The 54,223-nt window shown below is 66.7% G+C and carries 59 protein-coding genes and 2 tRNA genes (1 of these 61 cut by a window edge); 28 read left to right on the top strand and 33 right to left on the bottom strand.

The annotated features are described in order from the left end of the window. Window positions 1–1,176, top strand: the 3' portion of a protein-coding gene (locus ACZ1DY_RS00305) for an FAD-dependent oxidoreductase (protein ID WP_465485800.1). It extends 144 nt beyond the left edge of the window; 1,176 of the gene's 1,320 nt are visible here — the last part of the coding sequence; the start codon falls outside the window, past its left edge; it ends in the stop codon at window positions 1,174–1,176. Window positions 1,177–1,228: 52 nt separating this feature from the next. Here ACZ1DY_RS00305 and ACZ1DY_RS00300 read toward each other — a convergent pair whose 3' ends face one another. Together ACZ1DY_RS00300 and ACZ1DY_RS00295 are read right to left on the bottom strand one after the other, a co-directional pair. Beyond that, the gene (locus ACZ1DY_RS00300; RefSeq protein WP_465483269.1) at window positions 1,229–1,885 is read right to left on the bottom strand and encodes a response regulator; all 657 of its coding nucleotides are present in this window, start codon (window positions 1,883–1,885) and stop codon (window positions 1,229–1,231) included. Beyond that, window positions 1,825–3,600 carry a sensor histidine kinase gene (locus tag ACZ1DY_RS00295; protein ID WP_465483268.1) on the bottom strand — a complete coding sequence of 592 codons (1,776 nt, stop codon included), beginning with the start codon at window positions 3,598–3,600 and terminating at the stop codon, window positions 1,825–1,827. The genes ACZ1DY_RS00300 and ACZ1DY_RS00295 overlap by 61 nt, the downstream gene beginning before the upstream one ends. 133 nt (window positions 3,601–3,733) lie before the next feature. Here ACZ1DY_RS00295 and ACZ1DY_RS00290 point away from each other — a divergent pair, with 133 nt between their 5' ends. The 3 genes from ACZ1DY_RS00290 (at window position 3,734) to ACZ1DY_RS00280 (ending at window position 5,697) form a co-directional block, all read left to right on the top strand. After that, window positions 3,734–4,444: an ABC transporter ATP-binding protein gene (locus ACZ1DY_RS00290; protein ID WP_257483568.1), complete on the top strand. Its 711-nt coding sequence runs from the start codon at window positions 3,734–3,736 to the stop codon at window positions 4,442–4,444. A gap of 15 nt (window positions 4,445–4,459) precedes the next feature. Beyond that, window positions 4,460–5,194, top strand: a complete 735-nt coding sequence (locus ACZ1DY_RS00285) for an ABC transporter permease (protein ID WP_465483267.1) — start codon at window positions 4,460–4,462, stop codon at window positions 5,192–5,194. 110 nt (window positions 5,195–5,304) lie between these two features. Continuing rightward, on the top strand, window positions 5,305–5,697 hold the full coding sequence (locus tag ACZ1DY_RS00280) for an SCO5389 family protein (RefSeq protein ID WP_034321968.1): 393 nt from the start codon (window positions 5,305–5,307) through the stop codon (window positions 5,695–5,697). On the opposite strand, the gene ACZ1DY_RS00275 is transcribed toward ACZ1DY_RS00280, so the two are convergent. Genes ACZ1DY_RS00275 through ACZ1DY_RS00265 form a run of 3 tightly spaced genes read right to left on the bottom strand, consistent with a single transcriptional unit; the run spans window position 5,694 to window position 7,815 of the window. Continuing rightward, window positions 5,694–6,671, bottom strand: coding sequence for an LLM class flavin-dependent oxidoreductase (locus ACZ1DY_RS00275; RefSeq protein WP_465483266.1), 978 nt, complete (start codon window positions 6,669–6,671; stop codon window positions 5,694–5,696). The genes ACZ1DY_RS00280 and ACZ1DY_RS00275 overlap by 4 nt on opposite strands. Window positions 6,672–6,673: 2 nt before the next feature. After that, window positions 6,674–6,829 carry a hypothetical protein gene (locus tag ACZ1DY_RS00270; protein ID WP_257483564.1) on the bottom strand — a complete coding sequence of 52 codons (156 nt, stop codon included), beginning with the start codon at window positions 6,827–6,829 and terminating at the stop codon, window positions 6,674–6,676. Further along, window positions 6,829–7,815: a class E sortase gene (locus ACZ1DY_RS00265; protein ID WP_378234491.1), complete on the bottom strand. Its 987-nt coding sequence runs from the start codon at window positions 7,813–7,815 to the stop codon at window positions 6,829–6,831. Before ACZ1DY_RS00265 ends, ACZ1DY_RS00270 begins: the two co-directional genes overlap by 1 nt. A 342-nt stretch (window positions 7,816–8,157) precedes the next feature. Between ACZ1DY_RS00265 and crgA the strand changes: the two genes are divergently transcribed. Together crgA and ACZ1DY_RS00255 are read left to right on the top strand one after the other, a co-directional pair. Next, on the top strand, window positions 8,158–8,424 hold the full coding sequence (crgA, locus tag ACZ1DY_RS00260; protein ID WP_126734831.1) for a cell division protein CrgA: 267 nt from the start codon (window positions 8,158–8,160) through the stop codon (window positions 8,422–8,424). A 118-nt stretch (window positions 8,425–8,542) separates the two neighbouring features. After that, on the top strand, window positions 8,543–8,920 hold the full coding sequence (locus ACZ1DY_RS00255; RefSeq protein WP_192747326.1) for a PH domain-containing protein: 378 nt from the start codon (window positions 8,543–8,545) through the stop codon (window positions 8,918–8,920). Here the strand turns inward: ACZ1DY_RS00255 and ACZ1DY_RS00250 are convergent. From ACZ1DY_RS00250 to ACZ1DY_RS00240, 3 genes are all read right to left on the bottom strand, one after another. Next, entirely contained in the window at window positions 8,905–9,393 is a 489-nt protein-coding gene (locus tag ACZ1DY_RS00250) for a hypothetical protein (RefSeq protein ID WP_465483265.1), read from the bottom strand. The genes ACZ1DY_RS00255 and ACZ1DY_RS00250 overlap by 16 nt on opposite strands. Before the next feature lie 98 nt (window positions 9,394–9,491). After that, on the bottom strand, window positions 9,492–10,454 hold the full coding sequence (locus ACZ1DY_RS00245) for a rhomboid family intramembrane serine protease (RefSeq protein ID WP_465483264.1): 963 nt from the start codon (window positions 10,452–10,454) through the stop codon (window positions 9,492–9,494). A gap of 43 nt (window positions 10,455–10,497) precedes the next feature. Next, entirely contained in the window at window positions 10,498–11,052 is a 555-nt protein-coding gene (locus tag ACZ1DY_RS00240) for a peptidylprolyl isomerase (RefSeq protein WP_185927212.1), read from the bottom strand. Between the two features lie 89 nt (window positions 11,053–11,141). Here ACZ1DY_RS00240 and ACZ1DY_RS00235 point away from each other — a divergent pair, with 89 nt between their 5' ends. Next, the gene (locus ACZ1DY_RS00235; protein WP_126734779.1) at window positions 11,142–11,858 is read left to right on the top strand and encodes a hypothetical protein; all 717 of its coding nucleotides are present in this window, start codon (window positions 11,142–11,144) and stop codon (window positions 11,856–11,858) included. A 68-nt stretch (window positions 11,859–11,926) separates the two neighbouring features. Here ACZ1DY_RS00235 and ACZ1DY_RS00230 read toward each other — a convergent pair whose 3' ends face one another. From ACZ1DY_RS00230 to ACZ1DY_RS00215, 4 genes are all read right to left on the bottom strand, one after another. Continuing rightward, complete coding sequence (locus ACZ1DY_RS00230; RefSeq protein ID WP_465483263.1) at window positions 11,927–12,136, bottom strand: heavy-metal-associated domain-containing protein; 210 nt, start codon at window positions 12,134–12,136, stop codon at window positions 11,927–11,929. Beyond that, window positions 12,133–12,522 carry a nuclear transport factor 2 family protein gene (locus ACZ1DY_RS00225; RefSeq protein ID WP_465483262.1) on the bottom strand — a complete coding sequence of 130 codons (390 nt, stop codon included), beginning with the start codon at window positions 12,520–12,522 and terminating at the stop codon, window positions 12,133–12,135. The genes ACZ1DY_RS00230 and ACZ1DY_RS00225 overlap by 4 nt, the downstream gene beginning before the upstream one ends. A 167-nt stretch (window positions 12,523–12,689) precedes the next feature. Next, on the bottom strand, window positions 12,690–13,142 hold the full coding sequence (locus ACZ1DY_RS00220) for a DUF6918 family protein (RefSeq protein WP_192747319.1): 453 nt from the start codon (window positions 13,140–13,142) through the stop codon (window positions 12,690–12,692). Window positions 13,143–13,310: 168 nt separating this feature from the next. Then, window positions 13,311–13,835 carry a DUF2020 domain-containing protein gene (locus tag ACZ1DY_RS00215; RefSeq protein ID WP_465483261.1) on the bottom strand — a complete coding sequence of 175 codons (525 nt, stop codon included), beginning with the start codon at window positions 13,833–13,835 and terminating at the stop codon, window positions 13,311–13,313. Between the two features lie 73 nt (window positions 13,836–13,908). On the opposite strand from ACZ1DY_RS00215, the gene ACZ1DY_RS00210 reads away from it, so the two are divergent. From ACZ1DY_RS00210 to ACZ1DY_RS00200, 3 genes are all read left to right on the top strand, one after another. Further along, window positions 13,909–14,631 (top strand): hypothetical protein, encoded by a 723-nt coding sequence (locus ACZ1DY_RS00210; protein WP_465483260.1) that lies wholly within the window; start codon window positions 13,909–13,911, stop codon window positions 14,629–14,631. Continuing rightward, entirely contained in the window at window positions 14,631–15,272 is a 642-nt protein-coding gene (locus ACZ1DY_RS00205) for a pyridoxine/pyridoxamine 5'-phosphate oxidase (protein ID WP_465483259.1), read from the top strand. The genes ACZ1DY_RS00210 and ACZ1DY_RS00205 overlap by 1 nt, the downstream gene beginning before the upstream one ends. 94 nt (window positions 15,273–15,366) lie before the next feature. Continuing rightward, a complete protein-coding gene (locus ACZ1DY_RS00200) occupies window positions 15,367–16,644 on the top strand; it encodes a M14 family metallopeptidase (protein ID WP_465483258.1) in 1,278 nt (425 codons plus the stop codon). Here the strand turns inward: ACZ1DY_RS00200 and ACZ1DY_RS00195 are convergent. Further along, entirely contained in the window at window positions 16,625–17,812 is a 1,188-nt protein-coding gene (locus ACZ1DY_RS00195; RefSeq protein WP_465483257.1) for a DNA glycosylase AlkZ-like family protein, read from the bottom strand. The genes ACZ1DY_RS00200 and ACZ1DY_RS00195 overlap by 20 nt on opposite strands. A gap of 44 nt (window positions 17,813–17,856) precedes the next feature. Here ACZ1DY_RS00195 and ACZ1DY_RS00190 point away from each other — a divergent pair, with 44 nt between their 5' ends. The 4 genes from ACZ1DY_RS00190 (at window position 17,857) to ACZ1DY_RS00175 (ending at window position 21,471) form a co-directional block, all read left to right on the top strand. Next, window positions 17,857–18,699 (top strand): ADP-ribosylglycohydrolase family protein, encoded by an 843-nt coding sequence (locus ACZ1DY_RS00190; protein ID WP_257483552.1) that lies wholly within the window; start codon window positions 17,857–17,859, stop codon window positions 18,697–18,699. A 60-nt stretch (window positions 18,700–18,759) separates the two neighbouring features. Beyond that, window positions 18,760–19,824, top strand: coding sequence for a sensor histidine kinase (locus ACZ1DY_RS00185; protein ID WP_465483256.1), 1,065 nt, complete (start codon window positions 18,760–18,762; stop codon window positions 19,822–19,824). After that, window positions 19,815–20,474 carry a response regulator gene (locus ACZ1DY_RS00180; protein ID WP_126734770.1) on the top strand — a complete coding sequence of 220 codons (660 nt, stop codon included), beginning with the start codon at window positions 19,815–19,817 and terminating at the stop codon, window positions 20,472–20,474. The genes ACZ1DY_RS00185 and ACZ1DY_RS00180 overlap by 10 nt, the downstream gene beginning before the upstream one ends. Before the next feature lie 64 nt (window positions 20,475–20,538). After that, window positions 20,539–21,471 (top strand): alpha/beta fold hydrolase, encoded by a 933-nt coding sequence (locus tag ACZ1DY_RS00175; protein WP_465483255.1) that lies wholly within the window; start codon window positions 20,539–20,541, stop codon window positions 21,469–21,471. A gap of 69 nt (window positions 21,472–21,540) precedes the next feature. On the opposite strand, the gene ACZ1DY_RS00170 is transcribed toward ACZ1DY_RS00175, so the two are convergent. The 6 genes from ACZ1DY_RS00170 to ACZ1DY_RS00145 all read right to left on the bottom strand — a co-directional run bounded on the left by ACZ1DY_RS00170 (window position 21,541) and on the right by ACZ1DY_RS00145 (window position 24,378). Then, window positions 21,541–22,053, bottom strand: a complete 513-nt coding sequence (locus ACZ1DY_RS00170) for a YbaB/EbfC family nucleoid-associated protein (protein ID WP_257483549.1) — start codon at window positions 22,051–22,053, stop codon at window positions 21,541–21,543. 9 nt (window positions 22,054–22,062) lie between these two features. Next, window positions 22,063–23,100, bottom strand: coding sequence for a hypothetical protein (locus ACZ1DY_RS00165; protein ID WP_465483254.1), 1,038 nt, complete (start codon window positions 23,098–23,100; stop codon window positions 22,063–22,065). Window positions 23,101–23,104: 4 nt separating this feature from the next. Next, window positions 23,105–23,476, bottom strand: a complete 372-nt coding sequence (locus ACZ1DY_RS00160; RefSeq protein ID WP_126734767.1) for a hypothetical protein — start codon at window positions 23,474–23,476, stop codon at window positions 23,105–23,107. Between the two features lie 97 nt (window positions 23,477–23,573). After that, on the bottom strand, window positions 23,574–24,014 hold the full coding sequence (locus ACZ1DY_RS00155) for a hypothetical protein (protein WP_465483253.1): 441 nt from the start codon (window positions 24,012–24,014) through the stop codon (window positions 23,574–23,576). Between the two features lie 65 nt (window positions 24,015–24,079). Further along, a tRNA-Ala gene (locus ACZ1DY_RS00150) sits at window positions 24,080–24,152 on the bottom strand. Window positions 24,153–24,189: 37 nt separating this feature from the next. Then, complete coding sequence (locus tag ACZ1DY_RS00145; protein WP_034321928.1) at window positions 24,190–24,378, bottom strand: DLW-39 family protein; 189 nt, start codon at window positions 24,376–24,378, stop codon at window positions 24,190–24,192. Between the two features lie 595 nt (window positions 24,379–24,973). Here ACZ1DY_RS00145 and ACZ1DY_RS00140 point away from each other — a divergent pair. Both ACZ1DY_RS00140 and ACZ1DY_RS00135 read left to right on the top strand, forming a co-directional pair. Next, entirely contained in the window at window positions 24,974–26,509 is a 1,536-nt protein-coding gene (locus ACZ1DY_RS00140; RefSeq protein ID WP_465483252.1) for an ApeA N-terminal domain 1-containing protein, read from the top strand. Window positions 26,510–26,514: 5 nt separating this feature from the next. Continuing rightward, window positions 26,515–27,096 carry a hypothetical protein gene (locus ACZ1DY_RS00135; protein WP_465483251.1) on the top strand — a complete coding sequence of 194 codons (582 nt, stop codon included), beginning with the start codon at window positions 26,515–26,517 and terminating at the stop codon, window positions 27,094–27,096. 28 nt (window positions 27,097–27,124) lie between these two features. Here the strand turns inward: ACZ1DY_RS00135 and ACZ1DY_RS00130 are convergent, their stop codons facing one another. Next, window positions 27,125–28,342: a helix-turn-helix domain-containing protein gene (locus tag ACZ1DY_RS00130; protein WP_465483250.1), complete on the bottom strand. Its 1,218-nt coding sequence runs from the start codon at window positions 28,340–28,342 to the stop codon at window positions 27,125–27,127. Window positions 28,343–28,375: 33 nt separating this feature from the next. Then, entirely contained in the window at window positions 28,376–28,867 is a 492-nt protein-coding gene (locus tag ACZ1DY_RS00125; protein ID WP_350574219.1) for an NUDIX hydrolase, read from the bottom strand. A 263-nt stretch (window positions 28,868–29,130) separates the two neighbouring features. Here ACZ1DY_RS00125 and ACZ1DY_RS00120 point away from each other — a divergent pair, with 263 nt between their 5' ends. Together ACZ1DY_RS00120 and ACZ1DY_RS00115 are read left to right on the top strand one after the other, a co-directional pair. Next, window positions 29,131–30,036, top strand: coding sequence for a helix-turn-helix domain-containing protein (locus ACZ1DY_RS00120; RefSeq protein WP_465483249.1), 906 nt, complete (start codon window positions 29,131–29,133; stop codon window positions 30,034–30,036). 94 nt (window positions 30,037–30,130) lie between these two features. Continuing rightward, complete coding sequence (locus tag ACZ1DY_RS00115; RefSeq protein WP_465483248.1) at window positions 30,131–31,027, top strand: phosphotransferase family protein; 897 nt, start codon at window positions 30,131–30,133, stop codon at window positions 31,025–31,027. On the opposite strand, the gene ACZ1DY_RS00110 is transcribed toward ACZ1DY_RS00115, so the two are convergent. Then, window positions 30,986–32,401, bottom strand: coding sequence for a hypothetical protein (locus ACZ1DY_RS00110; RefSeq protein ID WP_465483247.1), 1,416 nt, complete (start codon window positions 32,399–32,401; stop codon window positions 30,986–30,988). The two genes, ACZ1DY_RS00115 and ACZ1DY_RS00110, sit on opposite strands and share 42 nt — an antisense overlap. Window positions 32,402–32,562: 161 nt before the next feature. On the opposite strand from ACZ1DY_RS00110, the gene ACZ1DY_RS00105 reads away from it, so the two are divergent. After that, complete coding sequence (locus ACZ1DY_RS00105) at window positions 32,563–32,763, top strand: hypothetical protein (protein ID WP_465483246.1); 201 nt, start codon at window positions 32,563–32,565, stop codon at window positions 32,761–32,763. Here the strand turns inward: ACZ1DY_RS00105 and ACZ1DY_RS00100 are convergent. Then, the gene (locus ACZ1DY_RS00100; protein WP_465483245.1) at window positions 32,760–33,110 is read right to left on the bottom strand and encodes a GntR family transcriptional regulator; all 351 of its coding nucleotides are present in this window, start codon (window positions 33,108–33,110) and stop codon (window positions 32,760–32,762) included. The genes ACZ1DY_RS00105 and ACZ1DY_RS00100 overlap by 4 nt on opposite strands. 145 nt (window positions 33,111–33,255) lie before the next feature. Here ACZ1DY_RS00100 and ACZ1DY_RS00095 point away from each other — a divergent pair, with 145 nt between their 5' ends. The 8 genes from ACZ1DY_RS00095 to ACZ1DY_RS00060 all read left to right on the top strand — a co-directional run bounded on the left by ACZ1DY_RS00095 (window position 33,256) and on the right by ACZ1DY_RS00060 (window position 40,500). Then, on the top strand, window positions 33,256–33,483 hold the full coding sequence (locus ACZ1DY_RS00095; protein ID WP_350574231.1) for a hypothetical protein: 228 nt from the start codon (window positions 33,256–33,258) through the stop codon (window positions 33,481–33,483). A gap of 212 nt (window positions 33,484–33,695) precedes the next feature. Next, window positions 33,696–34,379 (top strand): ABC transporter permease, encoded by a 684-nt coding sequence (locus ACZ1DY_RS00090; protein ID WP_465483244.1) that lies wholly within the window; start codon window positions 33,696–33,698, stop codon window positions 34,377–34,379. 362 nt (window positions 34,380–34,741) lie between these two features. Further along, entirely contained in the window at window positions 34,742–36,562 is a 1,821-nt protein-coding gene (locus ACZ1DY_RS00085) for a cell division protein FtsK (protein ID WP_465483243.1), read from the top strand. Between the two features lie 137 nt (window positions 36,563–36,699). After that, window positions 36,700–36,984, top strand: coding sequence for a hypothetical protein (locus tag ACZ1DY_RS00080; RefSeq protein ID WP_465483242.1), 285 nt, complete (start codon window positions 36,700–36,702; stop codon window positions 36,982–36,984). 33 nt (window positions 36,985–37,017) lie between these two features. After that, the gene (locus ACZ1DY_RS00075) at window positions 37,018–37,557 is read left to right on the top strand and encodes a hypothetical protein (RefSeq protein WP_350574238.1); all 540 of its coding nucleotides are present in this window, start codon (window positions 37,018–37,020) and stop codon (window positions 37,555–37,557) included. Next, window positions 37,557–39,131: a DUF3631 domain-containing protein gene (locus ACZ1DY_RS00070; RefSeq protein WP_465483241.1), complete on the top strand. Its 1,575-nt coding sequence runs from the start codon at window positions 37,557–37,559 to the stop codon at window positions 39,129–39,131. The genes ACZ1DY_RS00075 and ACZ1DY_RS00070 overlap by 1 nt, the downstream gene beginning before the upstream one ends. Beyond that, window positions 39,132–39,362 carry a helix-turn-helix domain-containing protein gene (locus ACZ1DY_RS00065; RefSeq protein ID WP_350574242.1) on the top strand — a complete coding sequence of 77 codons (231 nt, stop codon included), beginning with the start codon at window positions 39,132–39,134 and terminating at the stop codon, window positions 39,360–39,362. 55 nt (window positions 39,363–39,417) lie between these two features. Further along, window positions 39,418–40,500, top strand: coding sequence for a site-specific integrase (locus tag ACZ1DY_RS00060; RefSeq protein ID WP_465483240.1), 1,083 nt, complete (start codon window positions 39,418–39,420; stop codon window positions 40,498–40,500). Window positions 40,501–40,614: 114 nt separating this feature from the next. Here ACZ1DY_RS00060 and ACZ1DY_RS00055 read toward each other — a convergent pair whose 3' ends face one another. Then, on the bottom strand, window positions 40,615–41,031 hold the full coding sequence (locus tag ACZ1DY_RS00055) for a hypothetical protein (protein ID WP_465483239.1): 417 nt from the start codon (window positions 41,029–41,031) through the stop codon (window positions 40,615–40,617). A gap of 9 nt (window positions 41,032–41,040) precedes the next feature. Here ACZ1DY_RS00055 and ACZ1DY_RS00050 point away from each other — a divergent pair, with 9 nt between their 5' ends. Further along, window positions 41,041–41,844 carry a hypothetical protein gene (locus tag ACZ1DY_RS00050; RefSeq protein ID WP_465483238.1) on the top strand — a complete coding sequence of 268 codons (804 nt, stop codon included), beginning with the start codon at window positions 41,041–41,043 and terminating at the stop codon, window positions 41,842–41,844. A gap of 58 nt (window positions 41,845–41,902) precedes the next feature. On the opposite strand, the gene ACZ1DY_RS00045 is transcribed toward ACZ1DY_RS00050, so the two are convergent. The 9 genes from ACZ1DY_RS00045 to dnaA all read right to left on the bottom strand — a co-directional run bounded on the left by ACZ1DY_RS00045 (window position 41,903) and on the right by dnaA (window position 54,223). After that, window positions 41,903–41,976: transfer RNA gene (locus tag ACZ1DY_RS00045), tRNA-Ile, on the bottom strand. A 47-nt stretch (window positions 41,977–42,023) separates the two neighbouring features. After that, on the bottom strand, window positions 42,024–42,710 hold the full coding sequence (locus tag ACZ1DY_RS00040; protein ID WP_125679336.1) for a DUF3566 domain-containing protein: 687 nt from the start codon (window positions 42,708–42,710) through the stop codon (window positions 42,024–42,026). 36 nt (window positions 42,711–42,746) lie between these two features. Continuing rightward, window positions 42,747–45,272, bottom strand: coding sequence for a DNA gyrase subunit A (gene gyrA / locus ACZ1DY_RS00035; protein WP_126734764.1), 2,526 nt, complete (start codon window positions 45,270–45,272; stop codon window positions 42,747–42,749). A 51-nt stretch (window positions 45,273–45,323) separates the two neighbouring features. Beyond that, window positions 45,324–47,291, bottom strand: coding sequence for a DNA topoisomerase (ATP-hydrolyzing) subunit B (gene gyrB / locus ACZ1DY_RS00030; RefSeq protein WP_257483546.1), 1,968 nt, complete (start codon window positions 47,289–47,291; stop codon window positions 45,324–45,326). Between the two features lie 205 nt (window positions 47,292–47,496). Continuing rightward, on the bottom strand, window positions 47,497–47,988 hold the full coding sequence (locus ACZ1DY_RS00025; RefSeq protein ID WP_192747980.1) for a DciA family protein: 492 nt from the start codon (window positions 47,986–47,988) through the stop codon (window positions 47,497–47,499). Window positions 47,989–48,263: 275 nt separating this feature from the next. Then, window positions 48,264–49,418: a DNA replication/repair protein RecF gene (recF, locus tag ACZ1DY_RS00020; protein WP_126734762.1), complete on the bottom strand. Its 1,155-nt coding sequence runs from the start codon at window positions 49,416–49,418 to the stop codon at window positions 48,264–48,266. 9 nt (window positions 49,419–49,427) lie between these two features. Beyond that, window positions 49,428–50,318 carry a phosphogluconate dehydrogenase (NAD(+)-dependent, decarboxylating) gene (gene gnd / locus ACZ1DY_RS00015; protein WP_126734761.1) on the bottom strand — a complete coding sequence of 297 codons (891 nt, stop codon included), beginning with the start codon at window positions 50,316–50,318 and terminating at the stop codon, window positions 49,428–49,430. 37 nt (window positions 50,319–50,355) lie between these two features. Beyond that, window positions 50,356–51,489, bottom strand: coding sequence for a DNA polymerase III subunit beta (gene dnaN / locus ACZ1DY_RS00010; RefSeq protein ID WP_020632653.1), 1,134 nt, complete (start codon window positions 51,487–51,489; stop codon window positions 50,356–50,358). A 1,099-nt stretch (window positions 51,490–52,588) separates the two neighbouring features. Next, the gene (gene dnaA, locus ACZ1DY_RS00005; RefSeq protein WP_126734760.1) at window positions 52,589–54,223 is read right to left on the bottom strand and encodes a chromosomal replication initiator protein DnaA; all 1,635 of its coding nucleotides are present in this window, start codon (window positions 54,221–54,223) and stop codon (window positions 52,589–52,591) included.

The following is a 54,223-nucleotide window of genomic DNA, read 5'->3' as shown; positions in this document are numbered from 1 at the left end:
GGCATCGTCACCGCCCTGCACAAGGTCCTCGACAAGCCGAACATCCGGCTGCTTGGCAACGTCGATTACGGGACCGACCTGAAACTCGACGACCTGCGCCAGTTCTACGACGCGGTGATCTTCTCGACCGGCGCCATGGCCGACCGCGCGCTCGACATCCCCGGGATCGACCTCGACGGCAGCTACGGCGCCGCCGACTTCGTCTCCTGGTACGACGGGCATCCGGACGTGCCGCGCACCTGGCCGCTGAACGCGACCTCGGTCGCGGTCCTCGGGGTCGGGAACGTGGCGCTCGACGTGGCGCGGATCCTCGCGAAGACCGCCGACGAGCTGCTCAGCACCGACATCCCGGACAACGTCTACCAGGGGCTGAAGGCCAGCCCGGTCACCGACGTGCACGTGTTCGGCCGTCGTGGCCCGGCGCAGGCGAAGTTCACGCCGCTGGAGCTGCGCGAGCTGGACCACTCGCCGAACGTCGAGGTCATCGTCTACCCCGAGGACATCGAGTTCGACGAGGGCAGCATCGCCGCGCTGCGGGCGTCGAAGCAGATCGACATGGTCGTGAAGACGCTGCAGGAGTGGGCGATCCGCGACCAGGGCGACCGGCCGAAGCGGCTGCACCTGCACTTCCTGCACTCGCCGTGCGAGATCGTTGGCGAGGACGGCAAGGTGACCGGCCTGCGGACCGAGCGCACCGAGCTGACCGGTGACGGCAACGTTCGCGGCACCGGCGAGTTCCACGACTGGGACGTCCAGGCCGTCTACCGCGCGGTGGGCTACCTGTCGTCGCACCTGCCGGAGATCCCGTTCGACCACACCACCGGCACCGTGCCGAACCAGGCGGGCCGGGTGCTGGACATCGACGACGAGCAGGTGCCGGGCGTCTACGTGACCGGCTGGATCAAACGCGGCCCGGTCGGCCTCATCGGCCACACCAAGGGCGACGCGGCCGAAACGATCGCGAGCCTGCTGGCCGACGCCGACAACCTCACGGCTCCGGCCGTCGAGGACCCCGACGCGATCCTCGGTTTCCTCACCGAACGCGGCGTTCCCTTCACCACTTGGGAGGGCTGGGGCAAGCTCGACGCCCACGAGAAGTCCCTCGGCGCCCCGCACGGCCGGGAACGCGTGAAGGTCGTCGAACGCGACGAGATGACCCGCATCTCGCGAGGCTGACAACTGCGCGTGAAGGCCCCCTTCCCTCGGCTGAGTCGAGGGAAGGGGGCCTTCACGCTGAGCCGAGGTAAGTCAGGACCGCGAGGACCCGGCGATTCGTGTCGTCCGAGGCGACGATGCCGAGCTTCGCGAAGATGTTCGCGGTGTGCTTCCCCACGGCACCCTCGCTGAAGTGCAGCCGCGAAGCGATGGCGGCGTTGGAGCAGCCCTCCGCCATCAGCCCGAGCACCTCGCGTTCGCGCGGGGTCAGCGCGGAAAGGGGGTCGGAAGCGTTGCCCGCCACCAGTTTCGCGATCACTTCGGGATCCATCGCGGTTCCGCCGCCCGCCACCCGCCGCACCGCGTCGATGAACTGGTCCGCGTTGAACACCCTGTCCTTCAGCAGATAGCCGATCGCGCCGGCCCCGTCGGCCAGCAGTTCCCGCGCGTAGAGCTGCTCGACGTGTTGTGACAGAACGAGAATCGGCAGGCCGGGGATGTCACGCCGCACCGCCAGCGCGACCTGGAGTCCTTCGTCGGTGAGTGTCGGCGGCATCCGGACGTCGACGACCGAGACGTCGGGCCGATGGGTGCGCAGCGCCCGGTCCAGTTCCGGCCCGGTGCCCACCGCCTCGACGACGTCGAAACCGTGCGCGGTCAGCAAATGCGTCAAGCCGTCTCGGAGGAGGTACTGGTCCTCGGCGACGACGCATCGGGGTCGAGCTGGCACGGGATCTCCATGATCGCCTTCGTCGGCCCGCCGGGCGGGCTGGTCAGAGCAAAACTACCGTCGAAGGCGCCCAGCCTGCGTTCGATCCCGCGAATCCCGCTCCCCCTGGCCGCGTTCGCGCCGCCCTTGCCGTCGTCGGTCACCTCGATCCGCAACAGGCCGTCCTCGTAGCCCAGTTCGATCGACACTCGCCGCGCCTCGCCATGCTTCGCGGCGTTGCCCAGCAACTCGCTGACCGCGAAGTACGCGCACGCCTCGGCGGGCTGCTCCAGCCGAGGCAGGACGCCGTTCACCGAAGCCCGCAGTGGACTGTCCAGCGCCATCGCCCGCACCGCGTCACCGAGCCCGCGCTCGGACAACACCGGCGGGTGAATCCCGCGCACCAGCAGCCGCAATTCGGTCAGCGTCTCGGACGACGTCTGCCGAAGCTCGGCCGCCAGCCGTTTCGCCGCGGCCGGGTCGCTGTCGATCAGCGCTTCGACCGCGCCCAGCTTCATCCCCATCGCGACCAGCCGCGACTGGACGCCGTCGTGCAGATCGCGCTCGATACGCCGCAGCTCGGCGGCCTGCGCGACCGACGCGTCGGTCCGCGTCTGCTTCAGCCGTTCGACTCGCTGCGCCAGCCGCGAAGCCTCTGTCGGCCCGAGAAGCAGCTTCGTGAAGCGCGCTCCCGAGCGGGCCAGCCACGGCGCCACGAGGAGCCCCGCGACGACCGCAGCCACCGCGACCGGAGTCAGCGCGAGCGCTTGCCCGACAGGCCGCCACACCCACAGCGCCGCCACAGCCCAGAGTCCGGAGAACACCAGCGCCGCGGTCGGCACCACCATCAGCAGCAGCACCACGGAATCGACCACCGCGGCCGCCAGGTCACGCCACGTCGCCCGGTCTCGTATGACCCAGCGCAAGCGCGCCAGCCGCGCCGGCCACCACGGTGTGTCGTACAGCTGCCGTCCGTACTGGTACATCCCGTCCGCCCGGGGGACGGGGAACGGCGGCTCCGGCAGGTACGGCCGGTCGATCCGCACCCCGGTCCAGTTCTTGGCCTCGCGGCGCAGGGTGTCGGTCACCGAGCGGCCGGCGACGACCATCGTCGGGAACAGCGGCGACGGCCAGATCAGGCTGAGCAGCGTCGGGATCGCCATCCCCAGTTGCGCGATCGAGAGCGCGAACAGGCCCAGCTGGAATCCCAGCGCCTTCGACCCGCTCCTCACCCAGCCGTCCCCGGCGCGAGCCGGACGGGGTCCGAGCCACCAGCGCGTCCATTTCCCGTACAGCCGGAGCGCGCGCGGCCCGGACAGCAGCACCGCGGGTATCAGCAACAGGCCCGCGACCGGATTCCACAGTTGCCAGCCGAGGTCGCGCCCGGTCGCGGGATCGTCGGAAATCCACTCGAACCGTTTGGTCCACTTGATGAACCACGACCGCTTGAACAGGCTGTTCCCGTCGCGGTACCAGCCATCGCGCTCGCGTTCCGGTTCCGGCGGCGCCGGCCGGTAGGGCGGTTCGACGTCGACACCGCACCAGCGTCCGGCCAGCCGCCTGGTGAGCGCGGCGCGCGGACGCGTGCCTTCGAGCGCCAGCGTGTAGGCGAAGACCAGGCCGACACAGAGCAGGCAGAAACCCACCAGTTCGAGCAGCAGGTCAAGCCAGCTCACCAGCGCCAAGCCCGCGAGCGCGAAGCCCCGGCGCACTGAGGTGAGGTAGGTGCGGATCATGCGACGAAGTCTTCCCCACCGGCCCGGCCCGGCACAGTGACCGCAGGCCCCCGATCAGGGTGGGTCCAGCCCCACCCCGGTTGTGGGTTCAGCGCCATTCTGGCCAAGTCCGTTGCGCCATAACGTTTTTCGCATGCCACTCATCGAAGTCAGCAACCTCCGCAAGACGTACGGGGAGCACGTCGCGGTCGACGACGTTTCGTTCCACGTGGAACAGGGCGAGATCTTCGGGATCCTCGGGACCAACGGCGCGGGCAAGACCACCACGGTCGAATGCCTCCAGGGACTGCGGACGCCGGACTCCGGTACCATGTCGGTCCTCGGTCTCGACCCCGGCAAGGACCACGGCGCCCTCCGGCAGCGCCTCGGCTCGCAGCTCCAGGAGAGCCGCCTGCCGGACAAGATCAAGGTCCACGAGGCGCTCGACCTCTACGCGTCCTTCTACGCGAATCCCGCCGACACCGGCGACCTGCTGGCGAAGCTGGGCCTCACCGGGCAGCGGGACCAGTACTTCGGCAAGCTTTCCGGCGGTCAGAAGCAGCGCGTCTCGATCGCGCTCGCGCTGGTCGGCCGTCCCGAGGTCGCCGTCCTCGACGAGCTGACCACCGGACTTGACCCGCACGCCCGCCGCGACACCTGGAAGCTCGTCGAGACCGTGCGCGACGCCGGCGTCACCGTCCTGCTCGTCACGCATTTCATGGACGAGGCCGAACGCCTCTGCGACCGCCTCGCGATCTTCGACGCCGGCCGCGTGGTCGCCACCGGCACCCCGGCCGCGCTCCGCGACCGCGCCGGGAAATCCACTTTGGACGAAGCCTTCGTGACCCTGACCGGCCGCGACTGATCCGAGGAGACGGAAATGAACACGCTCGCCAAGATCACCCTCACCGAAACGAAACTCGCTCTCCGCACACCCGGCTTCGTCCTCGGCGGGCTGCTCCTGCCGACAGCCATCACGGCCGTCCTCGGCGCCATTCCCGCCATTCGCGCGGACAGCGGGACAACGACGGGCATGCGCTTCCTCGATGCCTGGGTTCCGTCGATGATCGTGCTCACCATCGCCATGATGGGCCTGCAATCGATCCCCGGGATCATCGCGACCTACCGCGAACAGGGCATTCTCCGCCGCTTCGCCACCACCCCGGTGCACCCGGCCCAGCTGCTGGTGGCGCAGCTGATCATCAACGTCACCGTGACGATCGGCGGGGCCGGCATCCTCCTCGTGACGGCGGGCGCGGTCTTCGACGTCCCCACCCCGCGTCACCCGCTCGGCTTCCTGCTGACCTTCGTCCTCGGCACGACCGCGATCTTCGGCCTCGGCCTGATCGCGGCGGCGGTCGCCAAGACCAGCCGCGCCGCGGGCGGGATCGCGTTGATCGCCTACGTCCCGGTCATGTTCCTCGGCGGCGTCTGGCTGCCGCGCCCGTTGCTGCCGGAGGCCATCCGGGACGTCGGCGCGTACGTCCCGCCAGGGGTGAAGGCCCTCGAAGACGCCTGGACCGGCACCGGCGCGCAGCCGCTGCAACTCGCCGTTCTGGCGGCTTTCGCGGTGGGCAGTTGTGTCGTGGCGGCGAAGCTCTTTCGCTGGGAGTGACGACCGCTTCCGCCAAAGTGGTGATGATGATCGTTTTCTCTTGTGGCTTGGCCCGCGGGTGGGTAGTCAGGAAGACGGCCCACGTTCACTGTGTCTCTCTCGGAGGTCCGATGTCTCTGGATGTATCGCCCGCGCTGCTGGAGAAGGCCGAGCGCGGGGAGGTCTCCGACGCCGAATTCGTCGCCTGTGTCCGGGAATCCCTGCCCTACGCCTGGACCGTGATCACCGGTGTCATCGCGGAGGCCGAAGGCGCGGCCGACGGGTTCGCCGACAACGAGACGCCGCCGCCGAGCGAGGCCGAACGCGGCCAGCTGCTGCGGGCGCTGGCCTCGGACTCCATCCGCGGCGGACTGGAACGGCACTTCGGGGTGAAGCTGGCGTTCCAGAACTGCCACCGCGTCGCCGCGTTCAAACCGTCCCAAGTGGACAGTGACCGCTACCGCGCGTTCATCTCGGTGCGCGGCCAGCTGCTGAACCAGAGCCCCGAACTCCGCGACTGCTAGCCCCTCCGCAGCACGGGCAGGATCTCTTCCCCGATCCGCGCGATGTTCTCGAGCGTTCCCTCCGGCGTACCGGACGCTTCCACCATCATGATCACGTGGGAGACCCCGGTACGCCGGATGCTCGTTCCCAGCCGGTCGACGCAGTACTCCACGCCGCCGATCGGGTGCATCTCGCACAGCTTGTCGGTGTAGGAGACCGGGTCCTTGTCCAGCCCCCGCTTGCCGTCGAGGTACACGTGCCCGGCGAACCCCTCTTTCAGGGAACCCGGCAGCGCGGAGCGCACCACGTCCAGCGCGTCGTCCCCGACCTGGCACATCACCGTCGAGACGTGTTCGGCGGCGGAATCCCCGTACGCGGCAAGGGTTTCGATCTTGCCGTCGTCGTCGGTGTGCAGCCCGAGCAGCATCGGCAGCCCGCGATCGGCGGCGAGCCGGACCGCGTGTGAGCCGGCATCGCCGCAGGCCACGACCATGCGGGGCGCGCGCTCCGGCCGCGGCACCATCGGCACTTCACGGAAGTCGAAGTGCTCCCCCTTGGCCGAGACGGTCTTCGAGGTCATCGCCGTGAGCAGCAGGTCGAGGCTCTCCTCGAACCCGGTTTCGTAGCGGGCCGCGCCGGTGCCGAAGACCTCCAGGTCCTGCCACGGCCCGCCCCGGCCGACGCCGATCCGCAGGCGGCCGCCGGAAACCGCGTCGAGCAGCGACCACTGTTCGGCGAGCGCCACCGGATGCGCGACCGAGAGCACGCTCACCGCGGTGCCGACGGCGATCCGCTCGGTGCGGCCGAGCACGTGCGCGGCGAGGGTGATCGCGGACGGGCAGACGCCGTACGGCATGAAGTGGTGCTCGGCGAACCACACGTCGTCGAACCCGGCCCGTTCCGCGGCGATGGCGGCGTCGACCGACCGGCGCAGGACATCGGCGTCCTCCTGGCCGGGAAACCGGCCGGAGACGAGAAAGACTCCGAATCGCATACCTACTGGACCGAAACCTCGTTGAACCAGAGCCGCGGTTCCAGCCACGGGAAGACGACGAACATCAGCAGCGCCACGACCCCGAGCGCCAGCACGACCGCCGTCACGAGCTTCACCGCGAAGGGCCCCGGCAGCTTGCGCCAGATCCAGCCGTACATCAGCGCGCCTCCGAGATCTTGGGCAGGAGTTCGGCGTAGGTGCCGACCTGGTTCTTCGGCACCTGCTGTGCCAGCACCGCGTGGATGATGAGCCGTTCCTTCGCCGAGAACTTCGGGTGACACGTCGTCAGCGTGAGCAGCGAGACCTGGTCGGCCTTCGGCAGGATGCCGGGGTCCTTGTACGGCACCGGGTTCACCGTGTCGCCCTTGGTCGGGAACACGATGCGGCGGCCGTTGGTCTCGCCGTAGGCGCCGCCGTCGACGGCGTTCGGGTCGCGCAGGGTGCCGACGTTCTTGCACTTCGGCTGCGCGCCCTTGCCCGCCGCCCAGCCTTCGACCTCGTCCTTGTACGGCAGCACCTTGTAGATGTAGAAGTCGGTCTGCGTCTCGATGATGATCTGGTCGCACGAGCTGAGGTTGTCCAGGTCGTTGAACGGCGCGCCCTTGCCGACCCGGTGGCCGGCGATGGCGAAGTTGCCCGGCTCGCCCGGCAGCGCCGTGCCCTTGTAGTGGCCGGGGCCGACTTCGAGCGCGGCCTCGGTGGTGCCTTCCTGGATGGTGAAGTTGAAGTCGGCGCCGAACACCGGGATGTGGATCCTGGCGAACGCCTTCCCGTCGACCAGGTCCGGATGCAGCTGCCGGTCCTTGCCCCATTCGCCGTCCAGCTCCGAGCTGGCCTCGGACTGCTTGTTCGCGGAGAAGAGGTCGGTCACGTAGACCTCGTAGACCATGAACAGCAGCACCACGAGGCCCGCGGTGATGAGGAGCTCGCCGACGGTCCGGATGGCGGCGCCGCCCTTGCCCAGTTCGCGCGGCGGACGTTCTTCGGTCGCGGTGCCACCGCCGACCGGTTCGAAGACGACGGTCTCCTCGGTCGACCCCGGCGGAGGCGCGGGACGACGTCGAGGCGGCGGCGCGTCCGTCCGGCGGCGCGGCGGCGGCGGCCCGTCGTACGCCCTGCCCTCCGGCGGCCTCCGGCGAGGCACCGGCGCCGCTCCTTGGGCACGACGGGGCGGAATCGCGTCCTCCGGCCTCCGCCGGGGGGCCGGACGGCCTCCGCCGGGGGGTCGTTCGGGGTGGCGCCGTCGGTCCCCACCCGGCTCTTCCCGCTCAGCCACGCAAGCTCCTCAGTCTCGAACCAAGCCGCAGTGTCGAACCAGCACAATGTCGAACCGTGTGTGACACCAGTGTCACAGTGCGGGAAATCGACCGGTCCCGGACGGTGCCCAGCGGCGCTCGTTTACGTTAACGTGTGCACGTGGCGCTGGTTGCGCACCCGAAAGCGGGTCATCGCCACCAGGGAAGCCGAACAGTACGCGAGGAACACGATGCCGAAGTCCAAGGTCCGCAAGAAGACGGCGTACACCCCGCCGACCGACCGCCGCACGCCGGTGAAGGTCAAGGCGGCGGGCCCGTCGAACCTGTTCTACAAGATCGTGATGTTCGGCCTCATGTTGATCGGCCTGTTGTGGCTGGTCGTCAACTACATCGCGGGCGACAAGATCCCCTTCATGGCGGATCTGGGCAACACGAACTTCGCCATCGGTTTCGCCCTGATGATCGCCGGGTTGCTCATGACGATGCGGTGGCGGTGAGCATTACCCCGGTTGGCGGCTTGACGCCTAATTACACCGGTGTGACTCATCCCCAGTGTGGATAACCCCTGTGGATAACTACCCCACCTCTTGGGCGCCGCAGCAGAACGTTGTGGTAGTGGCCTGGGTGATCACCCTGTTGTTGCTGGCAGGCGTGCTGTGGCTGGCCTTCGGCGGCGACGTCGGCGGCACCGTCCTGACCGGGGTGGCGATGCTGTCCGTGGGCGCTCTCGCGCTGCACGGCACCCTGCTCCGTCCCCGGCTCGCCGCCGGACCGGACGGAATCCTCGCCAGGACCGTCGGCGGCGCGCACCGCTACTCCTGGTCCGAAGCCCGGCTGCGGCTGCGCACGACGCGACGGCTCGGCCGGGACAACCTGACCCTCGAGGTCGAATCCGGCGACCACCTGCTGGTGTTCGGCCGGATCGACCTCGGTGAGGACCCCAGGGACGTCCTGGACGTCCTCACCGCCCTCAAGGGTCAGGCGTTGTCGTAGTAGTGGACGTCGCCGTTCGGGCCGTGTGACCAGCCCGGGACGGCCGGTCCGACCGCGGGCGGCGCGTACTCCCCGAAGATCTCGTACGGCGCGGCCGGCGAACAGATCGGGTTGATCTTGACGACGCAGTTCCGCAGCGACCCGCTGAACTTCGCCTTCACGTGGCGGGGCCGCTGGTCCTCGACCACGGCCGAGCCCGCGGTGATCTCCCAGCCGGTGGCCGCGCCCGGGCCCGTCGTGCCGACGGTCTGCGTCGCCGCCGACGAGGTCACGCCGGGGTCGCCGAAGCAGATTTTCAACGCCGAATCGACGTAGGCGACACGCAGGGTGATCGTGCTGCCCGAGCCGAGGAAATAGCGTTTGGTGTAGGTGTGGCAGGTCTCGGCGGCTTGCCCGGCCTGTGCGACCGAAGGCGCCAGAGCCGTGGCCAGCGCGGCGACGGCGACGAGAGCTGCTGTTTTCCGGATCCTCATCTCAACCCCCAAGTTGATGTCGATGATCAACTCGAAGGTACCCAGGTTTGTTGCTTCTCCACCGGGTATTCGGATGACCCACACGGGGGAACTGAGGGCTACTCCGGGTAACAGACGTACGTCGGCGCGCCCCGGCTGGTGGTGAGCTCGCAGGACGCCGAAATCGTCTGCGAGTCCTTCCAGGCGATGAGCCCGATCATCGCCACCACGACGATCGCGATCCCGCCGAGCTGCCACTTCAGCCGGTTCTTGTCCGGGGCGTACAGCAGCGCGAAGGTGACCAGGAGCCCGGCGACGAAACCACCGGCGTGCCCGAGGATCGAGATACCGGGCACCTGGAAGGTGATGAAGACGTTCAGGCCGAGGATCACCAGCAGCCAGGTCGGATTGAGCCTGAGCTTGATGACGATGACCGTGTACGCGCCGATGAGCCCGAAGATGGCCCCGGACGCGCCGACCACCGGGACGGCGTCGAGACCGGCGAACACGAGGTTCGCGGCCGAACCGCCGAGCATGGAGACGAAGTAGAGCACCGTGAACGGCACGCGGCCGAGCGCGGTCTCCAGCGGGCGGCCGACGAACCACAGCGAGAACGCGTTGCTCGCGATGTGCAGCAGGCCGTACTGGAGGAAGCCCGAGGTGACGACGCGCCACCATTCGTCGCCAGCCAGCGTCGCCGGATTCCACAGCTGACCGAACTGGAACAGCTCGGAGAAGTTGTTGTTCGCGAGGCTGCCGGACTGGGCGACCGTGACGAAGAAGATGATGACGTTGAGCGCCAGGAGGACAGGCGTCACGACAGCCGTCTGAACGGGCTGGGCGCCCGCGAGCGTGCGCGCGCCGTACCCGGCGTCGCGGTACTGCTTCTGCTGGACGCGGTCCTGCTGCCGTCCCGCCTGGACGCAGTCGGTGCAGTGGAAGCCGACGGCGGCTTCGCGCAGGCAATCCGGGCAGGCCGGACGGCCGCAGCGTGAACAGCTCAGCCCGGTCTGACGGCTCGGGTGCCACCAGCAGCCGGGCATGGCGGCCTGCTGGTACTGGGGATTCGGTGGTTGGCTCACGATGCCACCAACCTACCGAAATCCCCAGTGACAGGCTCTGTGATCAGCGGCTGATGCTGACCTTCTCGATGACGATGTCCTGCAGCGGACGGTCGGCCGGACCGGTCGCCGTGCGGCCGATCGCGTCGACGACGTCGCGGGAAGCCTGGTCCGCGACCTCGCCGAAGATGGTGTGCTTGAAGTTCAGGTGCGTCGTCGGCGCGACGGTGATGAAGAACTGCGAGCCGTTGGTGCCGGGACCGGCGTTGGCCATGGCCAGCAGGTACGGCTTGGAGAACTGGAGCTCCGGGTGGAACTCGTCGCCGAACTTGTAGCCGGGGCCGCCGCGGCCGGTGCCGGTCGGGTCGCCGCCCTGCAGCATGAAACCGTCGATGACGCGGTGGAAGATCGACCCGTCGTAGAACGGGCCCGAGTTCGTGCCCTGAGCGTTGGGCTGGGTGTACTCCTTGCTGCCCTCGGCGAGCCCGACGAAGTTCGCGACCGTCTTCGGCGCGTGGTCGGGGAACAGGTTCAGGTTGATGTCACCCTGGTTGGTGTGCAGAGTGGCCTTCAGCGCGCCACCAACGAGGGATCCCTTGCTTTCAGTCACGAGCTTCATCGTGCCATCTGCGGCAAGATCTGGGGAAAAGGGGCACGATAGGTTACAAGCAACGAAGCAGAATCAAAACGATTGATGAGGTGAAGGCCATGACCCGGGCCGCAGATTCGGTGAGCGAGTCGGCGAAGGCCGGCGCGCTCGGCCTGCGCAAACGTGCCGTCGAGGCGGGTAAGGAAGCCACCGCCCACGCCGTAGAGGTAGCCGAGCAGAAGCTCTCCGAGAGCGCCGGTGAGATCGCTAAGACCAGCCGTCGCGCGCGCAAGAAGCTCGCGAAGAAGACGGAACTGACCCGCAAGGAGCTCAAGCGCAGCTCCAAGGCGGCTCGCAAGGAGGCGCTGGCCAGGATTTCCGAGATGCGGAAGCCGGGCCGCAAGGCGCGCAAGGCCGCCATCCAGGCCGCGAAGTCCGCCGGTGAGTCCAAGCGCCGGGGCAAGAAGGACTTCAAGGCCGCGAAGAAGGACTTCAAGGCCGCGCTCGTCGAGGCGAAGTCGGCGGCCAAGGGGACGCGCAAGCGTCGCCGTTGGCCGTGGGTGATCGGTATCGCCGTCGTCGGTGCCGGTGCCGCCTACGCGCTGCGTTCCAAGCAGGAGCCGCCGGTCGCGCCCGCGCCGCCGAAGGCTCCGCCCGCTCCGCCGGCGAAGCCCGCCGCTCCGGCGGCGGCCGCTCCGAAACCCGCTCCGGCGAAGCCCGCGGCTCCCGCGAAGCCCGCTGCTTCCGGTCCGGCCGCGGGTTCGGGTGCAGCCAAGCCCGCGGCGCCGAAGAACGGGCACCAGGCTTCGAACGCCTCCGCCGACAAGAAGAACTGACGCTTCACCCATATCTGCTATCGCGAAACGGGTCGCCCAGGACCGCAGTCCGGCCCTGGGCGGCCCTTTCACGTTCCGGTGAGTTCGTAGCCCGCTTCTTCGACGGCGGCGCGGACGTCGTCGATGTCGAGGTCCTGGTCGCTGGACACGGTGACCGTGCCGTCGTCGACGTCCACCGCCACGGCGGTGACGCCCGCGATGGTCTCGATCTCCTCGGCGACGAAAACCGCGCAGTGCCCGCAGGCCATTCCGTGCACGGCGTAGGTGCGCGCGCTCATGTCGCCGGCACGGTGCGGGTGAGCGTGTGTCCCCGGCGCATCCGGCCGTCGGGGGTGAACTCCCCGAAGAAGTAGACCTCCATCGTGAGGTCCTTGCCGCGATTCGTCACGTACAGGGTGCTCCGCGCGGCGATCCGGTCGCCGTCCGCCACCGCTTCGTGCACTTCCATCCGCCCCGTGGGACGGTTCTTGCGGACCGGGCGGGTGTGCGCGATGAGCTTCTCCCGGTCCATCCGGTGCCCGTCCGCGATGTGCACGATGTCCGGCGTGTGATGGCGGTCGACGACCACGCCCGCGTCTTCGTCGCTGTTCACCAGTTCGTCGTGGAAGGACGCGTGGAAATTCGCGATGAACTTCTTCGGATCGGTGCCGTGGAAGGGCGTCATGGTGCTCCCCAAGCCGCATGAGCTATCTCTTACACGATGTAAGATATCCGCCGGACGCGAAGCTTGACAAGGCGTAAGAAATACGAAGGGGCGCCGTCGCCCCCGACGTGATGTCGAGAGCGGACGGCGCCCCTTCGGATGTTCGGCTCAGCGCGTGGCTGAACGGGTCACGCGGTCGCGGCGTGCTTGTCGATCAGCTGGCCGAGGCGGGGAAGGGCCTCCTCGACGTTCTTCTTGCCGTTCGGGCGCAGCTTCGAGTAGACCTTCTTGATGCTGTCGCGGCTGCTCTTCTCGGCGCGCGAGTCGGTGACCGACAGGAGCGCGTCCGAGGCCTCGTCGCTGCGGCTGACCAGGTAGGCACCGAAGTCGTTGCCGCCCTTGGCCTTGTAGTCGCCGTAGAACGGCTCGAGGGCCACGGTGAAGTCGTCGAGCAGCGTGTCGACGGCGGCGGGGATGATGCCCGGCTTGATCTTCTTGACGGCGGCGAAGCCGGTCTTCACGACGGCACCCGAAACGCCGCCCTTGTCCGAGACCTCGGCGTCGACGAGACCTTCGAAGTCGCTCACGACCGCCGGGCGACGGCTGGAGTCGAGCAAGATTTCCTTGAGGGTGTCAGCCACGAAACCTGTCCTTTTGTCTTATGGGGAGAAATGATCTTTTGTGCCGCCGAGCCACACCGCAAGGCGGCCTCCGCCGGATCTGGCGCCCGCGCTGGTCCCGCGAAACCTCGCGCGTGCGGCACAGGGTAGTACAAGATCAACTTCACTCTGACGTGTGGATACCACTACCTAGAGCTTCAGCTCACCGATAGCCTCCTTCGCCACCGTACGTGCTTTGATGCTCTGCTTCTGGTTGGTGGTCACGACTACCGCGTTCCCACCTTTCGCGACGGCGTAAACGGCACCTTCGCCGGAAGGCTGGTAGCCGCCCTTCCAGCCCGCCGGTTCGTCGGCCGGGTTCGAGGTGTCGATGGGCGCGGCCTGATCCACCAGCGCCTTGGCCACGGCGGGTTCGCCGACGTACACGCGCACGGTGAGCTGCAGTTTCCCGCTCAGCGCATAGAAGAAACACGTCGGATGCGGCTGATCGGCCGAGGTCTTGACCTTGGAGACCTTCTGCCCGTTGGCGTCCGACACGAAAACGTTGCCGAGGTACGGGCACGGTCCCTTGCCGGTGGGTTCCGGGGCGGGCGGGATGCTGGGCGCCGCGGTCTTCGACGGCGCGGGCGAACTCGCCGCGGGCGGCGGCTGTTCCGTCGGCCCGCAGGCCGCCAGCAGCGGCACGACGAGCGGCAAGATCAGAAGACGTCGCATAGTGGCGTCCAGTGAAGCAGATCGCCGTTTTCGTGCGACGATGGCGCTGCGCGAGGAGTCTTCGGGAGGGTCAGTGCTCAGCAAGGAGCAGTACCTGGGTGCGGTCGCAGAGCGTATCCAGCGCAGCGGCGGCAGGCTGAACACCGTCCAGATCGGCCCGAGCGCGGCCGTCGTGGGCCTGTTCACCGAGTCCGTGATGATGTCGACGATGAACTACTGCGTGGTCGCCGCCGCGATCCCGGAGGTCACCGCGCCCGCGTTGTACGACTTCACCAGGCTGGCGACACAGCACGCGCGCGCGAACGTGATGGGCACGGTCGGCTGGACGGCCGCTTCGGTGGTCATCGCCGGGCTGATCGGCGACCGCGTGTACCCGGACGCCGCGCAGGCCGCGTCGGCGAAGTCCGGCAACCAGTTCGGCGGCGAGACGCGCATGGTGGCCGTCGACGTTTCGGCGGCGCAGATGTACGCGTTCGTCGGCGGGAAGCTTTGGGGCGCGGCGGTGCAGGGATCGGTGAACGCGAAGCTGACGTTCTGTTTCCCGCAGCCCGCCGAGGTCTATCAGCAGGTGCAGTGGGCGCAGTCGCAGGGCCAGCAGCCGCCCATGCCGCCGGGGCCGCCTCAGCCGCCGCCGGGTCAGCAGCAGCCGCCGCCCGGCTGGCAGCCGCAGCAGCCACCGCCGCCGCAGTACCCGGTCGGGCCGCCGCCCGCGCAGGGTCCGCCGCCCGGTCAGCATCCGCCGCACTATCCGCCGCCCGCGCCCGGCTATCCGCCGCAGCGCCCGCCGGGGTACTGATGAACCGCACGTTGCGCGGCTGGCCGTCGTTCCCCGAGGAACTTCCGGAGTTCGACACCGAGGCCGCACCGGCGACCCCGCGCGAGCTTTTCCTGGAATGGCTCGAAGAAGCGGGCGAACACGTACTTGCGCCGCACGCGGTCACTCTGTCCACAGTGGACGCCGAGGGTGTACCGGACGCGCGGGTGGTGATCCTCAAGGACGTCGACGGGGACACCTGGGCGGTCGCGACGAGCTCCGAAAGCCCGAAAGGTGTTCAGCTGGCGAAGAATCCGTTCGCCGCACTGACCTTCTTCTGGCCGGGACGAGGCCGTCAGGTGCGCCTGCGCGGCCCGGTCTCGCCCGCCGACCCCGAGGTGTCCGCCGCCGATTTCACCGCCAGGCCACCGGCTTCCCAGGTGGAGGCGTTCATCGGCAGGCAGTCCCAGGTGCTCGAAGACCCGGCCGATCTCGACCGCGCGGCCGCGGAAGCCGAGCGCTGGGTCGCCGGGAATCCCGGTGTGGCACCGGAAACCTGGACCCGCTACCTGGTGACGCCGTCGGAAGTGGAGTTCTGGCAGGCGAGCCACGACCGGCGGCACAAGCGGCTCCGCTACCGGCGCGAGGACGGAAGCTGGCGCAAAGAGCGCCTCTGGCCGTAAACGGTAACTGGGAACGACGATCGTCGGGTTGTCGTGGACGATTCACCTCGGCGACGGTGAAGGCCACCTTGTCCCCAGATCGTTCGGAGGCGAAATGTCCACACGCCGTCGCATCGGGGGCGCCTTGGCCGCCACCGGGCTCGCCCTGCTGGCCGTCACGACGCCCGTCGCGAGCGCCCAGACCGGCGACCCGGCGAGAGGGCTGTACTCGGTCGAAGGCGCGTCCACACCGGACAAACGCACCGCGGTCGCCCGTACCGGCGTCGACGTCGCGGGTTCGCGCGGCGGCGCGCTGACCGTCGTCGCCACGCCGGGACAGGCCGCGGCCCTGCGCGCCAACGGCTTCGGCCTGAAGCAGCTCGGCGACTTCGACAGCATGCTGAAACAGCGGAGCGCCCGTGCGGGCACCGCGGCGGTCGCCGGCGACTTCCCGCCGGGCGACGAGGCATACCACACCTACGCCGAAACGACCGCTGAGCTGCAGAAGGCCGCGAAGGACCACGGCGACATCGCGACGCTGTCCAGCATCGGCAAGTCCCACGAGGGCCGTGAGCTGAACCTGCTGAAGATCAGCGACAACGCGGGCACGGACGAGAACGAGCCCGAGGTCCTGTTCACCTGCAACCAGCACGCGCGCGAACACCTCACCACCGAGATGTGCCTGCGGATCGTGCAGCGGTTCACCAGCGGCTACGCGACCGACGCGGCCATCAAGAAGATGGTCGACGAGCACGAGATCTACGTGATCCCGAACGTCAACCCGGACGGCTCCGAGTACGACATCACCGGTGGCGAGTACCAGGGCTGGCGCAAGACGCGGAAGCCCGTGCCGGGCAGCAGCGCGATCGGCACCGACCCGAACCGCAACTGGGACTACAAGTGGAACTGCTGCGGCGGTTCGAGCAACAGCCCGTCCGCCGAGGACTACCACGGCCCGTCGGCGTTCTCCGAGCCCGAGACCAAGGCGGTCGCGGACTTCGTCGACTCCCGCGTGGTCGGTGGCGCGCAGCAGATCAAGACGCACATCGACTTCCACACCTTCTCGGAACTGGTGCTCTGGCCGTACGGCTACACGAAGGCCGACACCGACACGGGCCTGAACGAAGAGGAAGCGAAGCGTTTCGCCGACGTCGGCAAGCAGATGGCCGCCACCAACGGCTACACGCCGGAGCAGTCCAGCGATCTGTACGTCACCGACGGCGACGTCAACGACTGGGCTTGGGGCAAGCACAAGATCCTCAGCTACACCTTCGAGATGTACCCGAAGGACGGCGGGATCGACGGCTTCTACCCGCCGGCTTCGGTGATCCCGGAGCAGACCGCCCGCAACGACAAGGCGGTCGACATCCTGATCAACGAGGCGAAAGCCTGAGATCGGCCACTCGCGACGCCCGGCTCTTCGGCGAATCCAAGCTGAAGCTCCGGGCGTCGCCCAGTTGGTCACGGACGAATTCCCCGGTCCGCGCGATCGTCTCGCGCAGCGCGGCGTCCTCGTCGCCGAAGAACCTGTGGACGATCTTGCCCGTTTCCGTGTCGAACTCCCACAGGCCGGCGATGCGGCCCCGGTCGACGATGACGTGACTCGGCGGGTCCGCCTGCCCGCCCAGCGTCTCCCCCGCCCGGCCTCCGGGTACCGGCCGTTCGACGTCGGCGTCGGCGAGCAGCCGCGACATCTCACGGTGCAGCAGGTGGATGCCGTCGATCCCGGCGAGCAGCGCGTACGACGGCTCGGACGGCACGGTGAACGCGGCGAACTCGTCGGCGATCTCCTTGGGCAGCAAGAGATCGGTGCCGTCGAGCGACACTAGTTCCAGCTGTTCCGCGATCTTCTTCGCACTGGCCGCGGTGAAACCGGAGAACCAGCGGAAATGCTTCAGCGACGCCGGGGCGGCCCACGAGAAGTACCGCCGGGCGAGTTCGGTCCGCGCGGTGTCCATATCGGACAGTGCGCCGCGCGGGGACGGCGTCCAGCGAACGTAGCCGTAGCGCTGCTGGTCCAGCCGTCCGGTGACGGGGACCCGCCGGATGTCGCCGCGGGCCTGGAGCAGACCGAGCGCGAGCGGCAACGTCGTGGTGGTCCCGCGTTTGCGGCCCGCCTCCCCGAGATTGCGCACCGCCGGTCCGGCGGCCTCCTTGATCGCGGCCGGAGAGAGCGGTTCGCCGTCGAGCAGATCGGCGACGGTGACGCACAGTTGCTCGATCTCGGCCTGCGTGACGCCGAGGTATTTCTCCGCGGCCGCGAGTTCGCCGGCGGGCGCCGCGGCGCCGACCGTCAGGCCGAGTTCGAAATCCGCCGACGGCAGGACGTAGGTGCAGCCACGTGCCGAAGGCAGTTCGTGGATGGCGAGCCGCGCGACGTCCGCGTCGACCGTCTCGCGATCGAGGCGGGCTCTGGCGAACAGCCCGAGATAGGGCGCCGATCCGCCGACCGAGCGCATCCAGCCGGTCCGCTCCAGCACCGCGGCCGCCGACGACCCGTGCAGCGTTCCGTCGAGCCCCTGCCGATGTGCCCACCACGCGCGCAGCTTGTCGGTCGCCATGACTCCACGTTAGGCGGCACCCCGCGGCCTGGCACGATGACGGCATGCTGGTCGAACTGGCCATCGGCGACGCGTACGGAGGCTCCTTCGAGCACGCGTACCCGGGCTTCGTGGCCGAGCACAACACGCTGGCCGGTTACGTGGCGCAGCCCGGTGCCCAGGCGGGTCGCTACACCGACGACACGCAGATGACGATCGCGATCGCCGAAGTGCTCGTGTCGGGACAGCGATGGACGCCGCTGCTGCTCGCCGAGCAGTTCGTGCGGGCCTACCACCGCGATCCGCACGACGGCTACGCGCCGCGCTTCCATCAGCTGCTCAGCGAGGTCCGCGACGGCGAAGAGCTGCTACGGCGGCTTCACCCGCAGAGCGACAAGAGCGGGGCGGCCATGCGCGCCGGGCCGATCGGGCTCCTGCCGACCGTCGACGACGTCCTCTACCACGCGAAACTGCAGGCCAGGATCACCCACGACACCCCGGCCGGGATCGCCGCGGCGCAGGCCGCCGCGCTGGCCGTCCACTATTGCCACCATCGGGTGGGTCCGCTCACCGAGGTCGCGAGGTGGATCGACGGGATCCTTCCGGAGGACGTCGGGCACGGCGGCTGGGCGTCGCCGTGGTCGGGCAAGGTCGGGCCGCAAGGCTGGATGAGCGTGCGCGCCGCGCTGACCGTGTTGACCGGCGGCGGAGGACTCGCCCGGATGCTCCACGCCGCCGTCGCGCTCACCGGCGACGTCGACACCGTCGCGACGATCGCGCTCGCCGCCGCGTCACGCTCGCCCGAGGTGGCACAGGATCTGCCGCCGTCGCTGTGGCGCGACCTCGAGAACGGCGAGTTCGGCCGCGACTATCTGGCCGGCCTCGACGAGCGGCTCCTGCACATCTGACGTAGACGGGCTCCACGGAACGCGGACGCGCCCGGCAGCCGGTTTCGGCAGACTGAGCGGGTGAAGTGGCTGATCAGGAGCGGGGCCGTCGCCGCTTGGCTCGCGGTGAGCGCGCTGCTCGTCGTCGGCACGGCGAATCTCGAACCCGGCCTCGGGGAACGCCCGGTCGACGCGTTCGGCTTCGCCGTCGTCGCGCTCGCTTGTCTCGCGCTCGCCGCCGCGTGGCGGCTCCCGGTGGCCGCGGCCGGGACGGAAGCGTTTGCGCTGCTGCTCTACCTGGGGTTCGGCTATCCCGACGGTCCGGTGTTGTTCGCCGGTCTCGTGCCGCTGTTCGCGCTCGGAACCCTTCGACCGCGGCGGCTCGCGTACGCCGTCGCGGGCGGTATGGCGGTGATAGTCGTCGGCGCGAACTTGGCCACCGGCGGGGCGGGCGTCCTCGATCTGGTCTTCGTCGGCTGGGCAGGCTTCGCGGTCTTCGCGGCCGACGCGCTCCGAGCGCGGCGTGAGCGGGCCGCGGCCGCCGAACGGGCGGAACGCGATCGCGTCCTCGGCGAGCGGCTGCGCATCGCCCAGGATCTGCACGACAGCGTCGGCCACGCGATGGCGGTCATCAACGTCCAGTCGGGGATGGCCGAGCACGTGATCGACGATCACCCGGAAGTGGCGAAGGAAGCGCTCGGTGTCGTCCGCACGGTCAGCGGCACGATCCTGGACGAACTGAACGCGATGGTGCGGCTGCTGCGTGAGGACTCGGCCCCGCTCCGGCCGGCGCCGGGCGTGGCGGACATTCCCGCGCTGGTCGCGTCGGCGAACCAGGCGGGCCTGGCCGTCACGCTGGACCTCGACGCTCCCGGTATCGGGCAGCCGGTCGGCGGCGCGGTGTACCGGATCCTCCAGGAATCCCTGACGAACGCCGCGAAACACGGTGCGCCGTCCGCCGAGGTGACGGTGCGGGCCGACGAGAACGGCGTGCGGCTCGACGTGTTCAACGAGGTCCACGCGTCTGGTCCGGATGTTCCCGGCGCGGGGATCACGGGAATGGGTGAACGCGCCAGGGCGACCGGCGGCACACTGAGCGCGGGCCGTGAGGACGGGAGGTTCCGGGTGAGCGCGCGATGGCCGTGATCAGGGTGGTGCTCGCCGACGACCAGCTGCTCGTGCGGTCCGGATTCGCGGCGCTGCTCCGGGCGGAAGCCGGGATCACCGTGGTGGGGGAAGCGGACGACGGCGAGACGGCCGTCGCCGTCGTCGCGGAGACCGTGCCCGACGTCGTGCTGATGGACATCCGGATGCCGGGGACGGACGGGCTGGAGGCCACCCGCCGGATCATGGCGGACGAACGGCTTTCCGGTGTCCGCGTCCTCATGCTGACGACGTTCGACCTCGACGAATACGTCTTCGACGCGCTGCGCGCCGGAGCGAGCGGCTTCCTGCTCAAGCACACCAGGCCCGCCGATCTGATCCAGGCGGTCCGCGTCGTGGCGGCGGGAGACGCGCTCCTCTCCCCGAGCGTGACCAGGCGCCTGATCGCGGAATTCACCGCCCGGCCGTCACCGGCGCTGCCCCGTGCCGACGGCTCGGCGTTCACCGAACGAGAGCACGAAGTCGTCCTTCGCGTCGCGCAAGGGATGTCGAACGAGGAGATCGCGCGCGAGTTCGTGATCAGCGCGGCGACCGTGCGGACCCACGTAAGCCGGGCGATGACCAAGGTCCACGCCCGCGACCGGGCCCAGCTCGTGGTCTTCGCCTACCAGAGCGGGATGGTGCGCGCCTGACGTAGCCGCGGATCCCCACACCGGCACGACGACGCGACCCGGGCCAGGGAGCGACGCTTTCGCCATGAAATTCATCGCGAAAGCCGCTCTGCTCACCACGCTCCTTTCCCTGACCGGGATCACGACGGCGACCGCCGCGGAAAGACCGGCCCGCTGCGCCGAACAACGCTTCGCGGTCCAGGTGCACGGCGAACGCCAGACGATCGCCGGCGAATTCTGTGTCCGGGGGAAGCTCACCCCGCGCACGCCGGTGCAGGTCCTGTTGCACGGCGGGACCTACGACCGCGACTACTGGGACTGGCCCTACCAGCCGCGTCGTTATTCCTATGTGGACAGTGCGACCCGCGCGGGTTACGCGACGCTCAACCTCGACAGGCTCGGGTACGGCCGCAGCAGCCGCCCGGATCCGGAAACCCTCGACTTCGAAGCCGGCGGTGAGGCCGTCCACCAGGTCGTCCGGCAGCTGCGTCCGCGGTTCCGCACGATCGTCCTCAATGGACATTCCATGGGCGGACTGGTCGCGGAACGGGCCGCCGGACGGGGCGGTGTCGACGCCGTGATCGTCAGTGGCATCCCCCGGGACCGGCCCGGCGCACGGACCGAGGCCGCGTCGCCGTTCCACCCGGCCGAACTGGACCCGAAGTTCGCCGGAAAGCCTTGGGCCCGCGGCTATTTCACGACAGTCCCCGGCACTCGCGCGCGGACCTTCCACCACCCCGGCACGTACGACCCGGCGATCATTCCCGTCGAAGAAGCCCTCAAGGACACGCTGGCGTCGGCCGAACTCCGCTCGGTGGGGCCCGGCGCGGCGAACCGAGCGGCGCCGAAGGTGCCGACGGCGTACGTACTCGGCGAACACGACACCCTGGTCTGCGGAAGCGGCGACTGCGGCGCCGACGAGATCGTGCGGGGCAGCGGTCATTCGATCAACACCAGCCTCGCCGCGCAGGCCTTCTACCGGTGGACCTTCACCTGGCTTGCTCGAAACACACGGTGAACGCGCACGATGCCTGTCACCGGCCCGGCGGCGGATGATCTCCGTCGCCGGGCCGGCATGCACGCCGTACTACCAGGAAGGCCGGTATCGCAGGCCTTGCTCGTAGTACTGATCGTCGGATTCGGCCGGCTCGGGCACCTCGTCCTCGGCGGGCCCCGCGGGTTCTTCCGAACGGTCCTTGAGCACCACGTTGTCGGCGCCCGCCGCCGGACGGCGAGACACCGGCGCCGATGGCGTGACGGTTTCCCCTTCCTGCTGGAGCGAAGGGGTGAAGCCGAGCCGCCAGCGGAGCCTGTCGGAGATGTAGCCGGCGTTACCGATCGGCGCCATCAGTTCCGCACTGCGTTTCGCGGAACCTTGCTGCGCCTCCTGGTAGGTCCGCATGACGGTGTCCGCGATCTCGGCGGGCGACATCCGCGATACGGCTTCGCTCACCCTGAGCCGCGTCATCACGCCGTCGGTGTTGACCGAAACGGAAACGGCACCGTCCGGCGAGGACGCGTCCACCGACAGGGCGGCCAGCGCCTCGAGCATCGCTTGCCGGTCGGCTGGTGGCTTCTTGGCCGCTGGTTTGTCAGCCACGATCCTCCGTCAATCGGTCGGCAGCGGGGAAAGTTCCATCGGCGGTTCCTGGAACTTGCCGTCGTTCGAGATGTCGACGTTCTTGTCCCGGACCCGCTTTTCCGTTCCCTTGTCGGTGTTCTCCGTTTCGAAGTTGCCGGGGTCGAACGTCTCGCCCGGGCTGACGTCCGGCGGTTCGGGGATGATCGGCAGGTTGTTGATCTCGGTGTGGATCTTCGAGATCAGCGACTCCGCCGCGCGGAACATGGCTTCACGGAGGTTGACCACACCGTCGTGGAAGCTGTTGTAGATCATTTCGGGGCTGTCCCCGACGATCGCGGCGTTCTCGGAGATCAGGGTCGAGAGCCCGGCACCGGCAGCCGCACCGGCGACCTGGACCCCGTTCGCGGTGGTGAAGAACGTCGCCGCGGTGAGGGCGGCTCCGGCGGGCGGCACGGCCGCGACGAGCAAAGCCGCGACAGCACCGGCGAAACCCGCCGCCAACGCCTTCGTCAAGGCGGATTCGTCTTGGCGTTCCTGATCGTCCCGATACTTTTCCGCCGCGGTCAGGAAAGCGGCGGCGAGATTGCTCAGGTCGGCGCGCGCGGTCGCGATGGCGTCCCGCGCGGCCACGATGTCGGCTTCCAGCACCGTGAGTTTGGTGCCCACGCGGGAATAGGTGTTCACGAGACCCTGGATGTAACTCTTGGCGGTCTCGGCGCCTTCACCACGCCACTTGAGCAGCAGGACCAAGGACCGGTCGAGCGGCGCTTTCGTGTCCTGGAAAGCGTTCCAGAGGCCTTCGTAGGCCTCGATCATGGTCTGCAGGCTGTTCTCGCCGACGAGTTCCGCCTCGGAGAACTCGATGAAGAAGTCGCGGACCTGTTCCTTCAGGCCGCCGCTCAAATCGACGTCGCTGCCGAAGAACGGCGGGTAGAGGAGGTCCAATGCCGTGTAGGCCTTTTCCGCCCCCGCGGTGAGGTCGTGGGAGATGCCCTCGAGGAGTTTGCTGTGGTCGCCGAATCCGGAGTCGTTCTCCTCGTCCAGCGCGTTGAAGTACCCGTCCACGCCGCTACCCCTGGTTCCCATACGCAGCGCGGTTCACTCGCTGCTTGTTGTCCTCGTCCACCGATTCGTAAAGTTCGGCGACCCGTTCCAGGGCACGGGAGGCGTCCTGCGTGCTGCGGTGCAGTTTCGCGAGCATCTTCTCGACGGCCTGGCGGTGTTCCTCGTACGCCGCCGAAACCCCGCGCATGCCCAGGGTCTTCCCGAACGCGGTGTCGGGCGCGAAAAGGCTGGGGAGAAGGGCTCCCGTGACCGGGTCGGGCGCGGGCACGTCCTGCCCTCGCACGCCGGTATGGGCGGTACCGACTATGTCCGCGGCCTTCTGCAGTTCCTTGCTCGACAACCTGAGATCGTCGAGGTCGGTTTCGAAACTGACCATGTTCACCTCGCTGTCCGGATTCCACCCCCATGTAAGCAGCGTTGACTTGGCTGGGCGCGAGACTTTGTCATCCGCGTACGGTGACGAACGTCACCACTCAGACGCAGACCCAGCAATAGAGGCGAACACCCCTGGTCGTGGCCGTGTGGGCGAGTTCGGCGAGGCCGGTCAGCATGGTGGCCAAGTCGGCGGGGTCGGCCTGACCGCCGAACTCCTCGGTCCGGGACCAGGGCTCGGCCACCTCGTTCAGGCGCGCCTCGTCGGCATCGGACAACGCGGCGGTCAGCCCGCCGGTCAGCGCGACGACCAGGCGCGCGCCACCGTCGGCCATGGCGACAGGTTCGATGGCGCGGCCGATGACGGTCTCGTAGTCGACACCGGTGAGCAGGGACTCCAGCGTGCCCAATTGCACGAACGGGTCCACGCCTTTGAGCGCGACGGTCGGGAAGGACGCCTCGTCCGGGCCGCCGACGAGGTCGATCGTGGTGGCCGCGGCGTCGTCGTCCGGCGCGGCGAAGTAGTCGAAGAGCACACCCATGCGCGCATTCTGCCCGGAAACGAAAAGACCACCCGGAGTACGGGTGGCCTTCGTGGATCCCAGTGTGGAGCTGAGGGGAATCGAACCCCTGACCCCCGCCTTGCAAAGGCGGTGCTCTACCAATTGAGCTACAGCCCCGGGTCGCAGGCGATCATGATAACCGCCCGCGCCGAAATCAGTTGTTGCGGGACGCGTCCGCGGCCTTGGCCGGAGCGCTTCCGTTCGTGGAAGCGGATCCCAGGGGGCGCTCGGTGGGAGCGGTGGCCTCACGCCAGAGGTCGGCCTCGGCCTTGGCTGCCTTGTTGCGCTTGATCACGAACAGCACGCCGCCCGCGATGACCGCGAGTGCCAACAGCTTCTTCATCAGAAGCCCCCTCTTTCCGCCGAGTTGCTCCGCTTACCCACCGATGCTACTGCACGCCGTTCTCCGGACGCCCGCTGCCCGACGTTCCACGTGGAACCGAAGACCCTGCCGGGAAGAGAAGGCCGGCAGGGTCCACCAGTCTCAACACGGGCACGCCACGGAACACTCCTGTGGCACGCATGACCTCGGCCACCTCGCGCTACCGGAAGGCTGGACCGGCTGGGACATCACACCCGAGCAGGAGGTACGCGTTTCCGAACTGCTCTTCGAGTTCCTGGCCGAACGAGAAGCAGCCGGGTAGCGAAAAAGCCGACCCGCGAGAATCGCGAACCGGCTTTCGGAGTGGGCCCACCAGGACTTGAACCTGGGACCTCTTCGTTATCAGGTCAGATCTGACGTTTGTTGACCTTTAAACCACTCCGGTGACCTGCGTTCCGAACGTCCGCCGACGTCCGCAGACATCCCCTGGTCGCCACCCCGATTGTCGCCCAGTTCGTCACCCAGTCGGCCCGGCTGGCCAAGTGTTACGTACCGGCAAGGTCACGCCGAATGTCTCCGTGCGGGATCACTTAGAGCCAAACTCCGATACAACGACGTGACGGGCCGGGCGGGCGGGCCTAAGCTCTCGCAGCTAGCCGCAAGATTCGAGGAGGCGAAGGTGGCGAACCGAGACGATGAGCATCTGCTAGGGCGCTTCTGGCTCGCCGGGCATCCCGAGTCAGTACTACCCGGATGGCTCGACCTTTCCGGCTCTAGCCCAAAGATCATCTTGGCTGGGCAGTTGACCGCCCCTGTGGAGTGGACTGAGACGCCTCACGGGGAGCTCCAAGGCGTGCCACCACCTGAGTTTTCTGATACGCGGTTTACCGTCCATGGTCGCCTTAGCGCGGGGAATCGTCCTGACGTGACTCTGCTGGACGCCGACGCCTACGCCCAGAACTTGCAGATGTTCGGCGACCTTTCGGCCAGCTCTGAGAACGGTACACAAGTGTTCGAAGGCTACTGGCTCATCCGGGGTGCCCATCTCAACCCAGGTGAACCGATCCTCAAGGCGATGGTCCGGTTCACCTATATCGACGAGTGGGCCTCCCGCACGGGGCTGACAAAGTACAAGAACGATATGTTCCAGGACACCGCACCAGTCGAGCTGTCATATCGAGAACCCGAGGCGCAAGAGGCTTCGATACCAGGGCGGCCAGGATCAATCCGGCTTACACATAAGCGGCAGATAACCTCGCCAACGGCAACCGGCATGGAAATTCGCCACGAAGCGTGGCTATGGATCGACGCCGAAGCACCTACGCTCGACGCGCTATACAACGAATTTATCGCTCCGGTTTTGAATTTGGCATCGGTAATGATGGACAGGTCGTGCAAAGTGACACGACTTCAGGTAGCGACCGATGGATCGAAATACTACGACCGAGTACACCACTCGATCATTCGCGACGACCATACAACAAAGCCGATCAAACCCGAGTACTCATACCTGCGACTACCTGACATTTCCCTATCGAACGTAGCCAATGCGATCGCGTCGTTCTCGACGATCGATCCAGTGCCCACGATCTTAGCTGGCTCGCTTGAACGTAACCCTGGCCGCTTCCTAGAGACTGACTTGATGGAACTGGCAGCTTGCGCGGAAGGCCTCGACCGTCGCATGCACGCAGACGACGAGACAATTTTCGGGCCTGAAACAATCTCGCAGATTCGGCGCATTGCCGCGGATTCGGTCAGATGCCAACTACCCGGCCCGCTAGGCGACCACGCAGCAGACCAAGTAAGAGAGAAACTCAAGTACTTCGAGCCGAGCTACAAGGAACGGTTGCTTCGCTTGGTCGACTACATCCAAGAGAGCGCCCCTGCCGCGGCCGGCGTCGCCACTGAGTGGGCAAAAAGCCTGGTTGATGCACGAAATCACTCCGCCCACTTACTCCCCGAATCACGAACAACATGGGAAACCAAGGTCGCCCTACTTGATTCATTGAAGTGGATCCTTGGCGTAGCCATACTAAAGCGCGCAGGCATCGGAGATGATGTAATCAAGAAGGGCTTGAAGCGACACCAGGGGTACGCGTTCTTTATCCGAAAGGCACGCCACTACGCGTCTAACATTTACAAGAAGCAGTAGTGGGGATGACAACGAGCTTCGCCTCTTGGATTAGCGCAATGAGTCCACAAGTACAAGGCGCCATTATCTCAGCCATCGCCGCCGCCGTAGGCATCATTGGAACCACCGTTGTGGGACTCGCCGGGTTTAAGCATGCGCGCAAGATTGCAGAAAGCAACCTTTCTGGACAGAGACAGAGAAGCGTCGACGACCGACGATTTTCGGTTTACGAAGACGCCGTTAAATATCTTTTGAAGCTTACCAAGCACAGACCAGAGAACTATTACTTCTGGCCCGAAGTGAGCGATCGCCCAGCTCAACCTGAACTAGATGAAGGCGAAGCGTTGGACATGGATGCTCGAATAGCAACTTGGGCGTCTGACGAGATCAGCGCTCTCTGGAAAGAGATGCGAGAAGGCGACGACTTGGTCGATATTGGTCGACAACAGCTAGCATTACGATACGCTCGCCCAGATATCGTCTCACCTGATTCTACTGAGCCTGACGAGATAACCCGAGTCACAAATCTGGTCAATGGCAACACTCATACCGCGCATAAGCTCCGGCAAACGGTAGTCGAGGCTATTCGCAAAGAGTTGGTCGGCTAGCGCGTTGTTCCCCCGGCGGCTAGCTGCTTTATTGCAGGTCAACGACGCCGTAGTGTGCGGCAAGGCGAGCAAATTCGGCACCACGACGCCGAGAGGCCCGGTCGACGAGACTTCGCATCGTCGACTTGCCCAGCGGTTGGTACCGCACCCAGTCCGGAGCAAGGTCCCTTGCCTCGGCGAGGTAGCGGAGTGCATCCGGGTAGTGCCTCACCTCGACGGATGCGGCGGCCAACCTCAACCGGTGGCCTGCCTCCCAGAACGCTGGCACCTCCCCACGTGTCGACGGCATCGATTCGGCGAGCCGCAATGCCTTGTCGGGGTCTCCGGCGCGGGCAGCGTGGTCGACCTGCTGCAGAGCGGCCACACGCGGTCCGAAGATTGCTGCCTCGGTAGCGCTGTCGCCGCGCGAGCGCATGGCCGCCGCTTGTGCCTCGGCAAGCAGGTCATCGGCGCGACCCAGCCGCCCGGCAGACAAAGCCGCGGATGCGGCATTGAACAACAGGTTGCCGAACACGCCTGCTCGCGCGGGATCTCGGTCGAGCATCGCGGGTTGTACCTGCTCAGCTGCTCTGACAGCAACCCTCTCGGCCTCGTCGAGCCGCCCTTGCCGGACCAACGTCCAAGCGAGGTAGCGAAGCGATATCGCTGTCTCCAGGTCCGGTGAATCGGACTGCCGAGCAGCGTCCAGAGCTCTCTCGGCCGACGTCCAAGCGAGGTCATCGAATCCGACTCGACCAGCCATTCCAGCACCGAGCCGGTACGCCGTCGACAACGCGCGGTGCGCGGCAGCCTGTTCGTCTCCGCTAGTTGAGCGGACGAGCCGACGCGCGTCGGCAAGGACAACAGGCAGTGCGTGGAGGAGTTCGACGTGGCGACCATCGACATACGCGCGCCATGCCTCGTGTGCGGCGCGGTCAAGCTCTTCGATCTGGACTACCTCGTGAGCCTCAGCGAAGTCGTCCAGGCCGGGCACGTGCTCCCCGGCGGTGATCGCATGGCGCAACGTCACGACGTCGATATCGCTCGGCGCAGTAACGAGTTGACCAAGCAGGCGTTCTTCCGAAACACCGAGTGCTTTGGCCAATCTCGCCAACGTCACGGGCCGCGTGGTCTTGCGCGAGCCCTGCTCAATCCTCGCGACGGTGTCCACTCCCACCCCGGCCGCGTAGGCGAGTTCATGCTGTGACATGTTTCGCGCCTTGCGGAACCGAGCAAGATTCTCGGGGAGCTTGCTTCCGGTCGTCATGGCCCCTCCAAAGCAGACAGCGCCTTGACCAGGCTATCCGCTGGTCAGCGGGTTTCCGTCGTTGCACAACACCAGTTCACCTGTCCGAGCCGCTTCGAGGGCAACGGCAAGTCGCCGACCGAGAGTCGGCTTCAACCTCTGCGCGACCTCGTCGAGCTTGCAGAGACAGGCCCGGACGATCTCGGGATCGGTGAGCACGAGGTCTTGCACCTCTTGCTCAGTGATCAGTCCGCCGTCGAAAACGAACGCAACACCCTCTGGCATGCGCCCGTCGTCGGCCACGTGGTCGATCACGAGCAGTTGACCGAGTGGTCTGTCCAGGCCGATCTCTTCGCGAACCTCACGTACCGCTGTTGTCCAAGGGGCCTCCCCCGAGTCGACCGCTCCACCTGGGATTTCCAAGTGCGGCTTGTACGACGGCTCGACCAGGAGTACTCGGTCAGCGTCGTCACGGAACAGCACTCCAGCGGACATGCGCTTCCGGTCAAGCGAGCGCACATAGTCGTCGAACGGGAGGAGATCCACGTGGAAAGGCTACCCGGCCCTGTCCTCGGCAGGTTCTGTGCTCAAGAGGCATAGGTACGCACCAAGCACGGGGCGAAAACCGTGATCAACGCCCTGTTTTCGCACGTCAGATCACTCGAATATCGAAGTATGACGACAGTGAGCACCCACCCCACGTGGGTGACGTCAACAACGTCGATGGCAGATCACGCCGTCACGGACGACGCGATGGCGGCCGGCATTGCCACGCTCGAACCCAGGCCCCTGCGAGGTGAAAGCAACCCATGAGGCAAGAAGTATCGACAGCGCGAACCAGGGAACTCGGCCACGAGCTTCGACGGGTCCGCAAACGCGCCGGGTACTCCGGAACAGAAATGGCGCGGATGTTGGGTTGGGGCCTTCCTAAAGTCTCCCGGCTGGAGAGCGGTCAACGCGAGGTACTCCCGACGGAGATCACGGATTACCTTGCTCGCGCCCGAGCGACGCCCGAGGAACTCGCGGAGCTCGTAGCGCTGGCAAGCGGGGCTCACAATCACAGGCTGCAATTTCACGCCGCAGGGCAACCCGACGCCCTTCGCACCCTCACCTTGCTGGAAGCGCGCTGTACGTCGATCACGACGTACTGCCCGGACCTTGTTCCCGTTCTGCTCCAGACTGACGCCTACATTCAGGCTGTCCTCCGACGGTACGGCCACACCACGGGTCCCGAGTTCGACGCGGCCGTCGCTGCCCGGGTCAAGCGCCAAAAGGCCGTATTCACCCGGCACTCACGCCCCGCCCTCACCATCTATGTTCACGAAGACGCTCTCTGCACGACGCTCGACGACCCGACGGTCATGTACGAGCAACTGCTCCATCTCCAGCTCTCGTCGGAGCTGCCACACTGCCGTATCCGTGTCTTACCAGCTAGCAACGGCACCTTCGACAGCCGCCACGACTTCACGATCTTCAGGCACGAAGTCGATCAACCCGTGCTCCACGTCGACGCCCTCACCGCCAGCCTCTTCCTGGAGGATGACACCGAGATCGCCTTCTATCAGGAGTTCCTGAACCAGGTCGATGCCGCCGCGCTTGATCGCCACCAGTCCAGGGAGTGGCTCGTCAACCGAATGCGGGAGTTCGAACAGGTCACGCATGGCTCTGCCCCCTCTTGGCCGACTGACTCCCGGTTGGTGCACCAATCCCGATAGGTGCACCAACCGGGTTCCACTCTGCTGTCACGCTCAGGCAGCGGCGCCACGTGCCCAGCCCTTAGCCTGGACTGAGACACCCGACAGGAGTCTGATGACAACGACCACGCCGTTCACGCCGGAACGGGCACGAACCGTGCTCGACGAGGCATGCAACAACGCTTACGTGGACTCGTCGAAAGCGGTCTCGATTCGCTTTGGCGAGAACGCCCTCTACAGCCTTGCTGACAACTCACTGATCGGCCGTGTCGGGCGGTCAGTACCGGCCGCCATTAAGGAGGTCAAGGTTGCCAAATGGCTCAATGACCACGGGTTTCCCGCTGCCAAATTGGCGACCGGGATGTACGACCAACCAGTAGTCGAAGACGGTTTGCCCGTCACGTTCTGGGAGTTCATCACGGAACGAGGAGAGCAGCCGACGGCTGCTGAATTCGGCAAGATTCTGCACGACCTCCATGCATTGCCCTCCCCGGATTTCGACCTGCCCGAGTTCTCCCCCATGCCAAAGTTCGAGGCACGGATCAACCATCTTGACGGGCAACTCCCCGAGTCAGACCTGACGTTCTTGCGAAGCCGCTACGAGAAAATATCGGCAGAGTTTGAAGATCTCGAATTCGAGCTGCCACCGGGACCGATCCATGGCGACGCCCATCCTGGCAACGTCATGCGCTCGACGGATGGCAACCTGTACCTGATCGATTTCGAGGACTTCGCATACGGACCGCGAGAGTGGGACGCCGCAGTGCTTTCCGTTCGGCATCAGGCGTTTGGGTGGGCATCGGATGCCGAGTACCGGAGCTACGCCGACGCCTACGGATTCGATCCGATCGACTGGCCAGGCTTCCCAGTTATCCGAGCAGCGCGCGAACTGAACATGACGATGTGGCTTGCCCAGAAGATGGATGAGTCGCAGGAAGTCGAAGCGGAGGTCTACAAGCGACTGTCTGACCTACGCGACGATCAGGCGCCTCGAAGCTGGCGAGTTTTCTGACGGCAGGTGCTCGCTGGAGAACTCCAGAAACTCGCGAACCAAGGGATCATCGGCGTGGGCGCCTAGTCTCAACTGGAAGTCATCCAGGTAAGAAATCACCCGGAGAGACTTCAGGCTCGCAGCAGTCTCGACGACTGCTCGCGCCACGCGAAGCGCTTCGTCCAGGTTGCCGCCTTGCAGGTGCGACGTAGCAAGCACAGTCCGGCAGAACGACAAACTACGCACGTACGTTGATTCCGATGCCTCGATCGATGCGGCCGCGTGATGGTTGGCCAACTCGGCATTACCAATGTCGCGGAAGCAGTGCGCGAATTCGGCGTGCAGCTCAGCCGCATCGAAGTAATGAATCCACTCAGGATCATTCTCGCGGCTTCCTTGGCCGTGCCATCGCTCTGCCGTGAGCAAGGCCGCGGTCGTGTCTTCCTCCCTGCCCATGGACGCTAGCGCCCTTGCCTCCATGGCATGGAAGAGCGCCATCGTCGTCGGGGTGGCATGGCCGTTCGCGCCCTTGTAGGCAGCACGAGCCAAGTCGACCGCACGCTGAAAATGGCCGAGAAAATTCGCTTGATGAGACATTCCCGCGAGAATTCGGCCACACAGCGGCTTATCCCCCGCTGCTTTCGCCAGTCGGAAAGCCTGAGTCAGGTACCGCTGAGCGAGTCCGTGAGCTCCCGTGTCGTAAGCCGTCCATCCGGCGAGCCGGGTCAACGCTGCGACCTCGCGGAAGTACTCGCGCCCGACGGGGTCATGCGGCGACACGTGCGGGATGTTCGGCAAGACCTCTTGGTCCAGGAACGACGCGACAAGGGATTTCGGCCGGCCGCCGCCGTACTTGTAGTCGAAGCCGCTGAACATCGTGGTTGCTTCGCGGACGGCTTCGACGTCCACGACCGTGATCGAGCGCGGTTCGGACGGCGGTCGCGATCGATCGGTGTCGGAGTCGGTGAGCCATCGCACGACGAGTCCGCTCCATGCCTCCGGCACGACGGAAAGCGGTCCGACACGCTTCGGCGTCCTCAACTCAAGCTCGGTGATCGCGCCGAGCGCGACCACGCTGTGAGCGACCTCTTCGGGGTACTCAAGACCGACGTCGTCGCTATCGGTCGGTGAGCTTTCCGCGTAGCCGATCTCAGTCAGTCTCACCGGCCGCCCAAGCAGCTCGCCGAGGACAGCAGCGATCAACTGGCACGTGCGGGGGTGTGGGGTGGTGCCGTCGAGCCAGCGCTTCACGGAGACATGATCAGAGCTGATCGGCTCCCCGCCGTCGATCTGGCTGCGCTCGCGCAGCCGACGTGCGAACCCCTTGTTAGTCGCCCCCGCTTGCCGCATCACCCCTGCTAGGAGCGTGTTCGGCGGCTTCCCCTTCTCGACCACGAGTACCTCCATGGTCATTAAAGCACCCCCCGTGCACCCCCCGAGTGCACATTTGCACCCCCGCAAACACACTGCTGCACCCCCACCATCGACCGGTTTCCTAGCTACATCAGCGACGCAGAGCCACAAGGGCAGCGTCGCTAAAGCGAAAGGGAACGACGATGGCGAAGAGCAACTTCCCGGTCATGAAGAGTGGTAGCGGCATCCTGCCGAAGGTTGTCGGCCTGATCATCCTGTTGGCGATCGGCGTCATGGTCATCAAGCACCCGGCCGACTCGGCAGGCTGGGTCACGGACGCGGTGCACGGAATCGGGGCCGTGATCGACGGCGTCGTGAGCTTCCTTCGCGCGCTGTCGAGCTAGCTCGGCCCTAACCGACGCTCGACCTCGGCGAGACGACGACGGATGTCCGCGATGGCCTGCCAGACCCGCTCATCCGAGTCAGTTGTTCGGTTCGCGGTCTCGCCTTCGGTTGGCTGGGTTCGCACGAAGGACCCCTTGCCATGGCGGGTGACCACGAGGCCCTCATCCCGTAGGAGCGCGACAGCGCTCTTCGCAGTGTTCGGGGCGACCCCCCAGACGTCGGCAAGGTCCTGATAGGTCGGCAACTGAGCGCCGGGGCTGTACTCCCCCGACGCGATGGCAGCCCTCAAGCCGCCAGCCACTTGCAGGTACGGCGCACGCGGGTCGTCCGGGTCCAGGGATGTCATGCCTCAAGGGTAGGCCAAGCAACTCAGTTAAGTCAGTTCCTGCAAGTCTGTTGACAGAGTTGATAGACAGGATTTACGTTGAGACGCGTTCGACACGAACCCACTCCCAACCGGGAGCACCTAAACCGACTTGGAGTTCAACACCATGGAAGAGCTCGTCTCTGCTCTCAGCTACGCACCCGACGGCCTGTACGAAGCGGACATCGACGCGATGATCGCCGAGTACTTCGTGACGGCTCACGACCAGGAAGTCACGCAGGTCGGACCGCCTTCGGTCTCGGACCGCGTTGCCACGCATCGGCACGTCCGGCGCCTCAGCCGCCAGACGGTCAGCTCGACACTCCGAGCGCGGCCGGACAGTTCGGCCGCTTGATTTCGCCCCGATCCGGCGCACGGAACCGCCAAGAACCACCCGCCGGACCGGGATCTCCCAACCACCTCAAAGCCAGTCAGGAGATACCAATGGTAGGGCTCAACCTGCCCACGAACACCGGAAGCGTCTATCCACCTTCGGTCTCTGAGCTTCTCCCGCGAGTCCGCGAAAGGATCGCGGAACTGGGTGAGACCCCGTCCCGGAACCGGATCATGGCCGAGTTCAAGGTGGGTGCGCCTAAGGCTCGCGCCATCCTCGAAGCGATCGCCAAGGACGACGAAGCGGAGCCCGTCCGGCCGCTGCATGCGGTGCCGGAACCCACCACTGCAACCGAGTCCGAGCCGGATGACACCGTGCCGGACCCGAACGAGGTGACGTTGGGTGAATCGCGTCAGGATGAGCCGAAAGCGCAGGTCACGGACGTCGCAGACCCAGGCACTAGGGCGAAGGCTCGGCCCGTGAAACTCTGGCCCGTCCTCTTGCTGGCAATGCCGGCATTCGTGGCGGTGTGGAGCGGGTGGGTCGGACTCGGTCGGCTCACCGGGTTCGGGCCGATCCAGCTCTTGCCGGGTATCTGGGATGACCTGACGATCAACTCGGCTATCACTCTGCCGATCGGGGTTGAGGCGTACTCGGCATTCGCCCTGCGAGTCTGGCTGTCAGGTTCGCCGCACACAGACCGAGCGCGCAGGTTCGCGAAGTGGTCCGCGCTGAGCTCGCTCGCGCTCGGCATGGTCGGCCAAGTCGCCTACCACCTGATGTCCGCCGCATCCGTCACACATGCGCCATGGCCGGTTACCACGCTCGTGTCCTGTCTGCCCGTGGTCGTGCTCGGCAGTGGCGCCGCGCTCGCACACCTGGTCCGCGACACCACCGAACTGGAGGTGAGGAACTGATGACCACCACCTCTGACGAGATCCGCGGTGACGAGTCTCCGGGCGGCCGCGTGATCGCCTTCCCAACCGGCACGGCCGACCTCGTCCCGACAGTCGACGCCGAGACGACCGACGAATCGGCCGAGCCGACACCGAAGGCGCACGTCGACACACCCGCCACTGACGGCTCGTCGTGGCTGGACCGTTTGCGGTCGCAGGATCGGCTTCCGGTCATTCCCAGCTACCTCAAGTCGGCGACCGACGCCAAGGACGCGGCGAAGTGGGTCGGCAAGCACTACACGCACAAAGCGGGCTACCACCTCGCGCGTTCACCTCTGTACGCGCTCAAGCTGGCAGTGCGGTCGCCGCGTGGACTGCTGCTGTTGCTCGCGGCGACCGGCCGCTACGTGACTGACGCGGAAGGCCGTCCGGCTCGCTCCGAAACCGCGACTGCTGACAAGGCTGATCTGTACCTGAAGCTGTCACAGCAGCGAGACCGCCGTGTCGTGCTTCGGCTCATTCAGCTTGGTCTCGTGTCGACGCTCGGCCTCGTCCTGGTCCTCGTCCTGCCGAACGTGATGCCGGGGTGGGTGATCTGGGCGTGCGGCATGGTCGCGATCGGTCTGCTCGGCAAGCTCGGGACCACAAAGGACAACCCTGTGGTTTCCTCTCGCGCGGTGATGTCCGGTCAGGTACAGAAGCTCACCAGCGACAACGTGATCCAGGCGCTCTCTGTACTCGGCATTGCGGGTATCAACCAGGCACTTGCCAAGAATCCCAACGCGATCGGCTTTACGGCGCCGATCACCCGCGACGGTCCGGGTTGGCGTGCCGACGTCGACTTGCCGCCCGGCGTCACGGTCGCCGAAGTGATCGAGCGTCGCGCGAAGCTCGCGTCTGGTCTCGGCCGTCCGCTCGGCTGTGTCTGGCCGGAGGGCAACGCGGAGGTTCATCCCGGCCGCATGGTGCTTTGGGTCGGCGATCAGGACTTGTCCAAGTCCCGTCAGGCTGCCTGGCCGCTACGGAAGCCGGGCACCGTGGACTTGTTCAAGCCTCAGCCGTTCGGCACGGACCAGCGCGGCCGGTGGGTCGACGTCACCCTGATGTTCATCTCCATGGTCATCGGCGCCATTCCGCGCATGGGCAAGACGTTCACCCTGCGCGAGCTGCTGCTGATCGCCGCGTTGGACCCGCGCGCCGAGCTGCATTCGTACGACCTCAAGGGCACGGGCGACCTTTCGCCGCTCGCGCCTGTCTCACACCGGTATCGGGCTGGCGACGAACCGGAAGACCTTGCCTACGCGGTCGCCGACCTTCGGGCGCTGAGCACTGAGCTCCGACGGCGCGCGAAGGTCATCCGGGAACTGCCGAAGGATCTGTGTCCGGAGAACAAGGTCACGCCGGAGCTCGCCAGCAAGAAGTCCCTTGGCTTGCACCCGATCGTGATCGGCGTCGACGAGTGTCAGAAGTGGTTCGAGCACCCGGACCATGGTGCGGAGATCGAGGAGATTTGCACCGACCTCGTGAAGCGTGGTCCTGCTCTCGGCATCGTCATCATCCTCGCCACCCAGCGGCCGGACGCGAAGAGCATCCCGACCGCGATCAGCGACAACGCCGTCATGAGGTTCTGCCTCAAGGTCACCGGGCAGCAGGCGAATGACATGGTGCTCGGCACGTCGTCCTATCGGAACGGCATCCGAGCGACGACGCTTTCCTTCCGGGACAAGGGAATCGGGTATCTGGCCGGTGAGGGAGACGAACCACGCATCACGCGGGGTGTCTACATCGACGGTCCGGACGCCGAGAAGATTTCAGCGCGAGCTCGCGCGGCACGACTGGCGGCCGGACGGCTCACCGGTTACGCCGCTGGGCTGGACATGACGCCTGCTGAGGATGAGGGCACCGACACGTTGCTTGCCGACGTGCTCACCGCGATCGGCGACGCGGACAAAGCGTGGTCCGAATCCATCGTCGATCGGCTCGCCGAACTCCGGCCTGCCGTCTACGGCCCATGGGCCGAGTTGTCGTCCGGCTCAGCGAAGGCGACTCAGCTTTCCACCGCGCTCAAGCCTCTGGGGATCGCCACCAAGCAGGTTTGGAGCAACGACCCGAACACGGGCAAGGGCGCGAACCGCATGGGCGTCAAGCGCGATTGGATCGCCGACGCGCTCACCGAACGTGAGCGAAGCCGCAAGAACGGCTAGCTAGCGGAGGGCTCTAGGTCTAGAGCCTGCTGCCTCTAGACCTAGAGCCCTCCCTAGACCTTCAAAACATCCCTGATCAGCGCCCTAGGACCTAGAGGCGTAGGCCGAACGCGGCCAAAACAGCCCAGGAGACCACTGTGAACACCCCCAACAGCCTGACTCTGCTGCTCTTCCTCTTCTTCACCTTCGTCACTCTCGGTTACGGCTGGTCGTGCGCCGTCTTCCCGTACAAGGCGTGCCGGTCATGCCGGGGCGTGGGCTTCTTTCGCTCGCCGGTTTTCCGGGCGATCAGGCTTTGCCGCCGCTGCGACGGCACCGGCCGGACGCTCCGCGCCGGACGTCGCGCTTACAACGCCTACCTCCGCGCTCGTCGCTCGTTCCAGGACACCCGAGAGCGCAACCGTCGCAACGACGACCACTGACCTCCTCTCCCACTCGTTCGGAAGGCGCCTCCTATGAAAACCGCTCTGATCGACCCCGAGCGTCAGTTTCTCGGCTGTGTCATGCAGCTCCCCACCACTCCGGCAAGGCGGCTGCTCGCGGGCATGCGGGCCGACGATTTCGGCTCACCGGTCGCCGCCCACGTACTTCAGCTCTCGATCGAATTGGTAGCCGCCGACCAGACGGCTACGCCGCTCGCCCTGATGGACCGCGCTCGGGAAAGGAACGACATCTACCCGCAGACGTCCCCGGCTCCCCGGTCGGGCGCCGCTAACCGCCTTCAAGCCCTTGGCCTCTGGATCGCCGACACCTACAGCGACGGACCGATTTTGCCCCCGTCGTACTACGGGTCCTGGCTGAAAGCCTTGGTGCTCAAGGGCGCGTACCGTCGCGCCGTTCTGGCACACGCGGTCCGCCTGGAGCAGGCCGTAGCTCAGGAGACGTCGACCGGCTACCTCCGCGATCAGCTCGACGACACCGAGCACCTCGACGACCTGTGGAGGCGGTACCAAGAGGCCGACGGCTCACTTCCTCGTCTGGAGGTGGCTGCCTGATGGCCGCGATTGTCGACGCCGTGTCCGCGATCGATGCCTTGATCACCGACGAACCGGCGCCCAGTTGCCTCCAGTGCGGTCGTCCGCGTGGCGACTCCCCGTCAGACGACTTCTGCACGGAGAACTGTCAGCGCGTCTGGCGAGCACGCAAGACAGCCGACGAGTCCGCCGAAGATGGGGGCGCTCAGCCGAATCAGGCACTCCCCGAGTCCGCGCCAGTCGAGCCGCTCACGTGGCTTGGCCCGCCGCCCGCCGGAGCCTTCGTCAAGGACGGTCACGAGGTCCTCGATTCGGTCGTGTCGTTCGTGTTGCGCTTCTCCGCGTTCCCGAACGAGCACACCGCGCCCATGTTGGCGTTGTGGTACGCGCACACCCACATCGCGGACAAGCTCTACGTCACGCCAAGGCTCATCCTCGATTCCGCGGAACCGGGCAGCGGCAAGACGCGCGTGCTGGAGGTGGGGCAGTACCTCGTCGCCAAGCCGGAGATGACGATCAGCATCACCCCGGCCGCCATTTTCCGGATGCTTGTCGAAGGCCCGATGACGCTGCTCTTCGACGAGATTGACGCCGTTTTCAACCCGAAGACGGGCGGCAACAACGAGGATCTCCGGGCGCTGCTCAACGCCGGGTACAAGCGCTCGGCGACCGTGACGCGATGCGTTGGCGATGCCAAGAGCATGAACGTCACGCGCTTTCCGGTCTACGCACCGGTCGCGCTGGCTGGGATCGCCGGAGGGATGCCCGACACCATCACCACGCGTTCGATCACGGTGCATATGCGCAAGCGCCGTTTTGACGAGGTCGTCGAAGAGTTCATCGAAGAGGACGTCGAGCGGGAGTCAGCTCCCGTTCGCGGTGAGCTGGAAGCTTGGATGAGCCGGGTCGGCGACGAGGTCAGCCGAGCGCGCCCGGAACGACCGGACGGCGTTCGGGATCGAGCGGCGGAAATCTGGCGGCCGCTGCTCGCCATCGCGGACGCGGCCGGTGGGCACTGGCCGGAGACCGCCCGGAAGGCATGCCGGCATTTCGTCCTGGAGAACGGACCGCAGACGGTTTCGCTCGGCGTGCGCCTGCTCGCCGACATCCGGCAGGTCTTCGGTGCTCAGAGGGTCGACCGCATGGTCACGGCCGAGCTGATTCGCGAGCTGCACGACATCGAAGACGGCCCGTGGACGGATCTCCAGGGCAAGCCACTGGATAGCCGGAGGCTGGCTAAGGAGCTTGAGCGGTATCTCGTCAGGCCGAAAGACCTCAAGGTCAACGGCAAGACGCTCAAGGGCTACCGCATCGACGGCGACGCAGGGCTTGCCGACGCGTGGAGCCGCTACCTGCCGCCGCTCGAATCGGGCGCGACCTCCGCGACTCCCGCAACCTCGCAGGTCAACGGGACATCGCTCCCCGACTCGCCGCCGCTGTTCTCCGCGACCTCCGCAACCGGGTCGCCTTCGGAGGTCGCGGACGGTCGCGGCACCAACGCAACCGCCGCGCCGGGTCTGACCTGCACGGTTGCCCCGGTCGCGGAGGTCGCGGCAGAAAACACGCCCATGTCGAACGCCAAGGGGGAGGCATAGATGAACGCAGTGCCCATGCCGGTCGCAGTGCCTGAGCGGCACCTCTACCGGATCACGGAAGCGATGCGCCTGCTCTCGATGAGCCGATCGGTCATCTATGAGCAGTTGCGCGCGGGGCGTCTGCGCTCCGTCAAGCAGGGGCGTGCCCGGCTTGTTCCGGCAGTCGCCATTCAGGAATACGTCCAGTTGCTCATGAACGAAGCGGGGGTCAGCTATGGCGAAACGGCGTAGTCGCGGAGACGGCGGACTTCACTGGGACGAGGGTCGCCAACGGTGGATCGCCACGGTGACCATCGGCTACACCCCGGCAGGTAAGCGGATCACGCGGAAGGCGAGCGGCAAGACCAAGACCGAGGCACAGCAGAAGCTGAAGGCGTTGGTTCGGGACCTTGACGACGGCTTGCCCTCCGAAGACCGCGCCTACAAGGTGGCTCAGGCCGTCCGGGACTTCCTGGAGTTCGGCTTGCCTCGACGGTCCGAATCGACGGTCGAGAAGCTGACGATCCTCGCTGAGGGACACGTGATTCCCGACCTTGGGGCGCGGAAGCTCGGCGAGCTGAGCGCGGACGACGTCGACAAGTGGCTCGCAGCGAAGGCGAAGATCCTCTCGACGCGGACTCTTCGGGACCTGCATTCGATCCTTCGGCGGGCAGTGGCACGAGCCCAGAAGCGGGACAAGGTGCGGCGGAACGTCGTCCTGCTCTGCGAGATCCCCGAGGGGAAGGAAGGGAGGCCGTCGAAGTCGCTCACGTTCGAGCAGGCTCACGCACTTCTCAAGGCCGCCGAGCGGACGCAGCTACGCGCCTACATCACGTTGTCCCTGCTGATCGGCGCGCGGACCGAAGAGTTACGACCGCTCACGTGGACTCATGCTGACCTTGTCGGCAAGCCGGATGCGACAACGCCGATTCCGCCTCACATCATGGTTTGGCGTTCCGTGCGGGTGGGTGGCGACACGAAGACCAGGAAGTCACGCCGCTCGCTTGCGCTGCCTCAGCGGTGCGTCGAAGCCCTACGGGCCCAGTATGCGAAGCAGGACTTCGCGCGACGTGTCGCGGGTGATCGATGGCAGGAGAACAACTTGGTGTTCGCGTCGGACGTCGGTACGGAGCTGGATGCGGCGAACGTCCGGCGCGGGTTCAGGAAGGTCTGCGCCAAAGCAGGGCTCAACCCGAATGAGTGGACGCCGAGAGAGCTTCGTCACAGCTTCGCGTCGCTGCTCTCCGACAGCGGGATGCCGATTGAGCAGATCTCTCAACTCATGGGCCACAACGGGACGGCGGTGACTGAGTTGGTCTATCGCCATCAGCTACGGCCGATCATTCAGGAGGGCGCGAAAGCCATGGATGAGATCTTCTCGACGGCCTGAGGTGACCTGGCCTCGCTGCTGGGCCCAGGCAACGACGCCTGGGCCCAGCAGTATTCACTCGACGTGACAACAGTCACAGTTGAAGATGGTCGGGTGACAGCCGCCGATCGCGCATCAGTGAAAGCCCTGAAGAGGGTGCAGAACATAGCCCGGAGAAGCCAGGCCGGAGAGCCGCACGGGATGACCCGAGTTGTGCCTGGCCAACAAGGGAAGTACGTCACTTACGGGCGGAGCGCGCTGGAAGCTGTCGAAACTGCGGCCAAGCGGATCGTCGCCGACCTGCATTTCGAGCACCTCGACGAGCCCGCGGATGTGTTGTGGGACTTTGTCGACCAGTGTCAGGCCAATCGGCAGGATGACCACGTCAGCTCGTTCGTTGACGCGCATGCCCGTAACCCCTTCACAGCCATCTGCCGTGTCGAGGTTGATCACTTGATGGTTCAAGAGCCGGTTGACTTTTTCGGCGTCCGGCTCACACCCGTAGACGAGATGCCAGCTATCCGACGCCAAGCGCCCAGCCTTGGCGTTCATTCAGGCTGTATGGCTGAAGTCCAGGTCACTGGTACCAGCCACGACCGAATGATCGAACGAGCGCGCTTTCAAGCGGAGCGCGCGCTGCGGATCTTGCGAGTGGCGTTCCTCGACAAGCACAGCGTGCGGGCTGTGCAATTGCGATTCCAGGTCGGTGCTGTCGGCGAGCTAGACAACGGCGCCGGAGAGTGGCGGGCTTCGGACAGTGGCGCGATGCCGCTAACGGTCGGCCGATCCACGGTCGAAGCCGCACGTGACCACCCGGCCGCGAGGTTGATCGGCGAAGCAAACCAAGACATCGAGCGCAAGGCCAACGTTGCTTTAGGTTGGATCGATCGCGCGGTGTTCACTGACGATCCGCTGGTAGCGCTGCTCTACCAATTCTTCGCGCTCGAAGCGCTCCTTGGCGACAAGGAGAGTGGACTGAAGGGCGAGCAGCTCGCCTTCCGGCGCGCAACGCTGAGCCACATAGCGACAGGAGAATTCCGACACCCCTTAACCACCCTGTGGCTATACGAGGAAGTTCGGAACAATGCAGTGCACGGCGAGAACATGCCTGAGGTGGACTGGGGCGAGGTCCAGCACTTCGCCTCGGACGTCCGAGCTGCCCTCAACGAGTACCTCACGTTCGCTCGGGCCCAAGGCTTGACGCGTCGTAGCGAGTTGACGTCCGCGCTCGGTCAGCATCCGGATCGGATGCAGATCGTTGAGTGGCTCCGTGAAAGCGGCGGACCACGGTGGGAGCGATTCGTCGCCAACCAGACGTTCTCCGGTGACGCCAGGACCTCGCCGAACCGACAGTCACCCATATAGTCACTCAGCATGCAAAAAGCCCGGTTCACCAACTCGGTGAACCGGGCTTTGACCTGTGTGGGCCCACCAGGACTTGAACCTGGGACCTCTTCGTTATCAGCGAAGCGCTCTAACCGCCTGAGCTATGGGCCCGAACGAGGAGAAGATTACAGGACGCCTTCCGGCGCCCTGCAACCGGGTCACTCTCGTTCGGAAAGGGTCACTTCCAGGCCTCCGGCGAGGTCGGCGGAGACGTTGTAGATGAAGGCGCTGACGGTGGCCAGCGCCGAGATCAGCACGATGTTGATGGCGCCGAGGATGGCCGCGATCCCGAAGACGCGGCCGGCGCTGATCAACGGGTCGGCCGGCGCGTCGGCCCCTTCGCCGCCGACGAGCGACGAGTAGGTCCCGTTGAGTTTGTCCCAGACGCCCATGCCGTCGAGGACGGTGTAGAGGACGCCGACGGCGACGAGCCACACGAAGAACAGCGCGACGCCGAGGACGAGGGACAGTTTCAGCACCGACCAGGGGTCGAAGCGTTTGATCTGCAGGCTGGCGCGACGCGGTCCGCGGCCGGGGCGGCGGAGAGCGGTCGGCGCGGCACGGGTGCGGGAGGCCGACGGGATGGCGGAGGGGGCGGGGTCGCCCTCTCCGCTGTCGCCGAAAAGCCTCTTCGCGGCTGTGCCGCTGACCCCGTGATAGTCGGTCACGGTCGTCGCGTCCCGCTTCGGGTCCGAGTGGGCCACGTCTTCGGTGGCGACCGAAGACACCGAGACCGTCTGCTCGCTGGAGCCTTCGGGTTCCCCGGCGCCGCTGTCGCGCTGCCAGGGCGGGCTCGACGAACCCGCCTGTGCGCCGCCTGCTTCGGGCTTCTCGGATGGTGTCACGAGGTGTCAGTCCTTACCCAGTACGTGGGGCGTCGTCTACTCCTGCTCCGACGCCGGGGTTTCTTCTCCTTCAGTACTACCTGCAGTGGCGACGTCCGAGGGCTCGTCCGCGTTGCGTGCGACCGCGAGAAGAGTTGTTCCTTCGTCGAGATTCATCAGCCGCACTCCCTTCGTCTGCCTGCCTGCCTTGCGCACCTGTCCGGCCGAAGTCCGGATCACCCCGCCGCTGGAGGTGATCGCGTACAGCTCGTCTTCGGCGTCGACGATGACCGCGCCCACCAGCCTGCCACGTTTCTGGTCGTACTGAATGGTGAGCACACCCTTGCCGCCGCGGCCTTGCACCGGGTAGTCGTCGGTCGGCGTGCGCTTGGCGTAGCCGCCGGCGGTGGCGACGAGGAGGAACCGGTCCGGCTGGACGACGTTGATGCCGAGCAGTTCGTCGCCGTCGTTGAACCGCATGCCCAGCACACCGGACGTCGCGCGGCCCATGGGACGCAGGGCCTCGTCGGTGGCGTGGAAGCGGATCGACTGGCCTTCCGCGGAGACGAGGAGCAGGTCGTCCTCGGCGGCCGCGAGGACCGCGCCGACCAGTTCGTCGCCTTCGCGCAGGTTGACGGCGATGAGGCCGCCGGCGCGGTTGGAGTCGAAGTCGGTGAGCTTGGTCTTCTTCACCAGGCCGCGGCGGGTCGCGAGCACGAGGTACGGGGCGACCTCGTAGTTCGGGATCTCGATGACCTGGGCGATCTGCTCGTCGGGCTGGAACGCGAGCAGGTTCGCGACGTGCTGGCCGCGCGCGTTGCGGTTGGCCTCGGGCAGGTCGTACGCCTTCGCCCGGTACACGCGGCCCTTGTTCGTGAAGAACAGGATCCAGTCGTGCGTCGAGCACACGAAGAAGTGCTGGACGATGTCGTCCTGTTTGAGGGTCGCGCCCTGTACGCCCTTGCCGCCGCGTTTCTGCGAGCGGTACAGATCGGTTTTCGTTCGCTTGGCGTAACCCGTGCGGGTGATCGTGACGACGACGTCCTCGACCGCGATGAGGTCTTCGACCGAGACCTCGCCGTCGAACGGGATGATCTTGGTGCGCCGGTCGTCGCCGTACTTGTCGACGATCTCCTGCAGTTCCTCGGCGATGATCGCGCGCTGCCGCTCGGGCTTCTCGAGGATGTCCTTGAGGTCGGCGATCTCGAGTTCGATCTCGGCGAGGGTGTCGATGATCCGCTGCCGCTCCAGTGCCGCGAGGCGGCGGAGCTGCATGTCGAGGATCGCGGTGGCCTGGATCTCGTCGACGTCCAGCAGGCTCATCAGGGCGGGCCGGGCCTCTTCGGCCGACGGCGAGCGCCGGATGAGGGCGATGACCTCGTCGAGCATGTCCAGCGCCTTGACCAGACCGCGCAGGATGTGGGCGCGTTCCTCGGCCTTGCGCAGCCGGAAGCGGGTCCGGCGGACGATGACGTCGATCTGGTGCTTCACGTAGTGCCGGATCATCTGGTCCAGCCGCAGCGTGCGGGGCACGCCGTCGACCAGTGCCAGCATGTTGACACCGAAGTTCTGCTGCAACTGGGTGTGCTTGTACAGGTTGTTCAGCACGACCTTGGCGACCGCGTCACGTTTGATCGTGACGACGATCCGCATGCCGCTGCGGCTGTTGGACTCGTCGGCGATGTCGGAGATGCCGGTGAGCTTGCCGTCGCGGACGAGGTTCGCGATGTTCTCGACCAGGTTGTCCGGGTTGACCTGGTACGGCAGCTCGGACACGACCAGGATCGTGCGGCCCTTGGCGTCCTCTTCGACCTCGACGACCGCGCGCATGCGCACGGAACCGCGGCCGGTGCGGTACGCGTCCTCGATCCCGGAGTTGCCGAGGATCATCGCCCTGGTCGGGAAGTCCGGGCCCTTGATCCGGACCAGCAGCGCGGCGAGCAGCTCGTCGTCGCTGGCCTCGAAGTTCTCCAGCGCCCATTTGACGCCGTCGGCGACCTCGCGCAGGTTGTGCGGCGGGATGTTGGTCGCCATCCCGACCGCGATCCCGGAACCACCGTTGACCAGCAGGTTCGGGAACCGCGACGGCAGGACGTCGGGCTCCTGGGTGCGGCCGTCGTAGTTGTCGGAGAAGTCGACGGTCTCTTCTTCGATGTCCTGCAGCATGTGCATCGCGAGATGCGCCAGCCGGGACTCGGTGTACCGCATGGCGGCGGCTGGGTCGTTGCCCGAGGAACCGAAGTTGCCCTGGCCGTCGATCAGCGGGTACCGCAGCGACCACGGCTGCGCGAGCCGCACGAGCGCGTCGTAGATCGCGGAGTCACCGTGCGGGTGGTAGTTGCCCATCACGTCGCCGACGACGCGGGAGCACTTGTTGTACCCGCGGTCGGGGCGGAAGCCGGAGTCGAACATCGAGTACAGCACGCGGCGGTGCACCGGCTTGAGGCCGTCCCGCACGTCCGGCAGCGCCCGCGACACGATGACGCTCATCGCGTAGTCGATGTAGGAGCGCTGCATCTCCTGCTGGATGTCGACCGGCTCGATCCGGTCGTGGTCCGGAGCCGGCGGCAAGGTTTCCGTCATGAGGTCCTTCTCGTGGGAGCAGTCCTAAGGGGACAAAAGAGCGGGACGTCGCTAGACGTCGAGGAAGCGCACGTCCTTGGCGTTACGCGTGATGAAGGATCGGCGCGCTTCGACGTCCTCGCCCATCAGGACGGAGAACAGGTCGTCGGCCTGCGCGGCGTCGTCCAGGGTGACCTGGCCGAGCAGCCGGTTCGCCGGGTCCATCGTGGTCTCCCACAGCTCTTCGGCGTTCATCTCGCCGAGACCCTTGTAGCGCTGGATCGCGTCGTCCTTCGGCAGCTTCCGGCCTGCTTCGACACCCGCCTGGATGACGGCGTCGCGTTCCTTGTCGGAGTAGGCGTACTCCGGGTCCTGCCGCGGCCACTTGATCTTGTACAGCGGCGGGCGCGAGAGGAACACGTGTCCGTGCTCGATCAGCGGGGGCATGAACCGGAACAGGAAGGTGAGCAGCAGCGTGGTGATGTGCTGGCCGTCCACGTCGGCGTCGGCCATCAGCACGATCTTGTGGTAGCGCAGCTTCTCGATGTCGAACTCTTCGTGGATACCGGTGCCGAGCGCGGTGATCAGCGACTGGACCTCGGTGTTCTTGAGGACGCGGTCGATCCGGGCCTTCTCGACGTTGATGATCTTGCCGCGGATCGGCAGGATCGCCTGGTACATCGAGTCGCGGCCTTCCTTGGCCGAACCGCCCGCCGAGTCACCCTCGACGATGTAGAGCTCGCATTCCGACGGGTTGGTCGAGCGGCAGTCCTTGAGCTTGCCGGGCAGCCCGCCGATCTCCAGCGCGCCTTTGCGGCGGACCAGATCCCGCGCCTTGCGGGCGGCCATCCGCGCCTGCGCCGAGGAGATCGACTTGTTGATGATCGTCTTCGCCTCGGTGGGGTTGCGCTCGAACCAGTCGGCCAGCCATTCGTTCGAGGTCTGCTGCACGAACGTCTTGGCCTCGCTGTTGCCCAGCTTGGTCTTGGTCTGGCCTTCGAACTGCGGCTCGGAGAGCTTGATCGAGACGATCGCGGCGAGCCCCTCGCGCACGTCGTCGCCGGAGAGGTTGGCGTCCTTCTCCTTGAGCAGCTTCTTCTCGCGCGCGTACGCGTTGACGACGCGGGTGAGCGCGGCGCGGAAGCCCTCTTCGTGCGTGCCGCCCTCGTGGGTGTTGATCGTGTTGGCGAAGGTGTACACCGACGGCGTGAAACCGTTGTTCCACTGCATGGCGACCTCGACCTCGAGGCCGGTGCCCTTGGCCTCGAAGGAGATCACGGACGCGTGGATCGGGTCCTTGCTGCCGTTGATGTGCTTGACGAAGTCTTCGAGACCGCCCGGGTAGCAGTAGGTCTTCTCCTTGACCCGCGCCGCCTGGCCGGAAGCGTCGGCTTCGGTCTCTTCGTCGGCGACGCGCTCGTCGCGCAGCGAAAGGGTCAGGCCCTTGTTGAGGAAGGCCATCTCCTGGAGACGCCGGGAGATCGTCTCGAAGTTGTACGTCGTGGTCTCGAAGATGTCGCCGTCGGCCCAGAAGGTGATCGTGGTGCCGGTCTCGTCGGCGGGGCCGAGATCCTCCAGCTCACCGGGGATCTGGTCGGTGTACACCTGACGCCAGCTGCGCCCGCCGTACTTGACCTCGGCGACGAGCTTGGTCGAGAGCGCGTTCACCACGGAGACGCCGACACCGTGCAGACCACCGGAGACCGCGTAGGAGTCGCTGTCGAACTTGCCGCCCGCGTGGAGCACGGTGAGCACGACCTCGAGGGTCGGCTTCATCTCCTTGGGGTGCATGTCGACCGGGATGCCGCGGCCGTCGTCCACGACGCGCACCCCGCCGTCGGCCAGCAGGGTAACCTCGACCTTGGTCGCGTGGCCGGCCATCGCCTCGTCGACGGAGTTGTCGACCACCTCCTGGACGAGGTGGTGGAGGCCGCGTTCACCGGTGGAACCGATGTACATACCGGGACGCTTGCGGACGGCTTCGAGGCCTTCGAGCACCGTGATCGACGACGCGTTGTACTCGCTCTTGTTCTCGGTCACAGGCGTTGATTCTCCTCGTCTCGCCCGAGCGGACGCTCGCTCATCCCCAGTGTACTTGGCCGCGTTCGCAGACATGCGGCAAGGACACCCCTGATTTGCTCACAGGCGCGCTAATTCGTTCGAAGAAGAGTCTTGACGTTCGCGAAGCGCTCTGGGCGCGTTCTCGGGGCGCTGGTGGCACAGTCCCGGCGAAGCGCAACTCGGATCAGCCGTACGTGTCACGCGGGCCGCGGCCCGGCACGTGCCGGGGCCCTTTCCGCCAGCTCGGCGCCGTCGGCCCCTGGATCCGCATCTTCTTCACTACGCCGTGCCCGACACCCTTCGCGATCTTCGCCAGCAGCTGCCCCTGGAGCAGGCGAAGCTGCGTCGCCCACGCCGTCGAGCTCGCTCGCACGGTCAGCTCGCCGTCCTTCAAGGCCACCGGCTGGGCGTGTTCGGCGACCTCTTCACCCACAAGCCGCGTCCAGCTCCCGAAGACCTGGCCGTTGGCCAGCCGCGTGTTCCAGCCGCGGTCGACCGCGATCCGGGAGGCGAGCCTGCCGAGCGGTTGCGGGTCGCGGGCGTCGGCACCCGGCCCTGACCAGCGACGACGTCGCGGGCTCTGCCCGGCCGAACCGGCTCCCCCTCCGGTGATACGGCCGCGGCGGACGCCCGGTTCAACTCCACGGGCCTTGGCTTTCGCCTTCGCGGCGTCCAGCGCGGCGCGCGCGAGGTCACGCCCCGTGGCCGGCTCCTTGCTTTCGGTATCGGTTGCACCGTTCGATACCGCAGTGGGTTCACGCTGCGTATCGAACAAGGCTCCCTCACCCGGGTTACCGCCCGAGTGGGGGGTGTCAAGCCGCTTATCAGGCCCCTTGGTCACGCGGGGCGATAACGCTTTCCTGGTGTTATCCACACTGTCCACAGGTTTGTCCCCAGATCGGTGGGCAACTGCTGTGGCGCCGGTCACCCGGGGTGTCCGCTGCCCGCCGATCACCCTCGGTTGATCTCACCATCCGCCACGAGGAACCGGTGTCCGGCCAGTTCGGCGGGCACGTCCTCGTCCACGGCGGCGGTCACCAGCACCTGCTCGGCGCCTGCCGCCACCTCCGCCAGCCGGGCCCGGCGACGCCGGTCCAGCTCGGCGAACACATCATCCAGCAGAAGCACCGGTTCCCCGGCCTCGCCACGCAGGAGCTCGTAGCTTCCCAGACGCAACGCGAGGGCGAACGACCAGGACTCCCCATGGCTGGCGTAGCCCTTGGCCGGCGCTTCGCCGAGGATGAGATCCAGCTCGTCCCGGTGCGGGCCGACCATGCTCACCCCGCGCTCCAGCTCCAGGTTCCGCGACCGTTTCAGCGCCTCGACCAGCACATCCTTGAGTACCGCCTGGTCGGCGCGAGGACCGTCCGGATCCCCGTAGCCCTCCGGCATCGCTTCGCCGAGGCTCGACTTGTACGCGATCTTCGCCGGACGAGAGTCGGGCGCGACCCCCATGTACGCGGCGGCCGCGTACGGCGCGAGATCCGCGATCAGGTTGAGCCGGGCGGCCAGCAGCGCGGCGCCCGCCACCGACAGGTGGTCGTCCCAGACGTCGAGCGTCGACAACGCGTACGGGTCTTCGCGTCCCGTACGCCGCTTGCCCGCCGTCTTGAGCAGGGCGTTCCGCTGCTTCAGCACCTTCTCGTAGTCGGCGCGGACCCCGGCGTACCGGGGAGCGCGCAGCACGAGGAGCTCGTCCATGAAGCGGCGGCGCTCCCCGGGATCCCCGCGCACCAGCGCCAGATCCTCCGGGGAGAACAGCACGGTGCGCAGGATTCCGAGGACATCGCGGGGCTTGCCGACCGCGCCGCGGTTGACCCGCGCGCGGTTCGCCTTGCCGGGCGTGATCTCCAGCTCGACCGTCAGCTCGCGGTCGTCGTTGACCACCGCGACCCTGATCAGCGCGCGTTCGCACCCGTGCCGCACCAACGGCGCGTCGGTCGCGACGCGGTGCGAGCCGAGGGTCGCGATGTAGCCGATCGCCTCCAGGAGGTTCGTCTTGCCGCGGCCGTTCTGTCCGACGAGGACGGTCGGGCCGGGTTCGAGCGCGAGATCGGCTTGTGGCCAGGACCGGAAGTCGGTGACCTGGAGGTGTCTGAGGTACAACCGTCCTGCCTAGTCGCCGGCTTTCTTGACGGCGTGCCCGCCGAACTGGTTGCGCAGCGCGGCCACGGCCCGCATGGCGGCGGAGTCCTCCTGGCGCGAAGCGAACCGGGCGAACAGCGCGGCCGAGATGACCGGCGCCGGGACAGCGTTGTTGATCGCCTCTTCCAGCGTCCACCGGCCTTCGCCGGAATCCTCGACGTAGCCCTCGAGGTCGTCCAGCTCCGGGTCCTCGTCGAGCGCGCGGACGAGCAGGTCGAGCAGCCACGAGCGGACGACGGTCCCCCGCTGCCAGCCCTTGATCACCGCGGGCACGTTCTCGACGACCTTCGCGGCTTCGAGCAGCTCGAAGCCTTCGGCGAAGGCCTGCATCATGCCGTACTCGATGCCGTTGTGGATCATCTTCGCGTAGTGACCGGAGCCGACGGCGCCGGCGTGCGAGAAGCCTTCGTCACGCGGACCTTCGGGACGAAGCGCGTCGAAGATCGGCATGGCCTTCTCGACGTCCGAAGCCGCGCCGCCGACCATCAGGCCGTAGCCGTTGTCCTTGCCCCACACGCCACCGGAAACCCCGCAGTCGAGGTAGCCGATCTTCTTCGTCGCGAGCAGGTCCGCGTTGATCCGGTCGTCGGTGTACTTCGAGTTGCCGCCGTCGATCACGAGGTCGCCCTCGGACAGCAGGTTGCCGAGCTCCGCGACGGTCTGCCGGGTGGGTTCGCCGGCGGGCACCATGATCCAGACGATCCGCGGACCGTCCAGTTTGGACACCATGTCCTCGAGTGAGGTGGAGTCGGTGACGTCGGGGTTGCGGTCGTAACCGATCACCTCGTGACCGGCCGCGCGCAGCCGCTCACGCATGTTGAACCCCATTTTGCCGAGGCCGATGAGTCCCAGCTGAGCCATGAAGATCCCCTTTGGTGCGAACAGAATGGGCGGCCGGTCAGCCCGGAAGGCGAACCGGCATCAGGAGGTACAGGTAGCCGGGGACGACGTTGCCCTCCTCGTCGGCCGGCTTGATCAGCGCCGGCCGGTTCGGGGTGGTGAACGTCAGTTCCGCCCGGTTCGCGTTCAGCGCGCCGAGCCCGTCGACGAGGTAACCCGGGTTGAACGCGATGGTCACCGGCTCACCCTCGTAGTCGACCTGAAGCTCTTCTTCGGCCGAACCCTCGTCGTCGCCGCCGGCGGACAGGCGCAGCGAACCGTCGTTGAACTCCAGCCGCACCTGGGTGCCACGCTCGGCGACGAGCGAAACACGCTTGATGGACTCGGCGAGCGCGGAGACCTCGATGACCGCGCGCGAGGTGTGCTGCGCGGGCAGCAGCTGCCGGTACGGCGGGAACTCCGCGTCGAGGAGGCGGGTGGTGGTGTAGCGGCCGGAACCCGAGAGACCGAGAAGGCCTTCGCCGCTGGCGAGCGCGAGCCGGATCTTGGCACCGCTGGCGCCGAGCGTCTTCGCGGCCTCGGCGAGCGTGCGCGCCGGGACGAGCACGGCGGCGTCGGACAGGCCCTCGGCCGGCTCCCAGGTGAACTCGCGCATCGCGAGGCGGAAGCGGTCGGTGGCGACCAGGGTCAGCGAAGAGCCGGAGATCTCCAGCCGCATCCCGGTCAGCATCGGGAGGGTGTCGTCCTTGCCCGCGGCGACGACGACCTGGGTGACGGCCTGGCCGAACGCGTCACCGGTGAGTTCACCGGCGAAGGCGGGCTGGGACGGGAGCTGCGGGTAGTCCTCGACCGGCATGGTCGGCAGGGAGAAGCGCGCGGAGCCGCAGGTGATGGTGGCGCGGGCGCCGTCGACGGAGATCTCGACCGGCTGCGCGGGCAGCGACTTGGTGATGTCGGCCAGCAGGCGGCCGGAGACCAGCAGACGGCCGCCGTCGGCGATGGTGGCCGGGACGCCGACCGTGGCGGAGACCTCGTAGTCGAATCCGGAGACGGTGAGGGCGTCACTCGTCCCGTCGGATCCCGCATCGAGCAGGACACCGCCCAGCACCGGGACCGGAGGCCGCGACGGGAGGCTTCTCGCCACCCACGCGACGGCGTCGGCCAGCCCGTCACGCTCGACGCGGATCTTCATGCGCGCTTCCTTTCGACAGCCGAGCCCCTGACGGCTCGAAAGCTCAACGGGTCACCTCGGCCGGAGAGCGCGATGGCCAGGTGCCTCGCAGGTGTTGTTCGGTCCGAGCGAGGACGCGGACGCACGTCGACACGCAGACCAGGTGCAGGGACCCACGTTAGGCCGTCCCCGGGGTCCGCGTCACCTCGGCCTCCCCTTGCTTTTGTCGACAAGACGACACGGCTCGCCGGCTGTCCCCAGATTCGTCCTTCGCCTGTTTTTGTTTTGTTCTCTTCTAGAGAAGAAGAAAAGACAGCAGTAGTAATAGGCGTTGTGGATTGTGTGGACAAGGCTCGTTCGCGCAGGTCCGGGCGCCTCGGAGGCTGTGGACTCCGGGTGTGTACGGACGGTGGACAGCTCGGGTCGTCCGTGGATGGATTCGGGCGGCGCTCGATCTGTCCACAGTCATCCACAGTTGTCCCCACGGTTATCCCCAGTTGTGCGCCGGTTTGTACCCAGGGTTGTGGGCGGCGTTCGTGACCGGAATCGCTCGGGAGAGTGATCCGTGCAGCCCGCGTCACCCTTGTGCACAAGATGTGGGCAACCTGGGGACAGGGTGTGGATCTTGGTGTGGAAATGCTGTGGATTCCCTGTGAGTGCGATGTGGACGGAAACCCGGTCGCCGCAGTTCCCGAACCTACCGGAGTTGTGCACAGTCTGCCCACACCCTGTGGATTCCCTTTGTACACAAGGAAAATCGCGAAGGCAGCGTAGGCGCCTTCGCGCCCTTCGCCGCTTCTCCTCATGTACCCGCCCTTCGCGCCTCTACACACGCTTCGGGCCTATGTGGACACAACGAAGGGGGCTCCCACCTACCGGTGAGAGCCCGAAACCCTTGTCGGCCAAGGGATTGATACTCAAGCGACCCAACGGTCTCCCCAAGGGCGCCCCGCGCCCGACGGAGACTTCACCGTCGAGCGCCCTCTTTCGGGCCGAAGGCCCACGAAAACGCGATGAAGGGGCGCCTTCCCGCTCACCTCGAGGTGGAAGCGGAACGACGCCCCTTCGGCGCGCTTTTCATCAGCGCTCGACAGAGAACACAGTCAGCGTTCGACAGATATCACTGCCTGGCGCGCTGCTTGATCCTCGATGTCAGTTCCTGCACCTGGTCGTAGATGCGGCGCCGTTCGGCCATCTCCTTGCGGATCTTCTTGTCCGCGTGCATGACGGTCGTGTGGTCGCGGCCGCCGAAGGTCTGGCCGATCTTCGGCAGCGACATGTCGGTCAGTTCGCGGCAGAGGTACATCGCGATCTGGCGCGCGGTCGCGAGCGCCTTCGTCTTGCCGGGGCCGCAGAGGTCGTCGAGGGTCACGTCGAAGAACTCGGACGTGACGCCCATGATGGTCGGCGCGGTGATCTCCGGGGCGTGCGAATCCGGGATGAGGTCCCGGAGCACGATCTCGGCGAGCGCGACGTCGACGGGCTGCTGGTTCAGCGACGCGAAGGCGGTGACGCGGATGAGCGCGCCTTCGAGTTCCCGGATGTTCGCCTCGACGCGCGAAGCGATGAACTCCAGGACCTCGCCGGGAACCGCGAGCCGGTCCTGTGCGGCCTTCTTGCGAAGGATCGCGATCCGGGTTTCGAGTTCCGGCGGCTGGATGTCGGTGATGAGGCCCCACTCGAACCGCGTGCGCAACCGGTCTTCCAGCGTTTCGAGGCGCTTCGGCGGGCGGTCGGAGGAGACGACGATCTGCTTGTTCGCGTTGTGGAGGGTGTTGAAGGTGTGGAAGAACTCTTCCTGCGTACCTTCTTTGCCTTCCAGGAACTGGATGTCGTCGACGAGCAGGATGTCGATGTCGCGGTAGCGGCGCTGGAACGCGACCTTGCGGTCGTCGCGCAGCGAGTTGATGAAGTCGTTGGTGAACTCTTCGGTCGACACGTACCGCACGCGCATGCCGGGGAACAGCCGCTGGGCGTAGTGCCCGACCGCGTGCAGCAGGTGGGTCTTCCCGAGTCCGGACTCTCCCCAGATGAACAACGGGTTGTACGCGCGCGCCGGTGCTTCGGCGACGGCGACCGCGGCCGCGTGCGCGAAGCGGTTCGACGCGCCGATCACGAACGTGTCGAACGTGTACTTCTCGTTCAGCTTCGTCTTCGACGTCTGCGGCTGCGCCGGCGCGGTGTACGGCTGGCCCGCGATCGGCTGCCCGGAGAAGGTCGGCCAGATCTCGGTCACGGCGGCGAGGGCCTCGCCCTCTTCGTCGACTTCTTCATCGCTGTCATCGCCATCGTTGAGGCTGTTGTCCACCGGCTGCTGCCTCGGCGGCCTCGGTTTCGGAGGCTCGGGCCGGGGCCTGGTCGGGGACAGCATGCCGTCGCCGTCGGGCAGCGGAGGAGTACCCGGCACCGGACCGGAACCGTTTTCCACCCGGCTGGGTGACGTCGGTTCGTAGCGGGGGCCGGGCGAGGGCGGCGGCGGAGGCATCGACGGCTCGGTGCTGTCGACCTTCACCGCGAGCGAGACCGCGCGGCCGAGCCGGCGCGAAAGGGCCTCGGTGATGGCGCCGCGGAGGGCGCGCTCGATCGCTTCCTTGGCGAAGTCACTGGGGGCTGCGAGGAGCGCGGTGCCGTCGAGCAGGCCGATCGGCCGGGTCACCCGCATCCAGGCGCGCTGCTGCGGGGAGAGGGTGCCATCCGACAGCTCGCGCACGACCTGCTCCCAGATGACGCCAAGATTGTGCTGGTGATCGGACAC

It is taken from the genome of Amycolatopsis sp. PSD-21, assembly GCF_055561455.1.
The sequence above is the reverse complement of the archived record's forward strand: the minus strand, read 5'-3'. Positions and strand labels throughout refer to the sequence as shown.

What these genes read in the sequence shown, in the direction of transcription:
- ACZ1DY_RS00160 (WP_126734767.1), bottom strand. Translation starts at nt 23,476, where the DNA reads ATGGTCAGTTTCGAAACCGACCTCGACGATCTCAGGTTGTCGAGCAAG.
- ACZ1DY_RS00105 (WP_465483246.1), top strand. Translation starts at nt 32,563, where the DNA reads ATGGCGAAGAGCAACTTCCCGGTCATGAAGAGTGGTAGCGGCATCCTG.
- ACZ1DY_RS00145 (WP_034321928.1), bottom strand. Translation starts at nt 24,378, where the DNA reads ATGAAGAAGCTGTTGGCACTCGCGGTCATCGCGGGCGGCGTGCTGTTC.
- ACZ1DY_RS00205 (WP_465483259.1), top strand. Translation starts at nt 14,631, where the DNA reads ATGAACCGCACGTTGCGCGGCTGGCCGTCGTTCCCCGAGGAACTTCCG.
- ACZ1DY_RS00180 (WP_126734770.1), top strand. Translation starts at nt 19,815, where the DNA reads ATGGCCGTGATCAGGGTGGTGCTCGCCGACGACCAGCTGCTCGTGCGG.
- ACZ1DY_RS00240 (WP_185927212.1), bottom strand. Translation starts at nt 11,052, where the DNA reads ATGAAGCTCGTGACTGAAAGCAAGGGATCCCTCGTTGGTGGCGCGCTG.
- ACZ1DY_RS00230 (WP_465483263.1), bottom strand. Translation starts at nt 12,136, where the DNA reads ATGAGCGCGCGCACCTACGCCGTGCACGGAATGGCCTGCGGGCACTGC.
- ACZ1DY_RS00280 (WP_034321968.1), top strand. Translation starts at nt 5,305, where the DNA reads ATGTCTCTGGATGTATCGCCCGCGCTGCTGGAGAAGGCCGAGCGCGGG.
- ACZ1DY_RS00120 (WP_465483249.1), top strand. Translation starts at nt 29,131, where the DNA reads ATGAGGCAAGAAGTATCGACAGCGCGAACCAGGGAACTCGGCCACGAG.
- ACZ1DY_RS00195 (WP_465483257.1), bottom strand. Translation starts at nt 17,812, where the DNA reads ATGGCGACCGACAAGCTGCGCGCGTGGTGGGCACATCGGCAGGGGCTC.
- ACZ1DY_RS00135 (WP_465483251.1), top strand. Translation starts at nt 26,515, where the DNA reads ATGACAACGAGCTTCGCCTCTTGGATTAGCGCAATGAGTCCACAAGTA.
- ACZ1DY_RS00225 (WP_465483262.1), bottom strand. Translation starts at nt 12,522, where the DNA reads ATGACGCCCTTCCACGGCACCGATCCGAAGAAGTTCATCGCGAATTTC.
- ACZ1DY_RS00065 (WP_350574242.1), top strand. Translation starts at nt 39,132, where the DNA reads ATGAACGCAGTGCCCATGCCGGTCGCAGTGCCTGAGCGGCACCTCTAC.
- ACZ1DY_RS00055 (WP_465483239.1), bottom strand. Translation starts at nt 41,031, where the DNA reads ATGAACGCCAAGGCTGGGCGCTTGGCGTCGGATAGCTGGCATCTCGTC.
- gnd (WP_126734761.1), bottom strand. Translation starts at nt 50,318, where the DNA reads ATGGCTCAGCTGGGACTCATCGGCCTCGGCAAAATGGGGTTCAACATG.
- dnaN (WP_020632653.1), bottom strand. Translation starts at nt 51,489, where the DNA reads ATGAAGATCCGCGTCGAGCGTGACGGGCTGGCCGACGCCGTCGCGTGG.
- ACZ1DY_RS00285 (WP_465483267.1), top strand. Translation starts at nt 4,460, where the DNA reads ATGAACACGCTCGCCAAGATCACCCTCACCGAAACGAAACTCGCTCTC.
- ACZ1DY_RS00130 (WP_465483250.1), bottom strand. Translation starts at nt 28,342, where the DNA reads ATGACGACCGGAAGCAAGCTCCCCGAGAATCTTGCTCGGTTCCGCAAG.
- ACZ1DY_RS00295 (WP_465483268.1), bottom strand. Translation starts at nt 3,600, where the DNA reads ATGATCCGCACCTACCTCACCTCAGTGCGCCGGGGCTTCGCGCTCGCG.
- ACZ1DY_RS00215 (WP_465483261.1), bottom strand. Translation starts at nt 13,835, where the DNA reads ATGCGACGTCTTCTGATCTTGCCGCTCGTCGTGCCGCTGCTGGCGGCC.
- ACZ1DY_RS00175 (WP_465483255.1), top strand. Translation starts at nt 20,539, where the DNA reads ATGAAATTCATCGCGAAAGCCGCTCTGCTCACCACGCTCCTTTCCCTG.
- ACZ1DY_RS00090 (WP_465483244.1), top strand. Translation starts at nt 33,696, where the DNA reads ATGGCCGAGTTCAAGGTGGGTGCGCCTAAGGCTCGCGCCATCCTCGAA.
- ACZ1DY_RS00235 (WP_126734779.1), top strand. Translation starts at nt 11,142, where the DNA reads ATGACCCGGGCCGCAGATTCGGTGAGCGAGTCGGCGAAGGCCGGCGCG.
- ACZ1DY_RS00155 (WP_465483253.1), bottom strand. Translation starts at nt 24,014, where the DNA reads ATGGGTGTGCTCTTCGACTACTTCGCCGCGCCGGACGACGACGCCGCG.
- ACZ1DY_RS00095 (WP_350574231.1), top strand. Translation starts at nt 33,256, where the DNA reads ATGGAAGAGCTCGTCTCTGCTCTCAGCTACGCACCCGACGGCCTGTAC.
- ACZ1DY_RS00100 (WP_465483245.1), bottom strand. Translation starts at nt 33,110, where the DNA reads ATGACATCCCTGGACCCGGACGACCCGCGTGCGCCGTACCTGCAAGTG.
- ACZ1DY_RS00075 (WP_350574238.1), top strand. Translation starts at nt 37,018, where the DNA reads ATGAAAACCGCTCTGATCGACCCCGAGCGTCAGTTTCTCGGCTGTGTC.
- ACZ1DY_RS00270 (WP_257483564.1), bottom strand. Translation starts at nt 6,829, where the DNA reads ATGTACGGCTGGATCTGGCGCAAGCTGCCGGGGCCCTTCGCGGTGAAG.
- ACZ1DY_RS00190 (WP_257483552.1), top strand. Translation starts at nt 17,857, where the DNA reads ATGCTGGTCGAACTGGCCATCGGCGACGCGTACGGAGGCTCCTTCGAG.
- ACZ1DY_RS00275 (WP_465483266.1), bottom strand. Translation starts at nt 6,671, where the DNA reads ATGCGATTCGGAGTCTTTCTCGTCTCCGGCCGGTTTCCCGGCCAGGAG.
- ACZ1DY_RS00290 (WP_257483568.1), top strand. Translation starts at nt 3,734, where the DNA reads ATGCCACTCATCGAAGTCAGCAACCTCCGCAAGACGTACGGGGAGCAC.
- ACZ1DY_RS00115 (WP_465483248.1), top strand. Translation starts at nt 30,131, where the DNA reads ATGACAACGACCACGCCGTTCACGCCGGAACGGGCACGAACCGTGCTC.
- ACZ1DY_RS00200 (WP_465483258.1), top strand. Translation starts at nt 15,367, where the DNA reads ATGTCCACACGCCGTCGCATCGGGGGCGCCTTGGCCGCCACCGGGCTC.
- ACZ1DY_RS00250 (WP_465483265.1), bottom strand. Translation starts at nt 9,393, where the DNA reads ATGAGGATCCGGAAAACAGCAGCTCTCGTCGCCGTCGCCGCGCTGGCC.
- gyrA (WP_126734764.1), bottom strand. Translation starts at nt 45,272, where the DNA reads ATGACGGAAACCTTGCCGCCGGCTCCGGACCACGACCGGATCGAGCCG.
- ACZ1DY_RS00070 (WP_465483241.1), top strand. Translation starts at nt 37,557, where the DNA reads ATGGCCGCGATTGTCGACGCCGTGTCCGCGATCGATGCCTTGATCACC.
- crgA (WP_126734831.1), top strand. Translation starts at nt 8,158, where the DNA reads ATGCCGAAGTCCAAGGTCCGCAAGAAGACGGCGTACACCCCGCCGACC.
- ACZ1DY_RS00050 (WP_465483238.1), top strand. Translation starts at nt 41,041, where the DNA reads ATGGCTGAAGTCCAGGTCACTGGTACCAGCCACGACCGAATGATCGAA.